Genomic DNA, 57671 nt, shown 5'->3' with positions numbered 1-57671 from the left:
GCATCCGACCAAATCAGCGAGGCCATCGCGGTCGAGCTGTTTCATAAAGCGGCGTTTCTGGCGGACCAGGGCCAATTCTATAGCAGTGAATCCAATCAGGAAGTTTTTCAGTTGGAACCGCTTCAGAAAAAAGTTACCATCACCGAGCGTCATCCTCTGGGTAGCATCAGCTTGGAAAATGTTGAAGCGAAAGTCAAGGCGATCAACCGGGAACTCACCGACATGGATGAGCGGCTGTCGGTGCGGACTATCTTGAGGTTGAGCGCCGAAGAATGGCGGATCGCCCGTTCCGACGGGACGGATGTTTCTTTTAATACCCCCCGGTCATTTCTGTACCATTCGATCACTGCCAAATCTGCGACGGATACCGCCACCGCCTATGCCAATCTTCCCGGGACCGATTTGGGTATCATCATCGAAGCGGAGAGCCTCGAACGGTTACGCTCCCGGGCGCACAAGGCAGCGCGTTTGGCTTTGGAGTTGCTGGGCGCCCCCAAATTGAAAAGCGGCAACTATAAGCTGGTCATCGATTATGCCTTGGCCAAAGGGTTGGCTCATGAAGCCTTTGGTCATGCGGCGGAGACCGACGCGCTCGAAAGTTCGATTCTGGGGGAGGACGGTCGGCTCAAAGTCGGCCTCAAGGTCGCGAATGAACATCTATCGATCATCGATGGGCCGATTGAAGGGGATTATGCGTATCAACCCGTCAGCGCCATGGGAATTGAGCGAAAAACCGTGAAAATTGTGGATCATGGAAAACTTAGCGCCGGATTATCCGATGTTTTTTCGGCCAGACGTGCGGGAGTGGCGCTTACCGGGGCGGAACGGGTCGAGAGCTTTTTCTCGTTGCCGATTGCGCGGATGACCAATATTCGGATCGAATATGAAAACGCGCTGCCGATGGCGGGAGATTTTGAAGCGATAACTCCGGCTGACTTGTACCATTTCCTGGTCCGGCATAAGTTGATCGAACCCCAGGAAAAGGTGCTTTATTTAACGGGCTTTCAAGGCGGACAAGTCAATCCGGCCTTTGGCGATTTTGTGTTTCATTGTTCGGGAATTTATGCCTTATCCGAAACTCCGGTCCTGTACAAACCGGCTATATTCAGTGGGAAAGTACTGTCTGTCCTGGATTCCGTCAGCGCCGCCATCGGGCCGTTGCAAATCGACGCCATGGGCACTTGCGGCAAGATGGGGCAAGGAGTCCCAAGTTGCGGAGGTTCCCATTATTTTCTCATGATTAACCAAAATCCAGAAATTATGATCGGAGGAGAATAATTTGATCTTGGCGGAGCAGCTTGCCGATATTTTGACCAGCTATCAGAAGAGAGATTCCGATTTGACGGAATGGCGGTTTGATCTCCACGACACTCGAGGTTTGGAGGTTGGTCTGAAAGACAACCGGATCGGAGGACCTTATTCAGCCCCTAGTTATAAGCGGAGTATTTCGGGGGAAATTTTTTTATATTGGAAAAACCAACGCTATAGTTCGGGCAAACTCGATTCTCAAGTGACGGAGAGTTTTGATGAGTATATGAACAATTGGAAGACCGCTGCCTATTCCGACCCCGAAGGTGTTTCTTTGTATACCCCGAAGGAAGTTCCTCAAGTCGATCTGGCGGACTCGGCGGTTGAACATATCGTGGACCGGGACAATTCGCAACCGTTTCGCCTCCTCGAAACCGGCCTGCGGAAATTAAGCGCTGCCGGGCTCCGCAAAATTAACGGGAAAGTCCGCTGTTTTCATAGTACTCGTGTAATGAAGAATTCTGCCGGTTTTTCATTGGAATATCGCCAAACCCCCGTGGAATTCTATTTCGAGGTGAACAATAGTTATGGCGAGTCTTTTCAGGAAAAGTTCTGGCCGGCGGAGGACAAGATTGAAGCAATAATTCAAAATACCGCCCGTATCGGCAAGCTGCTGGACAATACGGTTTCAACCAATTTTTCCGGGGAAATCCGCTTGTTGTTTCCGCCCGAAGTTTTTGAATCGTTTCTGAGCCAGTTTTTAATTTCGAATCTTTACGGGAGTCTGGTGGTGAACCGACAAAGCCGGTTTTCGCTTGATGATTTTAAAGAAAACCGAATGGTTTTACGGAATGACCTTTCGTTGGTGCTCGATACTCTCCAACCCTTACGGGCGTTTTCTTATTTGTGCACTTCCGAAGGGGTACCCGGGGGCCAGATCGAATTGATTGAACATGGGAGGCTTCGCACGCCGATTCTCGGTTTAAAATATGCTAAAAAAACGGGTTTCCCGCCAACCCCGGTCGTTGCCGGAGGCCGGGGCTTTTTCATCAAAACGGGCTTAGCAGTTCCAGAATGGGAACAGCTGATAAAAAATACTGAAAGAGGTCTCATTGTGTATTCCGTTTTGGGTATGCACACTCAAGATTCAAGCTCGGGCAGCTTTTCCTTGACCGCTGATCAATGCCTGCTGGTTGAGAACGGGGCCGTCCTTGGAAAGGTCAAGGCAGTCATCAATGGCGATTTTTTGAAATCGTTAGCGGCCGAGGACAGTTATTTCGGAAAAATCTCCGACGAGGACAATCCGGGGTATTCTTTTTTAGCTTCGGCAACCATTTGAGAAAAGACGTCAAGTTACCATTCGTCGGCAGGAGAGTAGGATTTATCGTCGAAATTTTTTGGGATGAATTATAGGAGGCCGGTTGGATGGAGTATGAGAATAAAAAAATAGCCGTTATCGGTTTGGGTGTCAGCAATACACCATTAATACGGTATTTAGTTAACGAAAAGGCCAATGTTTTCGTATTCGATAAAAAAGAAGCCGCGGGTTTAGAAAAGTATGTATCTCAATTAACCGGATTGAAGGTGAATTATTGTCTCGGCCCTGATTATTTAGAGCAATTACGGGATTTTGATATCATATTTGTAACTCCAGGAATGAAAAAAGACTTGCCGGAATTGTTACGCGCGAAAGCGGAAGGAGCCGTTTTCAGCAGTGAAATGGAGCTTTTTCTTCGTAAATGCCCAGGCAGGATCATCGGTATCACTGGAAGCAGCGGTAAAACTACGACAACCACATTAACCGGGCTCATGGTAAAGGCCGATTTTCCAAACACCTATATTGGTGGAAATATTGGCTGCTCATTATTGGATTTCTTACCTGAAATGACGACCGATTCCCGTGTTATTTTGGAATTAAGCAGTTTTCAACTTCAAGACTTGACTCAAAGTCCGGACTGTGCTCTTATTACCAACATTACTCCTAATCATCTGGATATGCATGCATCGATGGCTGAATACATAGGAGCCAAGGCTAACATTCTACGTTTTCAATCTCCCGATAGAATTGCGATTTTAAACTATGACAACGATATTACGAGAGAACTAGCTTCATCCGTAAAGGGAAGATTATTCTTTTTCAGCCGCAAGAAACTCCTGGATGAAGGGGCCTTTTTAAACGGTACAGAGTTAATAGTCCGCTTAAATGGTCAATCAGAGGTCATTGCCATACGGGATCAGCTCCGTTTACTTGGAGATCATAATATCGAGAATATTTTAGCAGCTGCTTTAATCAGCACTTTACAAGGGGTCTCCATTGAGACCATTGCTAAAGTCGCCCGTGAATTTAGCGGTGTGGAACATCGCCTGGAATTAGTGCGCGAACTAAATGGGGTAAAGTTTTACAACGATTCGATATCCACGACTCCCGACCGCGCTATTGCGGGTCTAAATGCAATGACCGCTCCTACGATTTTAATTGCCGGCGGCTATGATAAACATCTGCCGTTCGATCGTTTCGCCAAAGTGGTTGCGGAGCGTTGCAAACATTTGATTGTCTTAGGTGTCACTGCCTCGCAAATTAAGGAAGAAGTTCAAAAAATTGCACCGGATTTTCCAATTGAATCAGTCCATAGGCTGGAAGATGCAGTGGCGTTTGCATCAACGAGGGCTACTTCCGGCGACGTAGTGCTGTTGTCACCAGCTTGTGCCAGTTACGACATGTTCAATAATTATCAGGAGCGGGGCCGCCTTTTCAAAAAGCTCGTCAATGAGTTGGAAAAACACTGATTCGGTTATCCGTAATTCCTAAACTTGTTTTGATTTTTAAAAAACTATTGACTTCCTTTAGCGGCTCATATATCTTGAAATGTATATGCATATCAACTGCTGAAGACTGAATCTTAATTGCGGATACATAATCTAGAAAAGAGGAGTTCCCATGTGGGTGGTAGTTTATGTGGCCCCTAACCGCAGAGTTGCCAGCTATCTAAAAGAATTGCTAGAGGTCGAGGGAATTTTGGTAAAAATTAAAGAAGCAAATCTATTTTCAAAAGAGGAGAGAAATGTGGAGGTTATGGTCTCTGAAGTTGAAATTGAAGAAGCAACCGAGGTCATTAACAACGCATTGCAGCAAGCTTAATTGGCAGGATTTTCAGGATGAAGCGAGAATTTTTTATGATAGGATATATTTCTAAAAATTTATATTATTCTTTAACTGGACACTGACAAGGAGTGGACTGATTGTTAAAGGACTTATTCAAGACCAAGCCTAAATATATAACTGTCAAAACCGATCAATCGGATTTCACTCACAAAGTTGAGATTGAGAAAAAAGAGATTCCCGATGGTTTGTGGGTGAAGTGCAACCGTTGTGCGCAAATAACCTACCACAAGGATATCGAAAAAAACCTGAAAGTATGTCCCAAGTGCGGATTTCATTTTCGGATTGGCGCCAAAGAACGCTTAATGTTGTTGGCTGATGCCGATAGTTTTCATGAGGAGCATGAAAACCTTAAAACCGTCAATCCGTTGAATTTTCCTGACTATGAAAATAAGGTGAAGAAATCCCAGAAAACAACCGAATTAATTGAAGGCGCAATTGTTGGTAAGTCGCTAATCGGTGGAATTCCTGCCGTCTTAGCTGTGATTGATTTTGGATTTGTAGGCGGTTCTATGGGTTCGGTCGTCGGTGAAAAAATTACGCGGGCTATTGAATTGGCTGCTGCTGAAAAAATTCCGTTAATCGCGGTCTCCGCCGGAGGTGGCGGCGCTCGGATGCATGAAGGGATTCTATCTCTGATGCAAATGGCGAAGACGAGTCAAGCTTTGAATAAACTATCCGCTGCTGGATCACTTTATATTTCGGTTCTGACTGATCCGACTATGGGCGGGGTCTTTGCCAGCTTTGCTTCATTAGGGGATGTAATTATTGCCGAACCCGATGCTTTGATCGGTTTTGCCGGCCCGCGGGTTATCCAACAAACAATACATCAAACGTTGCCTGCTGGTTTCCAGACATCGGAGTTCCTGCTGGAGCACGGAATTATTGACATGATAGTAGCACGCAAAGATCTCAAAGCCACTCTCGTACAACTATTGAAGTTTCATGCGAAGGGTGGTGTAAATATTGGCGAGTAATACGGGGTTGGTTCTTGAATTTGAAAAGCCGGTTTTGGAATTAGAAAAACAGATAGAAGAACTGAAACAGTTTTCGCAGGAGAAGGGCATCGATATGACGGTTCAAATAGCCGTCCTTGAAGAAAAGGCCAATTCCTTGCGTTTAAGCATCTATAACAATCTTTCACCTTGGCAAAGAGTGCAAATCGCCCGGCATGCAAAAAGGCCTACTCTTCTTGATTATGTCGGACTTATCTTTACTGATTTCATAGAAATGCATGGAGATCGCTTGTTTCGGGATGACCCGGCAATGATCGGCGGTCTTGCATATTTGGATAGTATTCCAGTTACAGTTATCGGTCAACAAAAAGGCCGTGATACCAAAGAAAAAATTTATCGAAATTTTGGTCAACCGCATCCCGAAGGTTATCGGAAAGCGCTTCGTTTAATGCATCAAGCAGAAAAATTTCACCGTCCCATTATTTGTTTGGTAGATGTTGTTGGTGCCTATCCAGGCATCGAGGCGGAGGAACGGGGGCAGGGCGAAGCGATTGCAAGAAATATTCGAGAGATGGCGAACCTGACCGTACCGATTATTGTAGTCATCACCGGTGAAGGCGGAAGCGGAGGTGCACTTGCTGTAGGCGTTGGCAATCGGGTTTTAATGATGGAAAACGCTTATTACTCGGTTATCTCTCCCGAGGGTTGTGCTTCAATTTTATGGAAAGACGCATCGAAGGCATCGGATGCCGCAGATGCATTGAAGTTAAGTGCCAACGATCTTTTAAAATTTGGGATTATCGATGAGATTATTCCCGAGCCTTTAGGTGGTGCTCATAAGAACCCCAACGAGGCCGGGATGAATTTAAAGAAGGCAATAAATAGCCATTTAAAGCCATTACTGAACCTTTCATCTTCTGAATTATTGGATAATCGGTATAATCGTTTCCGTCACTATGGCGTTTATTTGGAAGATTAATATTCATCGCTGCTTATAGGGATGCCAACATGATTGGCCGGTATTTAGGAGGGATCCTCTTGAAAAAAACTAAAATCATTTGTACTTTGGGTCCAGCGAGCACCAATCCGGTTGTTCTGGAGAAATTGATCAAAGCCGGCATGAATATTGCCCGCTTAAATTTCTCCCATGGCTCTTATGATGAACATGCGGAACGAATTAAGCTGGTCCGAGAAATTGCAGCTAAATTAGGAACCCCGATCGGTATCTTAGCCGACATTCAGGGACCAAAGATCCGAACCGGAAAAATTAATCCTGGTCCGATTCAGCTCGTCGAAGGAACTCAAGTTCATTTGACCGTTGATCCCAAAAAAGACGGGAATCCCGAATACATTTATGTAGACTACCCAACCTTAATTAAGGATGTTAAGATTGGCGGCACCATCTTTTTAGCGGATGGAATGATACAACTTTCGGTTATTGGAGCTGAAGGACATGAACTGAAATGCGAAGTCTTGAATGGCGGTGAATTATCCTCAAAAAAGGGAGTAACCCTTCCCGGAGTATCCGTCAATCTCCCGGCTTTAATGGAAAAAGATCGTTCCGACATAGAATTCGTCATCCAGCAAAAAGTCGATTTTATTGCGGTGTCGTTTGCCCGAAAAGCGGAGCATCTGGCGGAAATCCGCGCACTCGTTAATGAACTTGGCGGAGATCAACTGATCATCGCTAAAATTGAAAATGAAGAAGGCTTCCGCAATAGTGAGGAGATTTTACAAGCATGTGATGGCATTATGGTGGCTCGGGGCGATTTAGGCACGGAAGTACCTCCCGAAGAGGTTCCGCTGATTCAAAAGTTTTTAATTGAAATTTGCAATGCAGCAGGGAAACCTGTGATTACTGCCACGGAGATGCTGGAGTCAATGATTCGAAACCCTCGGCCGACCCGGGCTGAAGTGACGGATATCGCCCACGCAATCCTGGATGGAACAGACGCAATTATGCTTTCCGCTGAAACTGCCGTAGGAAAATATCCGGTTACTGCGGTTGAGATCATGTCCCGAGTCGCTAAGAGTATTGAGAATTCTTTGAAATTTGAAGATATTCTCGCTAAAAAGAAGGTTAGTTCTTTTCCAACTGTCAGTGACGCCATAAGCCATGCGACCTGTCAAACCGCATTAGATCTAAAAGCAGCGGCAATCATTAGTTCAACTCAATCGGGGAGTACCGCCCGAACGGTTTCGAAATATCGTCCTCAGGCACCGATTGTGGCTGTTACGCCTTCGCTGCGAATAGCTCAACAACTAGCTTTATCTTGGGGCGTGTTCCCGGTAATTGTTCCCCCCGCCAATGATATTGACGAGATGCTTGATGTTAGCATTGAAGCAGCTAAAAAGACCGGATTCATTCGAAGTAAGGATTTGGTGGTCATTACCGCTGGAGTACGTACTGGAATTCCTGGTTCCACCAATTTATTACAAGTTCTATATGTCGAATAATTGGTTAAACTTTTAGTACGCCATAATGGCGCAGAGTCATTCTTGCACTCTTGAACATATTTGCACCTTCGTCATCTTTAGCGAGAGTTTGGTTTCTCGACGAGGGAACTTTAACAGAGGTGAACGTTATGATCACTATTGATCAGAATAATTTTCAAAATACTGTCATGGAATCCCAATTACCGGTACTCGTTGATTTTTGGGCACCTTGGTGTGGTCCCTGCCGCATGGTAGCGCCAATTGTTGAAGAGATTGCGGCAGAATTTGAGGGTAAAATTCAGGTCGGGAAAATCAATGTTGACGAAAATCAGGAGTTAGCAGGACAATTTGCTGTAATGAGTATCCCGACGCTTTGTCTGTTTGTTAAGGGTAATCCGGTGCTAAGATTAGTAGGATTCCGTCAAAAACGAGAACTTGTGGCAGAAATTACCAAGCATTTAGCCTGAAATTCAGATAAAGTTTGACAAGGTTTCTAGTTTTCGATATAATGCTTACGAGTTATTTCTATTAATTTTATACTCATCAAGAGAGGTGGAGGGATAGGGCCCGATGATACCCAGCAACCCGGGGTTATTCCGCAGGGTGCTAATTCCCCCCGGAGGAAGTTCTGGGAAGATGAGCCTGTCTTTCCCTTCCAAAGTGGAAGGGTTTATTTTTTAGTAAGGATAAAGGAGTTGCTGCCAATGACTAAAAAACATTTATTTACCTCTGAGTCGGTAACGGAGGGGCATCCGGATAAAATTTGTGATCAAATTTCCGATGCTGTATTAGACGCGATAATCAGCCAAGATCCGAATGCCAGAGTCGCTTGTGAAACTGCTGTAACTACTGGGTTAGTTTTGGTGATGGGGGAAATTACCACTAATTGTTATGTGGACATTCCCAAAATTGCGCGTCAAACTATCCGCGAAATCGGATACACCCGCGCTAAATTTGGTTTTGACAGTGAAACTTGTGCAGTCCTTACATCAATTGATGAACAGTCACCTGATATCGCTTTAGGTGTTGATAAAGCCTTGGAAGCGAAACAAGGTGAAATGAGCGAGCAAGAAATCGAGGCAACCGGAGCTGGCGATCAAGGAATGGTCTTCGGTTTCGCCTGTGACGAAACTCCTGAGTATATGCCCATGCCAATATCACTGGCGCATCAATTGACGCGCCGTTTAGCGGCAGTTCGTAAAGCAAATGAATTGGATTATTTACGTCCGGATGGAAAAAGTCAAGTTACTGTAGAGTACGAAAATAATATCCCGGTACGGGTAGATACGGTTATTATCTCAACACAACATGATCCAAGCATTATGCACGACCAGATTGAAAAAGAGATCATCGAAAAAGTAGTATTACCTGTAATCCCCGGTCATTTAATTGATGAACGTACTAAATATTATATTAACCCAACCGGTAGATTTGTCGTGGGAGGACCGCAAGGAGATTCAGGCTTAACTGGTCGCAAAATTATTGTAGATACTTACGGCGGGGCCGCTCGCCATGGCGGCGGAGCATTTTCCGGAAAAGATCCTACCAAAGTGGACCGGTCTGCTGCATATGCCGCGCGCTATGCCGCAAAGAATATTGTAGCCGCGGGGCTTGCCAAACGATGTGAGATTCAAGTTTCTTATGCCATCGGAGTTGCCAAACCGGTATCTATCATGGTGGATACGTTTGGCACCGGAGTTATTCCCGATATGGAGATCGTTGAATTAATAAAGAAATATATTGATCTACGCCCTGCGGCGATTATTCGTAATTTAGAATTGCGTAGACCGCTTTATCGGCAAGTGGCTGCTTATGGACACTTCGGTCGGAATGATTTGGATCTTCCTTGGGAAAAATTGGACAAAGTGGCATTTCTTAAATAAAACTTTTGACGTGTAGGATGGGTCAAAGGTGGCAATATAAGCGATAATAAATGCATGGATAGCCGGCAAGCCCGGCTTTTTTTATTCGGCTATTCGAGAAATATAGAATCTAAAGGTATAAAGTTATTTTTTAACAATGCCGAATGTTTTACTAATAGACCCTAAGGGGTGTTTGAATGCCGGAAATTATTGATTTCAGCATGGTTGACAAAATTATCAAAGAGACAGTCGCTGCCATAGAGGTAAGTAAAGCGAGTCTTTTCGACATTGCTGAAAGCGCGAAAAGTGTTCAAAAAAGAATGCAATCGGATTTTGAACAGGTATGCGAGGAAGTCGGACGTGTTATTGAAACAGTAGACCGGTTAGAAGCAAATTATAAAAAGGCCCGTATTCATTTAATGGATGTGAGCCGTGACTTTACCCACTATTCGGAAGAAGACATCAAAAAGGCGTATTTGCAAGCACAAGAATTTCAAATTAAAGTAGCTGTTGAGAAAGAAAAAGAAAAAGGTTTGCGGTTAAAACGTGACGAATTAGCCCGTTCAATTGCAAAAATTAGTGAAATGTCAGTTAAGGCAGAAGAGCTAGTTTCGAAGGTTGACATTGCATTGACTTTTTTAAGTGGTAATCTAGCCGAATTCAGTCAACAAATGGGCGGTTTGCAACAAAAGCAATTGATCGGTGGACGTATTATTTTAGCTCAAGAAGCGGAGCGTAAACGAGTTGCTAGAGAGATCCATGACGGACCGGCACAAGCAATGGCCAATGTGGTTTTACGAGCTGAGTTATGTGAGAAATTATTAAAATCTGATCGGGCGGCGATTCATGAAGAATTGCACCAACTTAAATTAATCGTCAGAGAAAGCCTTCAAGAAGTACGGCGAATCATATTTAATTTGCGTCCGATGACTTTAGATGATTTAGGTCTTGTACCGACTCTGCGACGTTTTCTTGAGGAGATCCAAGCAAGGGAAACTGAAACTACTGTCATTCATCTCGAAATTCATGGCGAGGAAAAACGTTTGCCGAATAGTTATGAAATTGCTTTATTTCGGTTGGTTCAAGAAGGAATTAATAATGCTCATAAACATTCTCATGCAACCCAAATTAAAACGATGATTGATTTTTTGCCCGAAGAAATCACCGTCAGGATTATTGATAATGGCGTGGGATTCGATTACCAGAAAATTCTGAATGAAGTTTCAGGCAAAGAGAGTTATGGACTGTTGAGCATGAAGGAACGCTTGGAATTGCTTAATGGTAAATTGCTCATTCAATCTGCGCCAAATCAAGGAACCACTATACTTGCCTCGGTTCCAATTGAATAGTGATTATGATAGAAAGGGCATAGATGCCAATGATAAAAGTAATGATTGTCGATGATCATTCGCTAGTTCGCCAGGGGTTATGCCAGTTAATCAGTTTAGAAAATGATCTCGTAGTGGCCGGCGAAGCTCAAAATGGAAATGACGTGCTTGATAAAGTGGCTGATTTGAAACCGGATGTTGTTCTAATGGATTTGAATCTACCCGGAAAGAACGGTATCGAATTAACTGGCGAACTAAAAATAAAATTTCCTGATATCCATGTTTTGGCATTGACAATCGATAACGACCAAAATCATGTTTCAAAGATAATTAAAGCTGGTGCCTTAGGCTACGTTCTTAAAGATATTGATCCCGATACATTATATGAAGCAATTCGAACCGTTGCTAAGGGAGATGCATTTATTCAGCCTTGCCTTTTAACTAAACTGTTGCATGAATTTCGGCAGCTTATGAATGAAGAGAAAACAAATACTCTACCCGAGGATTTTGGATTAACCCAACGAGAATTAGAAATTGTTTCATATATAGCGAGTGGAAATAGTAATAAAGACATCGCTGAGAAATTGTTTATTAGTGAAAAAACGGTTAAAAACCATGTGAGCAGTATTTTAAAAAAGATGGCCCTTGAGGATCGGACCCAAGTTGCGGTTTATGCATATCGGAAAGGGCTCATCAACGAGTAGGACTAAAGTCCTGACAAGACTTGAAAAAATAATTCGTTTGGCGGATATATGCTTTTATTGATCCATGATATAGTGTTTATGGAAGAGAACTTAAGTTACTATTACTATGCAATGATTAGGCAGTTCGGGAAATGTCTGATTTAAAAAGGAGTGAAATCCATGTTAAAACGACTTTTTAAAGAGGAATTAGGACAGGGAGTGGTTGAATACGGCTTAATCATCGCGTTAATCGTAATGGTAGTCATTGGCGCTTTTGTGGCTGTAAATGGTGGGTTAAATGGTATTTTCAACAATACTGGTAGCAATTTGAGTTCTCCAAGCTTTATTTTGAACGGTTAAACGTTATTTTTCCAAACTTCTTGAAAAAGACTTTACCCCAAGCAGGTAAAGTCTTTACTATTCTAAGCTGTTGATGTTGCAGAGGTTTTGGAAGTTTGGAAAGGCGAGAACAAGATAACCATCACAGTTTTGGCAGGTGAAGTGGTTGACCGCGAAAATTCGAATTATGGTTGTTGACGATACTTGGGAAACCTGTAATAATTTACAACGACTTCTGGAACTAGAGGAGGACATTCAGGTTGTCGGAACTGCCAGTAATGGAGAAGAAGCTCTCCGATTCGCTAAAGTACTGTTACCTGACATCGTTTTGATGGATATTAATATGCCGGTTATGAATGGAATTCAGACCACCGAACAGATGACTATTGAACTTCCGCAAACAGCAATTATTATGCTATCAGTTCAGGCTGAACAGGAATACATCCGTCAAGCGAAAGCCGCAGGCGCATCCGAGTATTTAATTAAACCTCCCAGTATTGAAGCCTTGACTCAGGCCGTCCGGCGAGTGTATCTTTCAAAGAAGTCGAGATAAAACTCATAATTTGCCCTCTGATTGAATTCGCTTCTATCCCTCCCAGGCAGATCAAAGGAACAATATTCCCGCATCAAGCGTTCATATATTATAACCTCAGTTCAAATTGGGAATCGTCTTATTCCAATTTTCAGCTGCATAAAGTAACTGTCAGAAGACAGTTTTGGAGGCATATTAATGAATGGACCGCGAATGAGTTTTATCTTGCCGGATGGAAGAAGCGTGAGCTATGAGAAAGGTACCTCCCTTCAGCAAATTTTTGCTGAGCTTCAGCTGGCTTATGGCTCTCCAATTGTTGCCGCTAAAATAAATAATGAGCTTCATGAATTAAACTACCGGCCCCAATGCGGCGGAAGGCTCATTCCGATTGATTTATCGGTTGAGGATGGCATACGTATTTATTCGCGTAGTTTATCTTTGGTGCTGGTGAAGGCAGCTTCAGAGCTTTTTCCCAATTGCAAAGTTCGTTTGGAACACTCGTTAAGTAAAGGAATTTACGGTGAACTTGATTTTGCCGATCATCATCCTTTCACCGAACATGATCGACTACGGATCGCCGAGCGCATGCAGGAAATCATTAAGGAAGATTTGCCGATCACTAAGGAGACAGTCCCATTACCCACTGCTGTAAAGTTGTTCAAAGCCAATGGACAATTGGATAAAGTGCGGTTGTTGCAATTTCGCGATAAATCGGATGTGAATTTATACCATTGCGGTGGCTATACGGATTATTTTTATGGCTATATGGTTCCATCTACCGGTTTCTTGAGAAAGTTTGAATTAAAATACTATCTTCCTGGTTTCATTTTGCTTTTTCCGGGTATGAGCTTTCCTTGGGAAGTTCCTGAATTTATCGAACAACGAAAACTGGCTCGTGTTTTTTACGAGTTCGAAAAATGGGGCCGAATTTTAGAAGTAAGTGATGTAGGTGAATTAAATCTCCAGATTGCCAATGGCAAAGGAGGAGAGTTGATTCGGATTGCCGAGGCCTTGCATGAGAAAAAAATTGCCCAGATCGCCGATATGATCACTGCGGACCGTGAAAGAATTCGTCTGATTTTGATAGCAGGCCCCTCTTCTTCCGGTAAAACTACTTTTGCGCAAAGACTCTCCGTGCAGCTTCGTGTCAACGGGCTTAAGCCCATTTCAATATCGATCGATGATTTCTTTGTTGAACGTCAACACACTCCAATAGGCCCCAATGGCTTACCGGATTATGAATCTTTGGCCGCAATCGATCTGAAACTGTTCAACGAGGTTCTTACTTCCTTGATTCACGGTTTTTCGGTCAACCTTCCGGTATACAATTTTCAAAGGGGAGTTCGAGAAGTTAGGCCGCAACCCGTTCAGATCGGCAAAGACCAGCCAATCATCATCGAAGGAATTCATGGCCTGAACGATAAACTGACTTGTGAAATTCCTAAAGACAATAAGTTTAAGATATATATCAGCGCACTGACGCAATTAAACATCGATGACCATAATCGGATCCCGACTACGGACAATCGGATAATCCGCCGGATCGTACGCGATCACCAATTTCGTGGTCATGATGCATTAACTACTATCGGATTGTGGCCCATGGTCCGGCGCGGCGAGGAACAATATATCTTTCCTTACCAGGAAGAAGCGGATATAATGTTTAATTCCGCGCTCATCTATGAGTTGGCTGTTCTAAAAAACTTTGCTACGCCGTTACTTGAAAAAATTGCGCCCGATGTACCCGAATATTCGGAAGCAAAGCGTTTACTAAAATTCTTGAGTTACTTTTTACCCTTGGAAGGCGGAGAGATACCACTTAACTCCCTGTTACGGGAGTTTATTGGAAACAGCTGCTTTGCGAAATAGTTGAGGCCTTGGAGTCACCTGCTTTTCTTGACTTCAATTGTGAATTAGTGTTAAAATGAAGCGAACTATAAGTACAGTTTGATGATCCGGTATTTCGGATCTTTATTTTTGACCTGTGATTTTTTAGGAACTAACGTTAGGAACAATCGTTAGTTTATGGTGGCATTGTAGTTATAGTTCCGAACGCATGTTTAATGGAAGAGGCGGCTTTGCCATGAAAGCGGTTAAAGCGGATTGAATGATGATAGTGAAACGGATTTTAAAGTCCTGGATCGGAACGTTCTCTCTCGACGATTATCAATTAATCGACGGTTATTTGAATGAAGCGGGTAAAACTCTCTTTTTTCAAATGGGAAAGATCGATCAGTTTCATTCCCTTGCTGTTGCTCAAACAATCATAGCCGACTCGAAAAGGGAAGCTCAACCGTCTTCTCACGTAATTCAAGCTGCATTATTGCATGATGTTGGGAAAATGGCGGATGATTTCAACTTACTCACCCGTATCCTGGTGGCTTTAATCCGACGGTTGGTACCGATTTATCGGGGCAAATTGGCGATGGCTCAGTTGGACCGGCGTTTCTGGGGGAGGGTGCGCTACGGATGTTATATCGACTTGATTCACCCGGTTCGGGGTGCGCACTTGACGCTCCGGGCCGGTTTCGATCCGGCAGTGGCTGAGTTGATTCGACGTCATCATGATCCGCCGAGGCTCAATCAAAATCCTGATTTGACAAAATTGCAAACCGCCGATGATCAAAATTAAGGAATGCCGATGGATTATCAAATTCAATTGGATATTTTTCAAGGGCCGCTCGATCTTTTATTGCATTTGATCGAGAAAGATGAGATCGATATTTATAACATTCCGATCGCTTTGATTACCGAAAAATATCTGGAATACCTCCAAACGATTCAGATGTTGAATTTGGAGACCGTAGGTGATTTTTTAGTCATGGCAGCGACCTTGATGCAGATCAAGGCCAAGCTTCTATTACCGCAGAGTCAGTCTGCCGCCACAACTGAAGCGGATGCCGCCGAAGAAGATCCGCGTTGGGAATTGGCTCAAAAATTAATCGAGTATAAAAAGATTAAGGAAGCCACTCGCAGCCTGATTACACTTGAAAGCGAACAATTGCAGATATATCCGCGCTCAGGAGGGGAATTTGCCGATCAAAAATTGGCTCCCGAGGCCGATCCCATCAAGAACCTTTCGATTTGGGACCTGATGGAAGCTTTTAAGGCAATTATCGAAAGTCAATTCACCAAGGATTTTGATACCATTCCTAAGCAGGAAGTTTCCGTTAAACAACGAATGAATGAAATATTGGCTCTCATTCAAAATGAAGGCCGGGTCTATTTTAAACAAGTATTTGCGGAGATTAGGAGTAAAATTGGCCTCATAACCTGCTTTTTGGCCGTCTTGGAGTTGATTCGTCTGAAGCAGATCGTGGTTTTTCAAGAGGCTCTTTTTAGCGACATTCGATTATCCCTTCCCGAGAAGGTGATGAATACGCAATGAATTTAACTATGGCGCGTGCTGTCATTGAAGCGTTGATTTTTGCTTCTTCAGAGCCCATTCAACTTAAAACAATCGCCGAGATTGTCGAGATCAACGAACATACTGTGAAACAATTGCTTGGGGACTTAATGGCTGATTATCAGCATGCCAAAAAAGGGATTCAGATCATTGAAGTCGCCAACGGTTATCAATTCTATACTCACCCGGAGTGTTCCCCCTATCTGGAAAAGTTGCAGAAAACCCCGCGCAATGTCGGGCTTTCACCCGCGGCCATTGAAACTTTGGCCATTGTTGCCTACAAGCAGCCAATTGCCAAAGCGGAGATCGAGGCATTGCGCGGAGTGAGCGTCGAAAGTTCCATCGCCACGTTGGTCGATAAAAATCTGATTGAAGAGGCCGGGCGGAAGGAAGCTCCGGGCCGGCCCATTTTATACCGAACGACCAAACAATTTTTAAGGTATTTTGGCCTCAACCATCTGGATGAGCTTCCGAAGATTCCGGATTGGGTCGGGGTGGGAACGGGCGAACTGGAATTCACCGTAAAAACGGAGGTAAATAAAAATGCGCGAATTTCTTAAGCGGTATTTTAAGATCGAATTAAGTCGGGATAATAATTATTACTTCGGTTTATCACTCTTGATCGTAGGGATCGTTTCGATTTTTTGGTATTTGAAGTTCGATCTGTTTGAACCATTGGCGTTTTTGGTCACGTTTCTCATTATCGGCTGGGGGTTTGTTTTACTGTGGAAAAGCGATGACGATTTACGTTTTGAGCAAGCCCAAGCAAAAATCGCTGCGTTGGAAACGGAGCTGGAAAGCTATCGCATGGCAAGCGCGAATACCCTTTCGCTTCCGAATGTCCAACCTTCGCAATATTTGAGAAAATACCGCAGCCATCGCCGGCATTGCTTCTGAGTTTTCATAGATGAATCGCATGTATCGGCAAAAGAGGAATGGGTATGTTTGAAACCGCAAAAGGCAGAGTTGTCGAAGTTCTGTTTCAAAGTCCCGATCTCCAGGAATTACTGGTGGAAATAGACGGCCAGCTTCAACGTGCTTATCATTACCCTTGTTTTCAGCGGAAACTCCAACCGGGCGAGGAAGTATTCCTTAACACCAGTGCGGTGAAGCTCGGTTTGGGGACGGGCGGTCGTCATTTCGTATTACCTGCCGGGGAGTCCGACGTTCCGGCCGAAGCGCCGGCGGGACATATCATGAAACTACGTTATACTCCGTGGCAGTTTCCGGTTTTGGCGGTAGAAGAGGAGGCTAGCCCTTTTCATGAGGCGCTGGAGAACGCTACTTCGTTGCGGGGCGTTCCGGTGGTCGCCGCTTCTCTCCATAGCATGCTTCCGGGGATCATCCTCGGTTTTCGCAGCTATTTTCCGAGAAAGCCTCGAATCGTTTACATCATGACCGACGGTGCCGCCCTTCCGGTTGCTTTGAGTCAATTGGTCCGGGAATTGAAGGCAAAAGAATTGCTTCAGGCTACCATAACTACCGGGCATGCCTTTGGGGGCGATCTCGAAGCGGTCAGTATTCCTTCCGCACTAGTCGCGGCCGTCGAGGTTCTCTCGGCCGATCTGGTCATTTGCGGATTGGGTCCGGGGATTGTCGGCACGGGTACGGCCTTGGGATTCAGCGGAATTGAGCAATCCTGGATCATCGACCTCACCAGCCGCCTGCAAGGCATCCCGATATTGGCTCCCCGGGTCAGCACGGCTGACCGCCGGGAGCGTCATCACGGATTGAGCCATCATTCCCTTACCGTCTTGGACCTGGCCAATCAGCCAGCTTTGGTGGGACTATCCAACCGGCTTCCCGCGGACTTGATTGAAGAGATTACCGCAGCAGTGATTTTAAAAAAACTGGAACAGCGTCACCGTTGGTACGCGCTGGACGATCCTCCGGCCGCCCAATTATTGGCCGAGCACCAGATTTATGTCAAAACCATGGGGCGGACGGCGAATGAAGATCCCTGGTTCTTTCAGACTTCAGTGACAGCCGGCATGTTGGCTGCCAGAGCCGCGCTGAACCAGTTAGATACCTTAGCCAAATTGGAGATGGAGAATCATGGCTGAAAATTTGAAGGAAACCACGGTTTCCAAGAATACGATTCACCATGGCAGCTTTCTCGATTTGCACCGTGACCAAGTGCGGCTGCCCAACGGCAAGATTGCCAATCGGGAATACCTGCTTCATCCCGGGGCGGCAGCTGTCGTCCCTCTGCTCGATGATGGCCGAATTGTTATGGTGAAACAATTCCGCTACCCCACCGGTCAAATCATTTTAGAGATTCCCGCCGGCAAACTCGATGCGGGGGAAGAACCGGAGACTTGCGCACGGCGCGAGCTTTCGGAAGAGATCGGTTACGAGCCGGGCGAATTGATTTATTTATCCTCCATTTGGACCACTCCTGGATTTACCAACGAGGTTATCCATTTGTTCCTGGCCAAACAATTGCGGCCCTTCCGGAGAGAGCCGGATCCAGACGAGTTTTTGGCGACCGTTACGATGACCAAGGAAGAAGTGTTGCAACATTTGGATACTGCGGCGATTGTCGACGCCAAAACAGTGGTTGCCCTGTCTTATGTCGAACGGCGCAACTTATGGTGATATTCATCGATACCCAGCATATATTGGACTGCTTTGAATATAGATTATCAGGCGTATTTAGCGGAAATATCCATTCGGAAGATAATCAATGACTCAATCCATGTCAAAAAGGTGATCAATTGCAGACCGTTCATTTGACGTTCAATGCCTCCGGAGCGGTGGAAGGTGCCCGGCGCGGCGACGCGGTAGTTATTGTGGATATTATTGATATGTCGACCAGCACGGAAGTGGCGCTGGAGAGTGGAGCCATTGCTGTTTTTGGCGCGGCTCCGACCGGATGCAAGGTTCCGTTGAATATCAATCCTGATCGGATCGGGTATTTGGCGGGGAAGACCGCTTTGAAATACAAAACGCAACTGATCGTGGTGGCCGAGCCGCGTTATGGCGAGGATAGCGAGCGGGCCAAACGGGCCGAAGCCGCTCTGGCTGGTGTGGCACGATCCGGCGCGGAAGTGGGCTCGATCATCCCCAATATCGGCACGGAGATCGGAAAATTTGCCGTTTTTACCGGTAAAGTCGTATTATTCATCTCGGACACCGGCGGAGTCGCTTTTGACGCGGCCTATAATAACGGAGCGCCGGCGGTCCTGACCGCGACAGTGGTCAGAACTCCACTCAAAAAAGGTTGCGAACCGGCCAAAGTCGGGATCGAGCGCGCCATCGAAACAGCGCGGAAATTGGATTGCGGCATTACAATCGTTGCTGCCAGCGCCAATTCGCTGGAGGATGTGCTGGCCGCGCAATATCTGACCCAGGCGGTGATACAGAGCGGCTTTTTAAATCCTGCTTGACTGAAGCGATGGTAGCGTAAAAGGCCGGTTTTTTTGCCGTTGGCCCAGTTGGGACAAGAACGATCCGCAGCCTGAATCTCGCAAAAGACAATCATATATTCTCCTACTTGACCATAAAATTTTAACAATGGACAAGGGGGGAAGATGATGCTTTTAACATTACGATTGCGCCAAATAATCCAAGATTATATCAGAGATCGCATCTTCTTGGTCGCGCTGGTTTTAATCCTGTTATCGATGGGGATAGCCTTTGGAGTGATAGCCGCAAGCGTATTGGAGAAGGATCAGCAACGTGAATTGGTCCGGTTTGTAAACCAGGGGCTGCATGGGGAGGACTTTTTACAGAGCAATATCTATGCCCGGCAAACGGTTGTCTCGAACCTGCAAACCGTTTTTTTTCTTTTTTTCATGGGAATCAGTGTGATCGGGGTGCCTTTGGCGTTGCTTTTGATTTTTGCCAGAGGTTTTATTCTCGGTTTCAGTACTGGTTTTTTATTTCAAACAATGGGATATAAAGGGATCTTGCTGACGCTCACCGGCATCTTACCCCATAATATCATCGTCTTACCGGCGTTACTGATTATGGTGGTGGCCATCATGGATTGCGCCGCGGCGCTGACCAAGATCCGCTTCACCAAAAAGCAGATCGCCATCGGCGAAGAGATGATCCGCTGCGCCGTTATTACGCTCATTGTAATCTTGTTGATGGTCCTGGGTGGCTTTGTCCAGGGCTATGTTACGCCTTTCATCACCACTTGGGTGGGCAGGATCATTTGATATGAAAACATGACGCCGGGTATCGGACCTGGGAGGGTGGCAAAACCGCCCTGACATAACTGGAAATTTTTCCTGTCGTTTAAAAAAAGGAGATGTCTCGGAATCTGTCGAAATCTAAAACATCTTGAAAGTTTACAAAAGGAGTTGACACTATTGCAAGACAGCCTCCAAGATTACCTCAACTATTTGTCTGTGGAACGCGGTTTAGCCAAGAACACCCTGGAATCTTACGGTCGGGATCTGCGGCAGTTTTTGAGTTATCTGAAAGAGAAGAAGAATCTCGATCTTCAAGCGACCACCCAGGCCACGGTCATCGGCTACTTATTACTGCTTCAAGCCCGTGGTAAGGCCACAGCGACTCTTTCCCGGAATCTGGCGGCGATTAAATCATATTATCATTTTTTGGCGCGTGAAGGGATGATTGAGCGCGATCCCACGATCAATTTGGATGCGCCCAAGCAGGAAAAACGCCTGCCGCGTGTGCTCTCGGTTCAAGACGTCGAACATTTGCTGGAACAGCCGGATCTGAAGAATCCGGTGGGCGTCCGGGACCGGGCGATGCTGGAAGTACTATATGCCACCGGATTGCGGGTTTCGGAACTGGTTTCGCTGAAAATCAACGATCTCAATCTGGAAATGAGTTATATTCGCTGCTTCGGCAAGGGTTCAAAGGAACGGATCGTTCCATTGGGCTCCGTCGCCACCAAATATGTGAAGATCTATCTGGAGCATGCCCGGAAGTTTTTGGCCTCCAGTCCCTATGAGGACACCCTGTTCCTGAATCATCACGGCAAAGGCCTAACCCGCCAGGGTTTCTGGAAAATCATCAAAAAATACGCCGAAAATTTGGATATCGCAATCGAGATTACTCCGCATACCTTGCGCCATTCTTTTGCCACGCACCTATTGGAAAACGGGGCCGATCTGCGTTCGGTCCAGGAGATGCTGGGCCATGCCGATATTTCCACCACTCAGGTCTACACCCATCTGACTAAAGACCGCATCAAGGAAGTCTACGAGAAGGCCCACCCGCGCGCTAAGTAATCGCTCTCTTTATAAATCAAAAAAGACCCGGGTTGCCCAATACTCCGGGTCTTTTTTATTGATTTGTCCGGCAAGGGCGATAACCAGGTCAGAGAATTTCAAATTACCATAACATTCCCTTCGCAATCAATATAGGGTCTCGGAAGGGGGCGAGCCCGTTTATCCACGGAAATAGATTACTCATCCACAAAAAGAGCTTGCTGAACGACTGAGCGAGCTCTCCCATTCACAAAACAAGCTTACTTACCCACAAAAAGAGCTTGCCGAGTCACTGAGCGAGCTCGCTTATTCACAAAACCAGCTTGCTGATTCACAAAACAAGCTCACTCATCCACAAAATGAGCTCGCTGAACGACTGAGCAAGCTCTCTTATCCACAAAACGAGCTTGCCCGACGACTGAATGAGCTCTTTCAGTCACCCAAAGCGATCTGTGATTCCCAAAACGTTCTCTTTCAACTCCTCAACCCAAGTCACGTATCAGCCAAACAACAAAGAATATGGAGGTTATCGATTGGTGATAAATAATTTGATCAATAGATCCGGATCAGTGCGAAACAAATTAATAAAACTCCGGGTAAAATGGATAACATTTTTTCATTAATCTTAAGCTGAGATACAAAACGTTCACCAATATACGCCCCGACATACAAAAGGAGTAATTGCGTCAGTCCCACGCACAACGGTATTCCAAGGGAGTGGAAACCCACTAAAGCGCTTCCGATTCCGACTCCGATCGCATCGACCGAGAGCGCCAATCCCAGCAGTAATGACTCGGAGGCGTCGATCGAACCGGAACGGTCGAAATCGAATTCCACTGGATTCCGGACGACCTGAATCGTGATTCCCAGCGATTTGATGACAATGGTCAAGAGTGTCGGGTCGAGCCCGGCTTCGTCGTTTTTTACCGTCTCGCTTGAGTTTTTGATCAAAGCCTGGAGGATGATCCAAATGCCCATCAAAATTAAGATGGATAGGCCAATCAGTTTTGCGGCGAAGGGTGATAAAAAATTTGCCAGCGTGCGGCCGAGTAAAATCGAACCCCCGGAGTAAAGAATGGAGAAAAAGCAGATGACGAGTTTCGAATAGAAAGGAATCTTGATTCTACGCATCCCGTAAACTAAGCCGACGCCCAGGGCGTCCAAACTCAACGAGATGGCCAGCAAGCTAATGGTAAAAATCATGTCTATCTCCCGCTAGTTTTTAGCACTGCCAGAAGTAGTATATGATTCCGGAGGCGGTTTGGTCAGTCCATTGTCCCGTTTGAGAGGGCAATAGAAAAACTTAGGTAGGATTTACCATCCTGATGGCGAATATTTCTTTGCATGTAGGGCAATCCACTTCGTCTGGAGCCCGGGTCGGTATTGGCCCGATGTTTGGGAACGGTGTTAAACGAGCTGAAAGCTATTCCAATCTGATAAGGAGGTATAATCCGATGGTGCGATTCGGTTTTTTGTTCAGTGAGGTGTTTTGGGGCGTTTTCTTGATTTTTATTGGCATCGCGCTGGTGCTGAAGGTCTTGTTCAATTTCAATATCCCGATATTCCGGTTGGCGGTGGCCTTTTGCCTGATTTATGCCGGTATCAGCATGTTGGTCGGAGGCTTTGGCGTGACCCGTTCATCACAAAACGACATCATTTTCGATGATTCTGAGCTCAAGGTGACCGAACCGAAAGAGAATTACAACGTGATCTTCGCTAAGGGAACCATCGATCTGTCCCAAGTCACAGCGGTGGACTCGAAAATCGAGATCAACACGATTTTTGGCGCTGGAACCATTCGCATCAATCCTGCCTTGCCGGTAAAAGTGACCGTCAATTCGGCATTCGCTGGCGCTAGAATGCCCGATGGCAACACCATCTCGTTCGGAAACTCCACTTATTATTCTCCGAACTACAAAGAAGGGGAGAAATTTCTGGCTATCGACACCAATGTCGTCTTCGGCAGTCTGGAGTTTATAACCGATTAACGGACGGTTCAAAATGACCCGCTTTCAATCCGGACCATAATCCCTATCGCGGGGGAGGAGAGCGACTCTGGCTATCCAATGGTTAATCTTTGATGCGATGGGAGTCGTTTTTCTGGACGGGGACGACACCAATGAACTCTTGGTGCCGTATGTCCGGGGCTTGAATCCCACGCTCGATCCGGAGCAAATTCGGCAAGTGTATTTGCAAGCCAGCCTGGGGGAGATATCCGCCCGCCGGTTCTGGCAGGAGGTCGGGTTTCCCGTTTCCGAAGCCCATCCGGACTTGGAAAAGAACTATCTTGACAACCATTTGCGATTGGATCCGGAATTCCCGGAGATCGCCGCTCGGCTCGCCGGCGCTTATCGGCTGGCGTTGCTCTCGAACGATGTGGCGGAATGGTCCGATTATCTATGCCGCAAACACCGGCTGAATGGGTTTTTCGGAGCCAAAATCATCAGCGGCGTCGTGGGAATCCGCAAACCGGAGCCGAGGATCTATAAAAAACTCTTGGCAACCATCCGTGCCACCCCGGGTGACTGTGTTTTCATCGATGATCGTCTGCCCAACCTGCGAAGCGCCGCTCATTTGGGCATGAAAACCATTCATTTCAGGCGGGGTCCGTTCGACTGCTACGGGGAGTTTTACCCCGATGCCAGCATTACCCGCTTCCCCGAATTGCCGCCGGTGATAGAGGTCCTCTCCGGAGCAAACGAATAAACTTGCGGTTGGGGCTTGAAAATCATTCCGGGATAGCTTATATTGGAATGAAAATATGTTGATCCGCCCCGCGCAACTGGGAAGCAAAGAGGAAAATATGACAGCTTATCAGGAAGTTTTTTTCGATCTCGACGGCACTTTGACCGATCCGGCCGAAGGAATCGTCAATTCAATCTGTTATGCCCTGTCGAAACTGGGAATTATCGCGAACGACCGGGAACGGTTGCTCCGTTTCATCGGTCCGCCACTCCAGGAGTCCTTTGAAAAGTATTACGGATTGGATGCTCAAACCGCCTGGCAGGCGGTGCAGTTTTACCGCGAGTATTTCGGAGTGTCCGGCCTGTTTGAAAACACCGTGTACCCAGGAATCCTCGAATTGCTGGCTGACTTACAACGCCAGAACCTCCGGTTAAGCGTGGCTACTTCCAAACCGACCGTCTATAGCGAACGGATTCTATCCCATTTCGGCCTGGCCCATTTCTTCGAGCACATCATCGGCAGCAACCTGGATGGAACCCGGTCGACCAAAACGGAGGTCATTGCGGAGCTCCTGAAATCATTGGAAAGCCCGGACCGTTCCAAGGTCGTCATGGTGGGTGACCGGGAACATGACATAATCGGAGCCAGGAATCACGGTATTGCTTCGATAGCGGTGGCATACGGTTATGGGACCATGGAAGAATTGACAGCCGCGCATCCGACGGGGATAGCGGGTTCTGTTTCGGAACTGGGGGCTCTCCTGAGCGGGCGCATTTGATTCCTTTCGCCGGAAACGGAGATCGGCTTAAAAAGGCCTTCAAACACAACATTCTGATAAGGAGACCAAAGATGGACTACAAAAAGGAATTTATCGAATTTATGATCCGCTCCAATGTTTTAACCTTCGGCGATTTTGTGACCAAAAGCGGACGCCGCACCCCTTATTTTGTGAATACCGGCAATTATAAAACCGGCGCCCAGATCGCGAAGTTGGGCCGGTTTTATGCGGAGTGCATCATGCATCAGGCGGGACGGAATTTTGACGTGCTTTACGGCCCCGCTTATAAAGGGATTCCGTTGGCGGTCACCACCGCTGTTTCCTTATACCATCAATATCAGTGGGACGTACCGTATTGTTTTAATCGAAAAGAACAAAAAGATCATGGGGAAGGTGGGGGAATCGTCGGCTGGCAGCCGAATAACGGGGATCGGGTCTTAATCATCGAGGATGTCATCACAGCGGGTACTTCCGTCCGGGAAAGCTGGCAGCTTTTACATTCGGTGGCCGCCGTCAATATCACTTCACTGGTGGTCTCCGTGGACCGCCGGGAACGCGGAACCGGACACCAGACCGCGCTGCAAGAGTTGGAAGAGGCGTTCGGAATCAAAACGCACGCGATTGTAACCATCGATGAAATTATCGGTTACCTGCACAACCGGGAGGTCGATGGCAAGGTGATCATTGATGATGCCATGAAATTGCGGATCGAGGAATACCTGCGGGAATATGGGGTTTAAGGCCCAAATGGCAAAAGACTGTCAGCCGTAGGCCGACAGTCTTTTGTTTGCGTGCATTCTGATTGGTTCAGGGATCGGTAAAGACAGTCACTTTGAGTGTCGCCAATTGCAACAATCCCAGGATGGTATTCAGTTCCTGGATTGTAATGGCGAGAGCGCCACTGACAATGGTTTCGGCTTGATTAAGAACTTGCAAGATTTCCTGTTGCCTGAAAAATCGTACTGGAAGCTCACGAACAGCGCCTTTAATCAATTCAAAAGTTGTAATCAGCGTGGTTCGGAATGCGGGAAAAGCCGCAGTATTTCCTAATAAAGCCGCTATGGATTGGGAAAGCCTTTCAATACTGCTGATTACTGATAGTGCAGTACTCATGGAATCACCCCCGATATTATTGTATGAAGGAACAATGAACAAATAGCGTCACGTGCATGGCAAAATGATTTAATACTATAAAGATCTGTTGAAATACCATAATCGAAAATCATTACAACTTTGGACCAAGAAATTATGGATATTGTCGCAATTACCATAATCCTGCTCAAAGAATTGAGATTTATTCCATTACAATTAATATTTATGAAATACCTTGATATTTGCATTGATTGAATAATTCTTTTACATTGTGGAATATCAGGGCTTTAAAGAAAGTTTCGAATCTATCCCAAGCGACTCAAAATTACAGTTTTATAAAAATCGACTCGATCAAACTGTCCAATCAAGAGGGTTTTTTTAAAGCTTGTAGAATCTCCACAAAATATCGTTTGTTTCCTATATTAAAATAATCATGAGGGGGCTGAACATTGATGAACTTGAGAAAAAGCGGGGTCTTTCTTCTCGTCGCGGTACTTATCTTTTTAATGGTTGCCGGGATCGGCCAAACCAAAGAAAGCGTCGTCAAAATCGGCTTTTTGGGCGCTCTCACTGGAGATGTGGCCATGTACGGACAGCCGACTCTGTTGGGCATGAAAATGGCCGCTGAAAAGATCAACAAATCAGGCGGGGTTAATCAGGCGAAGATCGTTATCGTCGAAGCGGATAATCGTGGCGATAAGCAAGAGGCCGCTTCCATCGTGCAAAAATTCATCAGCCGCGATAAAGTGGCGGCTATTGTCGGCGACCCGACGACCGGCATTACCAAAGTGGCCGCACCGATCTGTGAGCGCAATCGGGTAGTGTTGCTTTCCGCCGGAGCCACCGGCACCGGTGTAGTGGAACTTGGTAAATACATCTTCCGGGATACCCTGCTTGATACCGTGGCTGTCCCGGCGTTGGTTGATTACTTCACCAAAAACCTCGGCTACAAAAAAGTGGCGGTGATTACATCCGACAACAATGATTACAGCGTAGGCTTGACGCAAGTCTTCAAGAATGCCGTCAAAGGGAAGAGTCTCGAAATCATTACCGAAGAGAAGGTAAAAGACGGCGATAAGGATTTTAGCGCCCAAATCACCAATATCAAAGCGAAGAATCCGGACATCATCTTCTTTTCCGGCTATTATACCGAAGGCGCGCTCATCATGAAGGAAGCCCGTAAACAGGGGCTGAAAATCTGCTTGTTCGGTGGCGACGGCCTTTATTCGCCGACCTTAATCAGTCTGGGCGGTGCCGCCATTGAAGGCAGCATGGTTTACGTAGGCTTCTCTCCCGAGCAGCCCACCCCGGAGACTGCCAAATTCATTCAGGAATTTAAAGCCCAAAACAAAGGGCAAGTTCCTGGCCTGTTCGAGACCCAGGGTTACGATGCGGTCATGATTCTTGCCGAAGCCATGAAGCGCGCGAAGAGCAATGTTCCCACCAAGTTCCGGAACGAGGTCGCCAGGACCAAGAACTTTAAGGGGGTTTCCGGAACCATCACCTTCCAGGCTAACCAAGAGCCGGTCAAGAGCCCGGTATATCTTTTAGAAGTCAAAAATGGTCAGTACGCCTTAAAGGCCAAAGTCCCGGTAAGCATAAAATAAACAAGGGTGAAGCAAGACCACCGACCCCGCGAGTGGTGGTCGGTGGTTTTGTCAGCGTGTAAGGAGGAGCTTTATGTTCTGGCAGCAGTTAATCAATGGCCTTACCCTTGGTTTTACCTATGCTTTGATCGCCTTGGGTTATACCATGGTCTACGGCATCATCCAGCTAATCAATTTTGCGCACGGCGAGATCTTTATGATGGGGGCATTTTTCGCACTGCTCCTGGTTACGGTATTCCAGCTTAATATCTTCGTGGCGATGATTCTGGCCATGGCCTTTTGTATGCTTCTAGGAGTCATCATCGAGTTCGTCGCTTACCGGCCGCTGCGCAAGTCCGGCCGGCTGTCGGCGCTGATCTCGGCGATCGGCGTGTCGATCTTTTTGTCCACGTTGGCCCTGTTGCTGTTTGGGGCAGACGCCAAAGGTTTCCCCGATAACAGCTTCCCCGTCACTCAGTTCAAAATCGGTTCGGCCACGGTTTCTTCTTTGCAGTTATTAATCTTCGGAGTCTCTTCCTTCCTCATGTTGGCGCTGGAGTTTATCGTCCACAAGACCAAACTCGGCAAAGCAATGCGCGCCACCTCGCAGGATTATAACACTGCGGCTTTGATGGGCATCAATGTGAATTGGATCATCTCGTTCACCTTTGCGTTAGGGTCTTCGCTGGCGGCAGCCGGCGGAGTCCTGGTCGGCTTGTATTTTAACGCGGTGAACTGGAATATGGGTTTAATGGCCGGTTTAAAAGCCTTCGCAGCGGCCGTGCTGGGCGGGATCGGCTCCATTCCCGGCGCGATGCTCGGCGGAGTATTTCTGGGAGTCGCCGAAGTCTTTGGCGTAGCGGCCGGTTTTTCTTCGTTCCGGGATGCGATTGCTTTCGCCATATTGGTTTTGGTGCTTTTTATCAAACCGACTGGATTCTTCGGGCTCAAGATACAAAAGAAAGTGTAGGTAGTCGGTGTGGGAGAACTACTACAGGCTTCATTGAATTGGATCGATCCGTATATCTTGCAGATCCTGGTCAACATCGGAATCGCGATCATTCTGGCGCTCGGGTTGAACCTGATTACCGGCCTTACCGGACAATTGTCCCTGGGGCATGCGGCGTTTTTGAGCATCGGCGCTTTCAGCAGTGCAATTTTGACTATTAAGTTGGGGATTCCTTTTAGCCTCAACATTGTCGCCTCCGGTCTCATCGCCGCTTGTTTCGGCGTCCTCATCGGATTTCCGACCCTGCGGCTCTCCGGGGATTATCTGGCCATCGCCACGCTGGGTTTCGCCGAAATCATCAAAGTGGTCTTCTTAAATTTGGACATTACCAACCGGGCGCTCGGCCTATCCGTACCTCTGCCGAACACGCCGATCCCGTTGCCGATATACGTATGGGCGATCGCCATTCTGACCATCGCCGCCATGTGCTTTATTCAAAATTCCCGCTTTGGCCGCGCTTTGCAAGCCATTCGCGAGGATGAGATCGCCGCCGAGGCGATGGGGATCAATGCCACCCGTTACAAGATTCAAGCCTTTGCCATCGGTGCTTTCTTCGCCGGAGTCGGCGGAGCATTTTACGCACACTTCATCGCCTATATCAATCCATCGGATTTTGCCTTTTTGAAATCGGTGGATATTTTAAACATGGTCGTTCTCGGCGGGTTGGGGAGCATTCCCGGGACCGTTCTGGGCGCGTCCGTTTTGACGGTCGCACCGGAGTTCCTGCGGTTTATGCAGCAATACCGGATGCTGGTCTACGGGGCTTTGTTGGTTTTCATGATGATTTTCCGGCCCAACGGTCTATTGGGCGGAGTGAGTTTCCGGCGTTTGGTCTGGAAAGCAATGGGCAAACTTCCGGCCGGGGGGAGATAAGCGACAATGGTACTCAAATTGGAAGATATTTCGATTCATTTCGGCGGCTTGATTGCGGTGAATCATTTCAGCATGGAGATTCAGAAGGCGGAGATTCTTTCGCTGATCGGGCCGAACGGAGCGGGGAAGTCGACCATTTTCAACCTCATCTCCGGCATTTATAACCCGACTCGCGGCAAGATCATTTTTGACGGCCGGGAGATTACCAATCTGAAACCCTACGCTGTGGCGGCGCGGGGGATCGGCCGCACCTTTCAGACCATTCATCTCTTTAATGAACTCACCGTTTTTGAAAACGTGCTGATTGGCGCCCATACTTGCGGCAAAGTCAATTTCCTCGGAGCCATGTTCAAATTCTTGCCCGGGATTCAAAAGGAAGAACGGGAATTAGCCGAGTGGGCGGTCCAATGCTTGAATCAAGTGGGTTTACTGGAGAAACAAACCGAGTTGGCCAAGAATCTTTCTTATGGCGAGCAACGCCGTTTGGAGATCGCCCGGGCGCTGGCCTTAAAACCGCGGCTGCTCTTATTGGATGAGCCGGCCGCCGGAATGAACCCCCAGGAAAAGAAGGAACTGATGGAGCTGGTGCAGTCGATTCGCCAGTCGGGGATCACCATTTTTCTGGTGGAACACGACATGAAATTTGTGATGAACATTTCCGACCGGGTGGTGGTGTTGGACTACGGGGCTAAGATCGCGGAGGGAACTCCCGAAACGGTACGGAAAGACCGCAAAGTCATCGAAGCGTATCTTGGAAAAGGGGTCAACTAAAGGATGCTGGAAATCACCAATCTTTCCGTAAACTACGGCGCCATTCGCGCCTTGACCAATATCTCGCTGGATGTCAAAACCGGTGAAATTGTGGCCCTTATCGGCTCCAACGGCGCCGGTAAAACCACGACCTTGAATACGATCTCGGGAATCGTGCCCGTTGCCGAAGGCAGCATTAGTTTCAAGGGCCGCAATATCACCAAGACTCCGCCCCATCAGATCGCGGCCCTGGGGATCGCCCACGTGCCGGAGGGGCGGCGGGTCTTTCCGCGGATGAGCGTGATGGAGAACCTGGAGATGGGGGCCTTCACCCGGAATGATCGCGAAGGAGTCAGAGCAAGTTTCGAAGAGGTATTCCAACGCTTTCCCCGCCTGGAGGAGCGCAAAAACCAACTGGCGGCCACACTGAGCGGGGGCGAACAGCAGATGCTGGCGATGGGCCGGGCTCTGATGGCCAAACCGACGCTGATGCTGATGGATGAACCGTCGATGGGGTTGGCGCCGATGCTGGTGGAGGAGATCTTCAATATTATCCGGGCGATTAATCAGTCCGGAACTACCATCTTGCTGGTCGAGCAGAACGCGCACATGGCACTGTCCATCGCCAGCCGGGCTTTTGTCCTGGAGACCGGCAATATCGTTTTAGCAGGGGCCGCTTCCGAGTTGGCGGCCAATCCCGAGGTGCGCCGCGCTTATCTTGGAGAGTAACGAAGCGGTTTCTTGAAGGGTATTCTTTTTTATGTGGGTCAAAAAGGAATGGATTTGCCAGAAGACAAACTGCAATGGGATCATCCAAATGCTATTTGCGAGAATGAAAATTGTAATTCCGATCAGGCAAATTGAATTTGCATGCCCACAATTCAATTCATCCAAAATCAATTTGTCAGCACGAAAATTCAAAAGAATCAATGAAAAATAGTTTTTTTCAAAAAATGTAGAAAATAGAAAAAAGTTCAAAGTTGAAACCGGAGTGTAGTGAAACGAAAAAAATAAAACCCCTCGCGAAAAGGGGTTTTTTATTGGATAATCAATTGTTGTCGCGATGGCTACGGCAGTATGGAAGAGGCTTGATAAATATTAACCGAATGATCAATCGAGATATTTTGGTCGTATGAGACCGGGCTTACCAGACTGGAAGAATGACGGCGCTGGGCAATACGAGCGGAGTTAGGTTCTGACGGAAATAGAGCTGCAGTAGAAAGAAAAAAGAGTAGCAAACCGGCGGCCACCAAGCCGAGCCGTCCCCACCACAGCAGATGAAGGGAAGTGGGGATGAACTCGTTGGCCTCGCTGACCAGCCGAGAACGCAGCGCGATCATTGGATCAAAATCGTAACTTTCGGGAATCAGATTTTCCAAACAAGTTTTTATTTTTTGAATATCCTGGTATTCGACGTTGCATTCGGAACAGGATATGAGATGTCTGCGCAACTCCCGTTTTTCATCCGCATCCAGTTCGCGATCGATGAAAGCGGAAATTAGGCTCTGAACGTAATGGCAGTTCATCAATGTTCAACCTCCATCCCTCGCAGATAGGGAAGCAAGATACGGCGGAGTATCTTCCGGCCGCGATGAATCCGCGAACGGACCGTCCCAATCGAAATCCCTAAGATTTGCGCGATTTCTTCATAGGATAAACCTTGAATATCACAGAGAATGACCGCGGAACGGTATTCCGACGGCAATTCATTCAGACCGCGTTGAATCTGCCGTCCCAATTCGCCCCGCATCGCTTCTTCCTCGGGATTGGCCGTCCAATCGGGAATCTCAATCGTTTTTTCATTCTCCAGATGCGGCAATGGCTCATCAATGGAGGCGACGACCGGACGATTCTTCTTTTTCCGGTAATGGTCGATATAAAGGTTGTGAATGATCTGGTACAACCACCGGTCAAAAGCAGTTCCTTCTTCAAATTTCGCAAATGATTTATAAGCGCGGTACAAACTTTCTTGCAACAGATCCTGAGCCTCATGGTGATTGCCGGAAAGTCTGAAGGCGAATTGAAACAAAGGCTTCTCATAGGTTCGGACCAAGTCTTCAAAGACCGCCATCCGATCGGCGGTTTGGTGAGTCGTGGCAATTCGTTGGATTGTCGTCGTATTCACCTAGGTCACCTTCTTTTTCAGAATCATTCTTGGTTGATTCTATTGTAACAAAAATTTGGTCATCTGTAATTGGTAATTGTTTACGTTTACCGCTGGAAGGGAATGACTCGATTGCGATTGTTGGCCTCATCCAGATTCTGCGGCCGGGCTTCCAGGGTTACTTTGAAGACCAGCAGTTTTCCTTCGCGGAAAACGAGCAGATCGAGCACCTTGCCGACTTTGGAATCTTTGACGATCTTGACCACATCGTCGGGGGTCTTGATCTTCTGGCGGTTGATCTCTCTGATAATATCGCCGTTTTGAAGCTTGGCTTTCTCGGCGGGACTGCCCGAATAAACCTGAATGATGGCGCCGTCGCGGCTGGGAAGTCCGTAATATTCGGCGATTTGGTCATTGATTTCGGTGAGGGCTACACCCAACCAAGGAGTGGCCGGTCGTTGCACTTTACCTTTTTCGATCAGCTCCTGAGAAATCTTTTTGGCCAAATCGATGGGGATGGCAAAGCCCAAGCCTTGCGCATTGGCGATGATGGCTTCGTTAATCCCGATCACCTTGCCCGAAAGGTCGACCAAGGGGCCGCCGCTATTCCCGGGGTTGATGGCCGCGTCGGTCTGAATCAGGTTGCCGTTCTGGTCCGGATCCTCCAGTGACCGGCCCACTGCGCTGATGATTCCGGCGGTAACCGTATCGTGCAGCCCATAGGGATTGCCGATGGCCATGACCCACTCGCCCGGCATCAGATCCGCCGAACTACCCATCTCGACCGTGGGAAGATTCTTTGCATCCACTTTGACGACTGCCAAATCCGTGGTGGGATCGGTTCCGATCACCCGGCCGTCGAATTTTTTGCCGCCAAATAGCGTTACTTTTAATTGTTGAGCGCCACGTACCACATGCTCATTAGTGAGAATATAACCGTCTTCACGAATGATAAATCCGGAACCGGTTCCCCGTTGCTCCTGCTTTTGCTGGTCGAAGAAACCGGGCGGGAAAAACTCCTTGGGCAGACCGAAAGGTGTCGCGGGGCTGGTGGATACCACCGAGACCGTATCAATATAAACGACTGCCGGCGCCACCTTTTGGCGGGCCGCCACAAACGAGTTGCTGGCCAGATTGGCGGACATGTCATATTTCGCGGGGAGGACATTCAAGGGCTGATTTTGATTCTTGGCAAGCCATCCGGGGGCAACCCCGATAATGATACCGGCCGTAATCAAGGATGAGAGTAAAGCAATGACCAAATAACCGCCAAATTTTTGAATCCGACTCATAATTGATTACCTCCAATCACGGTTCGTTAAAATTCCATGGAATCATCTAAATTAATTTATGGAAACAGCCGAAATATAACTTGAAAGCAGTTGGCTGTCTCGCTTACTTATAGACTAAATAACGGCTACGCCGCTAAAAAAGTTCCATGTTATAGAGGAAAATTCGCGAAGAAAAAGAGGAATTCGTCAGAAAAGGTTGAATATAATTAATATTTCCAACAATACCCTAAATTGGACAATAATATTTTTGTAGAAAGGTAAAAAATTCTTTGGCGCTCAGTATGACTGGTTATGGTCGTGGCACCTCCGCGACTTCAAATTATACCATAACGATGGACATCAAATCCATCAATCACCGGTATTTAGAAATTTATTTCAAGTTGCCGAAACCCTACGCGTTTTTGGAAGACCGCTTGCGTCGCGAGATCAGCAATCAAATATCCCGCGGAAAAATAGAAGTCATCGTCACCATCGACAAATTGGCCACGGAAGAGAATCTGGTTACCGTCAACCCATCGTTGCTTGCTTCGTATTTGAAGGCGGTTCAAGAATTGAAAGAACATTTCGGCATCGAAGGGAACCTGGATGTCCAAACCGTCGTCAATTTACCGGAACTGTTCAAGGTAACCCAGCCGGAGTTGGACCAAGACATTCTCGCCCAAACTGCCGGACAGGCTTTAGGAATGGCCTTGGAATCGCTGATTGAATCCAGAAAGATCGAAGGAGAGCGTTTGAACGGCGATTTGCTGGAAAAGATCGGATTCCTGCATTCGCTGCGGCAACAATTGCTCGAACTGTCGCCGCAGGTTGTGATCGGTTATCAAGAACGGTTGAGCAAGCGCATCACCGAGCTGACGGGCGGAATTGAAGTCGATCCTTCCCGGTTGGCAATGGAAGTAGCGCTCTTTGCCGATAAGTCGGATATCAATGAAGAATTGGTGCGCATTGAAAGCCATTTAGGCCAGTTTGCCGCAGCCCTCAAGATTCAGGAACCAATTGGCAGACGTTTGGATTTTTTAATCCAAGAATTGAACCGGGAGATCAATACGGTCGGTTCAAAGGCAAACGATCTGAAAATCGCTCAATTGGTCATTGAGTTTAAATCCCAGTTGGAAAAGATCAGGGAACAAATTCAAAATATTGAATAGGAGGTGAAGCAGAGTGGCATTACCGAAACTTTCGCTTGACGAAAAGAAGAAAGCACTGAAGAAAGCCCAGGAAGTACGGAGCAAACGGGCTAAAATCCGCCAAAACCTGAAAGCAGGTAAGACTACGATTCGTGAAGTATTGGATAACATCAACGATGATGTTATCGCCAAAATGAGAGTGGTGTACTTACTCGAATCATTGCCGCGGATTGGAAAAGTAAAGACCAAAAAGATCATGACTGACATCGGCATTGATGAGACTCGTCGCATCCAAGGCCTCGGAAACCGACAGAAACAAGCCTTAATCGAACGTCTCGGCAGCAATTAGAAGAAGGAGGCCTTTGTTTCGAAATATGGATATCAAACTTATCAACATTGGATTTGGAAACATAGTGTCCGCCAATCGGATCGTGGCCATCGTCAGTCCCGAGTCTTCGCCGATCAAACGAATTATCCAAGAAAGTCGCGATAAGGGCATGTTGATCGATGCGACCTATGGAAGACGGACACGGGCAGTGATCATCACCGACAGCGATCATGTGATTCTTTCCGCAGTCCAACCTGAGACTGTTGCCCATCGTCTGAATTCCAAGGATGCATCGGTCGATCCCGAAGATTAGATTGATTGGATTCGTAAATAGCTGTTGATTGTTGATTTTAATGTATCAAGCAAAGATCAATGATCAGCACTATTTTTTTTGGACCGATTGAACCGCGCTGCTCTTGGAGGAGCCCTCGACATCCACGCCTGGGTTATCCGGAAAAGTAAATTTGACTTGACAGTCCAATGGTTTGAATGTATTATACTTTTGAATCATCCAACGTCGAGTTAACTCCCGACGCTGTCGTTGAATAAGCCGATTTTCCAAATATATGTAGCCGAGTATCGGATTTCCGGATAAAAACCATTGAAAAACATATTCTATGATCGTGAAAAGGGGGCATTAATTTTGATTTATCCTTCTTTGGATGAATTACTTAAAAAAGTGGACAGTCGGTATACTTTAGTAACTGCCGCTGCGAAAAGGGCTCGAAAGATTCTGGAAGAGGAGCAGCTGAACGAAGAAAAATCCATCAAAGCAGTGACGATTGCTTTAGAAGAGATTGGTGCCGGAAAAATAAAAGTGGAAAGGACCAAAACCGGTATTAAATAAATGGCGGTTCGTGTCGGTTGTTTTAAAGAAGAATCCCATTCGGTTTCGGTAACGAATCTCAGAGCCTTGTGACTCTGAGTTTTTTGTTCTATAATGAAGTGAACTGCAAGCATTGTTTGCCGCGCTTGGTAAGACGCCGGTGACTGGGTGAATCATTCTACGGTGGTGGGGTCAATGGATCAAAAAACTTTAGTTTTGGGCGTTTCGGGAGGAATTGCAGTCTATAAGGTTCCCGAACTCATTAGTCGTCTTCGTAAAAAAGGGATTGCGGTCGAGGTTATTCTGACGAAGTCCGCAGCGGAGTTTGTGACTCCGTTAACATTTCGGGAGGTATCGTTAAACCCCGTTCACTTGGATATGTTTCACGATTCATTCCAATGGAACGTTGAACATATCGCATTGGCCAAAAAGGCCGATCTGATGGCGGTCATTCCCGCGACTGCCAATATCATCGGGAAAATCGCCAATGGTATCGCCGACGATCTGCTGACCACCTCAATCATGGCGACCCGCGCACCAAAACTGATCGCTCCCGCCATGAATACCGGCATGTATGAGAACCCCGCTTTGCAGAAAAATCTAGCCACTTTGCGGGAGTACGGCTTTACCATCGTTGGCCCCGAAGCCGGCCAGTTGCTCTGCGGAGATACCGGGAGTGGCCGGATGTCTTCTTTGGAGGAGTTGGAGATCCAAATATTGCGGCTTTTATCCCGGCATGATCTTGAAGGAGAGTTGGTCCTGGTCACCGCCGGTGGCACTCGTGAGCCGCTCGATCCGGTACGCTACATCGGAAACCGTTCTTCAGGGAAAATGGGTCACGCATTGGCAGAGGCTGCTTTTAAACGCGGTGCAAAAGTGTTTTTGATATCCACCTCCGAAGCGGCGCCGCACTATCAAGGAATGGAAACTTATTGCGTCGATACTGCGGAACAAATGTATGAGAAGGCGTTGGAATTGGCGCCGCGTTCATCCATTGTCATCAAAGCGGCGGCCCCGGCCGATTATCGCCCGCAAACCAGTTTTGAGCAGAAGATAAAGAAAAGTTCCGATGGACTCTCCGTTCAATTGGTGTTGAACCCGGATATCCTTGCCGAGTTGGGCAAAAGAAAATTCCCCGGTCAAATTTTGTTGGGCTTTGCTGCTGAAACTCAAAATCTCCGCGAAAACGCCTTAACAAAATTGACCCGGAAAAACCTGGACATCATTGTCGGCAATCTGGTGAACATTCCGGGCCTGGGCATGGGAGCCGTCAATAACCGGATCACTATCTATACCAAGCATGAAACGGTTGAGCTGCCGGAGCAGCCCAAGACGGTATTGGCAGACCAGATCCTGGATTATCTCGTCTCCTATCGTTCAAAAGCCGGCTCGCATCCAAGCCCATGATCGCAAAAATTTTGATCGCGACTCAAGCCCAGCAACTGGACCGTTTGTTCGATTATGAGGTCCCCGAAAGCATGGCTCCGATTGTGAAAGTTGGGGCTCGGGTTTTGGTTCCCTTTCAAAACCGTTTAAATATGGGTTACGTCTGGCAGTTGGTTGAAGAGCCGGAATGCGCTCACGTCAAAACAATCCATGAACTGCTCGATAAAACGCCATTGATAAACGCAGTCCAATATCGCTTAATCAATCAATTGGCGGAGTATTACTTCTGTAGCCGGGTCGATGTGATCAAATGCTGCCTGCCGCCGGGGATTAACTTTCGCAAAAAACGCTATTACCGGGTTCAACCGGAGCTTCTTCCTCGCTTGGAGCAACAATTGGCGACGCTTTTCCCGGTTCCGGCGGTCACAGAAACGCTACAATTATTGGCGGCCGGCGCCAAAGCGAATTGGACCGCTGAGGGTTGGCAGAAAAAACTCAGTCACTTGCCGAAAGTCTGGGATTACTTGCTGGCGCAGCATATTCTGTTGCCAACCAGTGAGCTTACGGAGCCCAAAGTCGCTCCCAAAAAAATCCGACTGCTGCAACTGGCTCCTGGGGCTTGTTTCGAAGGGGAAAGTGCTCCCGCTAAGCGGATTCAAACTAGTCTTACATTGCATCCCCCGGGCCTGACCCGTAGCCAGCTTTGCGCTGCGGCCGAAGTCAGTTCTTCCGTGCTGGACCGGCTTTGCCGGGAAGCAAAATTAACCGCTTGCGAAACCACTCAGGAGCGGATTCCGGTGGGATTGACGGAAACCGCCGCTGCCCGGCAGATTACTCTGACCGAGCAGCAACAGCGAGCGCTGGAAGTAATTCTTGATCCCGGTTCCCAACGGTGTCTCTTATTACATGGCATTACCGGCAGTGGCAAAACCGAAGTGTATTTCGAGGCGGCCCTGGACCGGATCCGTGAAGGGTTTCAGGTCTTGTATCTGGTGCCGGAGATATCCTTGACGCCACAGACTCTGGAACGGGCCAAACGTTGCTTTGGTAAAGAAGTCGCTTTACTCCACAGCAATATGTCCGACGGCGAACGCTACGATCAATGGTTCAAGATTCGGAATGGAACGGCCCGTTTCGTACTGGGCGCTAGATCCGCGGTTTTTGCTCCTTTTACCAACTTGGGCTTGATTATTGTGGATGAGGAACATGAGTCCTCCTATAAGCAGGAAGACACTCCGCGCTATCATACTCGCTGGGTGGTTGAGAAATTGGCGGAAATGACCGGCGCGAAAGCCGTTTTTGGAAGCGCGACTCCGGCGGTGGAAGCTTTTTATCTGGCCCAGACTGGACGGTATGGCTACCTCCATTTGGAACAGCGCTACAACCAGCGGCATTTGCCCGAAGTCACCATGGTTGATATGCGGGAGGAACTTCGCTCCGGCAATAAAAATATTCTGAGCCGGCTTTTACGGGAGTCGATTCAAAAAACGCTTGACCGTAAAGAACAAGTCATTTTATTATTGAACCGTCGTGGGTATGCTACTTTTGTATTGTGCCGGGATTGCGGCCAGGCGCTGCGTTGCCCGTCCTGCGACGTTTCTTTGACCTACCATCAGAACGAACGGTTTCTCCGTTGCCATTACTGTGATTACCGGATGGCGATTCCCGAAACCTGTCCCCATTGTCAAAGCAGCCGCATCCGTTATTTCGGAAACGGCACGCAAAAGTTAGAGGAAGAACTGGGCCTTTGTTTTCCGGAGGCAGGCATTATCCGAATGGATGTGGATTCAACATCCCGGAAAGGGGCTCACTATGAAATCTATCACAAGCTGACGGATGGCTCGGTCGATATTTTGCTGGGCACTCAGATGATCGCCAAAGGTTTCGACCTGCCCCGGGTGACGCTGGTGGGTGTCATTTCCGCCGATTCGACGTTGAATATTCCGGATTTTCGAGCGGCGGAGCGTACTTTTCAATTATTGACCCAAGTAGCGGGAAGGGCGGGCCGGGGAAGCCAGCCCGGCCACGTTATTTTTCAATCTTATAATCAGGAACATTATTCGTTGCAGAATGCCCGCAGTCATAATTATCTTGGATTTTATGAACGCGAGATTGCCTGCCGCCAGGAATTGCGCTTTCCACCCTTTGCGGAGTTAGTCAAAATCGGGTTTACGGGGCTCCGTTCCGAGACTGTCAGTGCCGCCGCGGCTGAGTTTTACCGCTTGCTCCAGGGACAGCTGCAACAGCGAGTGCCGGAGGCGGCCGCTTTGAATGCAGTTGAACTGCTGGGACCGGCGCCGGCGCTGATACCCAAAATTCAAGACAACTATCGCTGGCAGATTTTGGTGAAGAGCGCTGAACCGTCGCTGCTGGAGCGGATTGTCAAAAAAGCCTGGGATGATTTTGCGGGCCGGAAATCTCCGGAGGTACGGATTTATCGCGACCGGAATCCTTATTCCATCATATAATAGAGACTGAGGTGTTAATATTTGGCCATTTTAAAGATTTTAACCGAGGGCGATCCCATTCTGCGGCAAAAAGCCAAACCGGTGCAGAAAATCACCAAAAAGCTTCGGGAACTCGTCAAAGACATGCTGGAGACGATGCACCATGCCAACGGGGTAGGATTGGCTGCGCCGCAAGTGGGCGTCTCCGAACGGATTGTCGTGATTGACGTGGGCGAAGGTTCGATTGTGCTCATTAATCCGGAGATCACCCATACGGAAGGCGAAATCAAAGATGTCGAGGGCTGCCTTTCCATTCCCGGCCGGAATGAATATATTACCCGCGCCGCCAAGGCGACGGTGTCCGCCATCAACCTGGACGGAAAGCCGATTCAACTGGAAGGAAGCGAACTATTGGCCCGGGCTTTTCAACATGAGATTGATCACCTGGACGGGATCCTGTTCATTGATTACCTTCAAGAGGAGAAAAAATAAGTGATGCGCGTTTTATTCATGGGAACTCCGGCCTTCGCCGCCGCCAGTCTCGAAGCGCTACTCCACTCCGGCTCTTTTGACATTGCCGGAGTGGTAACCCAACCCGATCGACCGAAGGGTAGAGGGATGACTTTACAACCGTCGGAAGTGAAGCTGGTCTCGATTCAAGCCGGTTTGCCGCTTTGGCAGCCTTCGCGAGTGGCGGATGCCGAGTTTATGGAGACTTTTGAGCAAATAAACCCCGATGTAGTGGTAGTCGTGGCTTTCGGCCAAAAAATACCGGACGCCATTTTGTTTGGACCGAGATTTGGCTGCATTAATGTACATGGTTCATTGTTGCCGAAATACCGTGGAGCCGCTCCGATTCAATGGAGCATTCTCAACGGCGATGCCAGTACCGGCATTACTACGATGTATATGGATCAGGGTTGGGATACGGGGGACATTATCTATCAAGAAACGTTAGCAATCGCTCCCGACGAAAATTTCACCAGCCTCTATCAAAGAATGGCAAGATTAGGCGGAGAGCTGTTGGTGAAGACCTTGCAGGATGTCTCGGCCGGCATTGCGCCCCGCATTCCTCAAGACAGTACTTTGGCCACTTTAGCGCCGAAAATAAAATCCGATTTGGAAAAGATCGATTGGACATGCCCGGGCAAATCCATCTATAATGGAATCCGGGTATTCGCACCGTCTCCCGGAGCGGAAACCTTTTTGAATCAGGAACGTTTAAAAATTATAGCGGCGGTTCCTCAAGAGTTTCATGCGGCGAGTGAACCAGTGAAACCTGGGGAAATTCTGCAGATCTCGAAGGAAGGAATTGTGGTTGCCACAGGCGATACAACCTCATTGTGTCTAACCAAGGTCCAACCGCTCGGGAAGAAAGTAATGTCTGCCAACGATTTCGCCAACGGCCGACGGCTAAAACCAGGAATGATTTTTGGGAAAAAAGATTACATTATAGCTTAGGAGGGAAGGGAAATGCCGTTTTTTTACGATCCGACTTTTCTTTTGTTAATCCCCGCTGTCATTTTTACATTCTATGCCCAATTTAAGGTGCAATCCACCTTCAACAAATATCTTGATGTGCCGGCGGCTTCGGGGATGACCGGCGCTCAAGTGGCCCGGGAGTTGTTAAATAACAATAATTTGGCGGATATTCCGGTGGAATTGACTCCCGGAACTTTATCCGATCATTATGATCCGCGTTCTAGGGTGCTGCGGCTTTCTCCCGAAGTTTATCACGGGCGTTCATTGGCTTCGCTCGGTGTGGCCGCTCATGAAACCGGCCATGCCTTGCAGCACGCCCGCGCTTATGCGCCCCTCGCCTTGCGGAATAGCATTTTTCCCATTGCCAATTTTGGTTCCAATCTGGGATACATCCTGTTCTTTCTCGGGTTCTTATTCGGAGGGAACACGTTCTTAATCGATTTGGGCATTATCCTGTTTAGTTTCTTTGTATTCTTTACCCTGGTGACTTTGCCGGTGGAGTTCAACGCCAGTAACCGCGGCCTGGCGATGCTGGCGGACGGAGGCTTTTTGATGCGCGGCGACGAGGTGGGCGGCGCCAAAAAAGTACTCAGTGCCGCGGCCATGACGTATCTCGCGGCAGCTTCCATGGCGGTTTTACAACTTTTACGAATGCTTTTCCTTAGAGGCCGGCGTGATGATTAGTTCCGGACGCCTTTTGGCGCGGATGGTTTTGGACCGGGTAGAACAGAATGAATCCTACGTTAATTTGGCGCTGCATGATATTTTAGCCAGCAATCCCCAGGTCGAACAGAGAGAGCGGGCTTTCTGCACCGAACTGGTATACGGTACCTTGCGCAATCTGCTTCAGATTGATTTCATCCTCGGACGGCTTTTAAGCCGTCCTTTACAATCGTTGAAAGTTCCCGTCAAGGATACGCTTCGTCTGGCCCTCTACCAACTGCTATTTCTTCCGGAAATACCGGAAAGAGCGGTTTGCCACGCCGCTGTGGACCAAATCAAGAATTCCCGCTATTCCGGTTTGGCGGGACTGGTCAACGCGGTTCTCCGTAATTTTCTGAGAAACCGCAAGCAGATCCCTTTCCCCGATCGCGATTCCCAACCGGTGGAGTTTCTGTCCGTTACCTATTCCCACCCGGCATGGCTGGCGGAACGTTGGCTGAAGCGCTACGGATTTGAATTAGCCGAGCGGCTGATGGCCATCGATAATGAGAAACCGCCGTTAACGGTCCGGATCAATCGCCTATGTACGTCGCTCGCCGCTATCCGGCATGAATTGGCCGAAGCAGGAGTGATGTTCACCCAAGGTAACCTATTAGACGAAGCGTTAATCCTCCAATCCCTGCCCATGCCATTGGAAGAACTTCCCGCCTTTCGAAACGGCAAACTCTTTGTGCAGGATGAGAGTTCCATGTTGGTGGCCCATTTGTTGCAGCCGGCGCCCGGCGCGACGGTCGTTGACCTGTGTGCGGCACCCGGGGGGAAAAGTACTCATTTAGCCGAATTGATGAATAATTGCGGCACGATTTACAGTATTGACGACCATCCTCATAAAGTCGGCCTGATTGCCGAAAACGCCGCCCGGTTAGGATTGAAGATTATCGAGCCGCGCTTGGCCGATGCCCGCAGTTTTCAACCGCCCTCTGATGTGCCCGTCGACGCGATTCTGGTCGATGCTCCCTGTTCCGGAACGGGTGTATTGCGGCGCAGGGTGGACGCGCGTTACCGCCGGCAAGCGGAAGATAGCGCCGAATTGGTCCGGATTCAACGGGAAATTCTAGACCATGCGGCGCAATTGTTGAAGTCCGGCGGCCGGATCGTTTATAGCACCTGCACCTTGGAACCGGAGGAAAACCAAGAGCAGATTCGCTGGTTCTGCCAGGCGCATCCGGAATTCCGGCCCGTTCCGTGGCGGGAGTATCTGCCCGCTCAATTGGGGGATCACCTCGAAGACTCCTCGACTCCCTGGGCAAATGTCCTGCCTGCGTCGGGTGGGGGAGACGGTTTCTTTCTCTGCCGCTTACACAAGAGCTAGACCTTCTTTTGGAAATACTTGCAGACTCTTGGAAATGAATTGACAAACAATTCATCCTCCAAGGTCGATCTTGAGCTATCAAAGATGGAACTTGAGTGACTCAAGAATGATCTTGAGTTATCCAAGATCGTTGTTGAGCAACCAAAGATCGTTCTTGGGTCATCCAAGAACGATTGGGGATCACTAAAGATCGATCTGGAGTGACTGAAGAACGATCTTGAGCTATCCAAGATCGTTCTTGAACAATAAAAGATCGTTCTTGAACAATAAAAGATCGATCTTGAGGAGTCAAGATCGATCTTGAACGACAGGAGAGTCGTTTCTTTGATGCATTACCCCAAAATAAAGCGATCCATCAGTCGGAAACCTTCTTCAATGAACAGTCCGGTGACGGCAGCCGATTTTTCCGTAAAGCAAGCCGTTGAATGACCCGGACTCGTTTGGGTGGACTGATAAATGACAAAGGGGACCGGATCGGCGACATGGGTCTTTAAACTGAGCGGCGTGGGATGATCGGGTAACAGCATAATCTTATAATCCGGGGTCAACTCCGGCAGCCGTTCCAAAATCGGACCGAGAATCTCGCCGTCGATTTTTTCAATGGCTTTTACTTTATTTTCGACTTCACCACGGTGCCCGGCCTCATCCGGCGCTTCAACATGAAGATAGACAAAATCCTGTCCTGCGGCAAAAGCGGCCAGCGCCGCCTCGGCTTTGCCTTTATAGTTGGTGTGGACATTCCCGGTGGCTCCGGGTACTTCAATCACGTTTAATCCGGCGCAAATACCCAAGCCCTTCGCCAGATCCACCGCCGAAATTACCGAACCATGCAGCTGATACTTTTCATGAAAACTGGAAATATTCGGTTTGGTGCCTTGGCCCCAGAGCCAAATGGAGGTTGCCGGCCGCAATCCGCGCTGGATTCTCCGGAGATTGACGGGATGGTTTTTGAGGATGTCGGCGCTTTGTACCATGAATTCCAATAATTGCGCGGCGCCGTCGCCTTTCGGCAAGTGGTCATGAATCGGGCGGTCCGAAATGTCATGGGGCGGGGTCAAGCGGGAAGCGGTGGGGCCCCCGTGCCACACCATCAAATGACGGTAGCTGATTCCGGGATAAAAGTGGATCTGATCGTTGCCAAGCTGGGCTCCGATATCCTGAATTAATACAGCGGCCTCCTCAGTGGAAATCTCATCGGAACTGTAGTCAACCATTGTTTTGGCGGAATAATCGGCATCCTCCGACAAGGTCACGAGATTACAGCGGAAGGCCACGTCGGACGGGCTGAGATCGACTCCGATGCTGACCGCCTCCAACGGAGAACGTCCGGTATAATAAATTTGGGGATTATAACCCATTACCGCCAAATTGGCCACATCGCTTCCGGGGGGCATCCCCGTTGGGACGGTCCTCGCCAAACCGACTGTGCCGTGCTTTGCCAAAAAATCCATCTGGGGTTTATGACTAACTTCCAAAGGCGTCTGACCGTTTAATTCGGGAACCGGATAGTCCGCCATGCCATCGCCCAGGATTACTAAATACTTCATGAAATCACCGTCCCGGTATGATAAAATATGAAACTGTAAAAATTATAACATTTCATTAAACCCCGCTCAATAAAGTTATGATTTCATTTTTAATTTTGAAGCGCCAACTTTCAAGAAGTTTCGGAGCGAACCGGTTGAAATGATAATCGCGGTAGAGAGAAGGGTAATCAAATGAAAAGCCAACCCGCATCTTTTTATTTCATGATTTGCCTCATTTGTCTCATTGCCTCCGGAATTTTATTTTTAACTCGATTTCGGGCTCAGGTACCCGTCCGGATTGATTTTGACAAACAGTTTCAGGAGTACCGGTTATCAAAGTAAGCCCGCGAATGCCATAGGGAACATTTTCGGCAAAAAAGTCAAAATAAATAATTTTATTTAAATCCTTGACGATTCTTGATCAAAATAATATACTATTAAATTAGATTCATTCATATCCTCATCAAGAGAGGTGGAGGGACTGGCCCGATGAGACCTCGGCAACCTTCGTGTGAGAGCGAACTGGTGCCAAATCCAGCAGGGAATCCTGGCAGATGAGAGGTTATTCGCTTTTATGCCTCTTTATTGAGGCTTTTTTATTTTATGCAACTTGGAGGTGTCGCCGTGTGAAAAGTTATGCGGAGATTAATGAAAAGATTAAGCAGGGAAAGGCCGTAGTCGTTACGGCTGAAGAGATCATCGATCTGGTTCAGGAGAAGGGTTATCAGAAGGCCGCAGCGGAAATCGATGTTGTGACAACAGCCACATTTGGCCCGATGTGTTCTTCCGGGGCTTTTTTAAATTTTGGCCATTCGGATCCGCCCATTCGCATGAGCAAGGTATCGCTCAATAATGTACCGGCTTATGCGGGAGTCGCCGCGGTCGATGCCTATATCGGCGCCACCGAACTATCGGAGACTCAAGGCTTTCAATATGGCGGTGCTCATGTCATTGAAGACTTAATCAGCGGGAAACAGGTGGAGTTAAAAGCGTTATCCTACGGGACGGACTGCTATCCGCGCAAAGAGATTCATACCTATATTACCTTGCAAGACCTGAATCAAGCTTATTTATTTAATCCGCGGAATGTCTATCAAAACTATGCGGCGGCAGTGAATTCGTCTTCTAAGACCATCTATACCTACATGGGAACTTTGCTGCCGAATTTCGGCAATGTTACTTATTCTACATCCGGCGAACTCAGCCCATTACTAAATGATCCGTACTATCGAACGATTGGAATCGGCACCCGCATCTTTTTAGGCGGAACGGTTGGGTACGTAGCATGGGAAGGAACGCAACACAATCCGCTGCAAAAAAGGGCCGAAAACGGCGTGCCGCTTTCTAGCGCCGGGACATTGGCGTTGATCGGGAACCTGAAAGAGATGAAACGCGATTTTTTACGGGCTGCTCTATTTGATCGTTACGGAGTCACGATGTACGTCGGCGTGGGGATTCCCATACCGATTTTGGATGAGGAAATGTTGCGTTTTACCGCCATTTCCAACCGGGAGATTCAGACGACGATTGTCGACTATAGTGTCCCGGAACGCAGTAAACCCAACTATGGCCTGGTAAGTTATGAACAGTTGCGCTCCGGAAGAGTCACCGTTCAGGGAAAATCAGTGCCTACTGCGCCTTTGTCATCACTTTATCAAGCTCGTCGGATCGCCGCTATCCTGAAAGAGTGGATTACCCTTGGTCAGTTTACATTGACGGAACCCGTTCAAGCTTTGCCGTTAGAAAACAAACTGAATTCATTGGAGATCCACGCCAAGGAGGCTTCCCAACATGCCTAAAACGAGAATCGTTCTTTCATTCCCGCCCAGTTTGACAGAGGTGCCGTTAACCTACCATTTGGTCAAGGAGTTTGATCTGGCAATCAATATCCTAAAAGCGAAGATCACGCCCGGAGAAGAAGGGAAACTGGTCATCGAGCTTTCCAACGGTTCCGAAGCCAATATCCAAGCGGGCATCCAGTATATTATTTCTCAAGGAGTTCACGTCGAGCCGATAGGGAAGGAAATCGTGTGGAATGAAGCCGAGTGTATTCACTGCGGGGCCTGCACGGCAGTGTGCCGTTCCAAGGCGCTCACTATCGCCGCTCCGGACTGGCAGTTATCTTTTGACAAGGAACAGTGCATTGTTTGTGAATCATGCGTAAAGGCTTGCCCCATGCAGATTATTCAGGCGACTTTTTAAGTTTTTAAGATAGTGCCAGTGTTACGGCATTTTCACGTTAAGGAATACTTATAATGGATAAAGATCCGGAGTACTTAAAAAAGACGGACGTTGAAAGGGATTATCGGGCTTACCACGCCGGCGACTTAATTCGTTCCAGAGTGGTTATTGGTGAAAGCGATTTATGGATTTTGAGCGATCAGGCCGTGGAGGAGCGGGTAAAAAAATTACTGTTGGAGTTGCGGCGTCATTTAAAAGAATATATCTATCACCATCCGCTTTTTGCGAAAACGCTCGTTCCCTATCCGCCGGATTCGACAGCCTATCCCATCGTCCAATGGATGATCGATGTCTCGAGCCGGGTTCAGGTGGGTCCCATGGCGGCGGTGGCCGGCGCCGTTGCGGGGATGATCGCCCAAGACCTTCCCGACATATCCGAATTCATTATCGAGAATGGCGGCGATATTTTCCTGCGTTCGTCCAAAGAACGGATGATTGCCGTCTATGCCGGAAATTCCCCGTTTTCCCGGAGAGTGGGTTTGAAAATCGCCCCCTGTCCAAAGGGGTTGGGGGTCTGTACTTCCGCCGGTACAGTGGGGCCGTCTTTGAGTTTAGGAGAAGCCGATGCCGCAGTCATTATTGCGGAGGATGTGGCGTTGGCCGATGCTGCCGCTACAGCAACGGCTAACCAAATCCATCGAACCACCGATCTTTCCCGGGTGATTGCTTCCGTTCAGCAAATCCCCGGATTACAAGGCGCTTTACTCATTAAAGATGATCGAATGGCGGCTTGGGGAGAGATAAACCTGGTTGCCATATAAATTTGGGGAGGTTTTTTGATGCCGCAATCGTTTCTCGACCTCAACCGGAATCTATTGTTTTTTGATGGAGCCATGGGGACCATGCTGCAAAAGCAGCAAGTCTTGCAGCCTGGTGAAGCCCCCGAAATTTTGAATCTGACCCATCCGGATATCGTGGCCGAGGTTCATCGCCAATATCTTGCCGCCGGCGCCCAATGTATCGAGACCAACACGTTCGGGGCCAGCAGGATCAAGCTGAGTGCCGAGGGCTTGGAGAGTAAAGCCGCGGAGTTGAATACTGCGGCGGTAAAAATTGCGAAGAGTGTGGTCCAAGAGAACCAATTGGTTGCCGCTTCGATTGGACCTACCGGCCGGATGATCGAACCCTTGGGTGATTTGACCTTTGAAGACGCTTATATTGCGTTTCTCGAGCAAGTCCAGCTTTGTGCGGCAGCGGGCGCCGATCTGATCAGCATTGAAACCATGAGCGATATCCAGGAGGCGAAAGCGGCGGTTCAAGCTTCTCTCACGGTCGGTCTCCCAGTCATCGCTTCCGTGAGTTTTATGGAGAATGGCCGGTTACTGACGGGTTTTACCCCGGAAATGGTTGCCGCCACTCTGTCGGGTTATCCCTTGTTAGCACTTGGCACCAATTGCGGTTTGCCCGCCGTTTCGCTGCAACCGATCATTCAAAAAATGGCCGCCTATACCAAAATACCGCTGATTGTTCAACCCAACGCCGGCAAACCTTTCGTGGAAAACGGTACGACCGTTTATCAAGAAAGCGCGGCTGAATTCGGCGCCGCCTGCATGGAACTGATTCGGTCCGGTGCCCGTGTTATCGGCGGTTGCTGCGGCACTTCTCCCGAACATATCCGTGAATTGCGTCAACGAAGCGCAGCCCTTCTATATCAGGTCTCATCGAATCAGAGCCAGGATTACCTCGTCTCCAAAAGCATGCTCATTCCGGCGCAATTGGAACATCAGCCATCCGAGGTTTATCTGTTAGAGCTTGACGCTTATTCCGAATTATGGAATCAGTTTATAAGCGGTTCCGAAGATTCCCTTATTGACCTGATTTTCGAGATAGATTCCCAATCCGTTCAAGTGATCCGTATTCAGGCGAATGAGCTTGATGCCCAATACCGTGAATCGTTCCGCAGCTTGGTTCAAGTGCTGGCTACGTATTGGCCCAATTTGGTTAAAGCGGAACTAACGGATCCCGATTTGATTCAAATCTTTTTATCGCACATCCCCGGACGGGCGATGGTTTGCGGAGAATCGGATCCCCGACTGATCGCTCGGACAGAAAGATATGGCGGAGTGTATCAAGTCATTCGATAATATTTATTGGCATAAATATCTTCCTTCTGGAACAAAATATGATAGGAACTGGTTGAAGGGCGAGGAGGGAAGATGGATGCCAAAAAATGCTTTGGCAATAGCGAGTGTCCCTAACCAATCATTACAAAAATCCAAACCCCGATATACGGATGCTGAAAACGAAATGCTTTTTGAATCTTGGTGGAACCCCCAAAAGAGGCGAGAGCTGGTCAATCGGTTAGGGCGAAAAATGAGCGCGTTGCGCAGCCAATTTTGTCGGCTGCTGAAGGAGAAGGGATTAACCAATCAAGAATATTATAATTTGATGCAAGCCAAATATACGCAAGAGACGGGTGTCGCCCCACGCAGGCGCAGCCGGGAAATTAAAGAGATCGACCGTTTTATTATTGACACGTTTTGTAAACACCAAGCGCTTGGTAATTCAAGAGCCGAAGCCTGTGAGGAGTTACAGCAAAAACTCGGTAATTCCTTCACTCCTGCGGCGCTGAAATTGCGATTTTATCGTTTGGTCAAACGTTTCCAGTATACTGACGAAGACTTGCTCAATATCGGCGAACAACTGATTCGTGAACCTCCTAAAGTCGAGATACCCTCAATAACAAAGCCCATTATCATTTCGCAGGCAACCAGCAGCGAGGCGAAGCTTGAACCAGCGGTTCCCAAAATTGCTGTCGCCGAACCCCAGGATTCCTCCAATTCTTTTTTATACCAACTATCGTCATTACCAGCAGCTATTTCAAAATTGGAAGAAAGACTTCAAAAAGTCGAAGCCAATCAACGCCACCAGCTGGATTTACGAGGGTTTATCGAGCATTTGCTGGCTGTGGAACGGGACTTGAAAAAAGAAGATAAAATAATGGAAGAATTGCAACATTCTTTGGACGAAAACGAGTGTTTGCGGGAAAGCATGGAAAAAGATCGGCTACGCCTTAAAAAACGGGAGGAAGAGTTAGCTGCGGTTTATAAAATGCTCAATTCGATGTTAAATGATTTCATGCGTCTGGAAAGCGTTTCAAAACTGGCTTCATTAGGCGATTTTATGCACCGGCTTGAAATTACGGTTGATCAATTCGGAAGTGTTTTAAAGAGTAAAAAGGTTTCGTATGGCGACTAAGATTAAACAGTTCATGTTGCTTGAAACTCCAGGTTTAAGTATTCGGATAGTATCCGGTTGCCGTGATTGTATGCATCGCCGCGACCAAACTTGTCAAAAATGGGCCTTTCCCGAAGTAAAATGGCGCAATGGTCAGACTTGCCCCGATTTTCAGTCGGAAGAGAACCGGTAACCATTGATCTAAACTAATCAATGATTGGTAGCGTAAAGATATTGACTATCTGCAGTATTAGTGGTAAAATAACTTTTGTCATTCGGGCAGTAGCGCAGCTTGGTAGCGCACCACCTTGGGGTGGTGGGGGCCGTGGGTTCAAATCCCGCCTGCCCGACCAGAATATTTTTCAGGGTTTGTGTTGGAGCACAAACTTTTTTTATTTTTATGGAGCTATTTTTCCAATCTCATATCACACTACTTCACTATTTCATAAAAATCCTGTAACGAAAAAATCGTTTTGGATAAAAAGGAAAATCTGTTGTAAACTTGAAGTATATATATATATATCAATCCTAAGGGAGTATAGCGATGAAATCTGGCATCCTCCGTCATCGGTTTCGTCAATTGCTTTTTTGTTTCTTACTCGTCGGAATGGTTTTATTTGGAGGATTCACGGCTATTTTTGCTCAAGAGCCTTCTTCATTATGGATTCATTCTACGGTTGCCGAACCGGTTGGGTTGAGCATGGGAACGACGCGCTGGCAGACTATTCAAGGCAATCTTTATGCATTTACCGTTGTTGACGGAAAAATCAAAGTTTTTACTATGCAGGACCAAACCTTAAAAGAAGCTGGCTTGCTCCAATCTCAAGATATGGAAATCACCGCTTACCAATTAGAAGATGTGGATGGAGACCGCATTCCCGAAGTGTTGGCCGGAACAGCCGATCCCGGCATGCTTTATTTATATAAGTACCAAAACGGGCGTTGGGAAAGTTTGGACTATGGTAAGTATGTTTGGTCTTCGATCACCAAAATCATTGCCGGCAATTTCAGCGGCTTAACCGGGATGGATATATTAGTCCAGAATAAAGAGGGGTTTTTATTTTTATTCCATAAATCGGATCAAGCACTGGATCTCATTTGGAAAAGCCCGAATCCGTTTCGTCCGTTCGAAAACGCTTTAGCCTATGATCTGGATAATGATACAAAGGATGAAATTGTCGTCACTTATCAAAAAAGCGGCATCGCAGTCTTGAAATTAATAAATCAATCCATTGTCACAGTTTGGGAAAACTATCCCTGGGGTAAAATACTGGCCTTATCCGCCGGGGATTGGGATGACGATGGCCGGCAGGAGATCCTGTTCAGCACTTCCCAGAAGTTGGTTTATTTACTGAGTGCATCTTCGAAAGGTTATTTTTTCAAGGCGCAATTGGCAAATTATAATTACATTATCGAACAGTCTGCGCTTTTGAAGATCGCTAACCAAAAATACTGGGTCGCCACAGATACCGCTGGAAAACTTCATGCCATTAAGTTAGCCAAAACGATTAAACAGTGGCAGGAGGTCGCTTGCTTTACGGCTGGAAGAGCCAATCAGCTCGTTAATATCGATTCGGAAGAATTATTTTTATGGACAGTAACCCAACAAGCCCTTTTTTATCATTTTTATGACCTGACAAGCTTCAAATTGGAATTTAACGGTCAGCTTTACGATGTAAAACCGGGGATTATTTGCTTGGGTAACCAAATCTACCTTTCCCCCCGGTCGTTGGCAATCCCCGGTGGAGGGCTAGAGATCGCCGAACAAAAAAACAACATCCGGTTCACTCATGCGTTGAACACCTTGGAGATCAATAAACTCAATCCTTCGACAGCCTTGCTAAACGGCGAAAGGATTGATCACAATACAGCCAATAATATTTTGAGCCGAAACGGAGAAATTTATATTCCGTTGCAAAATTATCAAAATATTTTTGATATGCCAGTTTCTATCGACTTTACGAGCAAGACGATAACATTACCTTAATGCCCTAATATTCTGTCATAATTTTACTTTACTCCCCATAAGTTTTACTACTAAAGGAGGGGTAGGGTGATGGCCGATCAAGAAAAATCTTCATTCCCATTCAGACCGATTTTACGAGGTACTCTCGTTTTCTTTGCCGTGGTCGTCATACTGACAGTTTTGCTTTCGATACTGACGGAGCTGGGATGGACGATTACCGCTTTTATGCCGAATGATTATTATTTGTTCATCATTTACATCGGTATCATTAGTGGTGCGGTATATGCCGGAAAAAACGCCCGGGAGGACGGCTGGCTGATCGGAATCAGCGTTGGTGCACTCAGCTCTCTTTTGTTGTTCCTAATGGTTATTTTTATCTTGAGAGAACGTTTTCAAATCGGCGTTTTCGTTGTAAAATCATTGATTAACGCCTTTATCGGAGCATTTGGCGGCATTATCGGAGTTAATTTGGCGGGAAAAGCATAAGAAAAAATATAGGGATAAAGATGTTTTGGTTTGTGAGTGTTCCGGCTTTTAAACATGCCTTTGAGGTTCCTCACAAGGCAAATCGTATCGGGAGTCCGTTGCGCCTGCCAAAATTTATTCTTGCCGAAATCCTAATATTAAATTGACAAACGCGTTTATTTTAGTTATAATTTAATCCGAACAGGGGAGTAGCTCAATTGGTAGAGCGTCGGTCTCCAAAACCGGTGGCTGCGGGTTCAAGTCCTGTCTCCCCTGCCAGACTTTTGTATCGGTGAAAAGCCGTTTTTTTTATGTCTAAAATTCTTGGCAATGTTTAGAAGTGGAGGCGGATTATTCAAATGGCGAATGACAAAGTTCCAGTCGGAATTTCAAATCGACATGTGCATGTTACACAAGCCGACTTGGAAACATTATTTGGAAAAGGGTATGAATTAAAGCCCCTAAAACCTTTATCACAACCGGGACAATTTGCGGCCGAAGAGGTTGTTAATATCATTGGCCCTAAAAAATCCATTGACAAAGTGAGAATTTTGGGTCCGGTTCGTTCCGCTACCCAGGTAGAAATCTCCCGAACCGACAGCTTTACATTGGGAGTTAACGCACCGGTTCGTGATTCGGGTTCGGTTTCCGGATCGGCCGGCGTGATTCTCGAAGGACCGCAAGGACGAGTAGAACTCAAGGAAGGCGTCATCATCGCCCAACGCCACTTGCATCTCCACACGGATGAAGCCGCGGAACTCGGTTTGAAGGATAAAGAGTGGATCTCCGTCCAGTTTGACGGAGAACGCAGCATTACATTCAATAAAGTTTTAGTAAGAGTGCACCCCAATTTCGCGAAGGACCTTCATTTGGATACGGATGAAGCGAATGCCGCCGGTTTAAACAATGGAGATCTGGGAACAATCATTAAGTAGATAATCAATCAATTATTTTATTTCAATCGATAAGTGGTGATGGAAGTGCCAATTTATGAATTCCGCTGTAGCGATTGTCAACGTGATTTTGAAGAGCTGTGCCGTCTTGACCAGCCGGTAAAAGTCTGTCCGTTCTGCGGTTCCCGGCAGATTCGGAAAAAAATGTCTGCTTTTGCCGGTGCCAATCACGGGACTTCCGGTGGCTCTAGCTCCTCTCATTCCTGTGGTAGTTGCCATGGCGGACACTGTGGTTCTTGTCACTAAACTGTCACAAAACTTAAGGCTTCCGAATGTCTTGTCTTTATGAATTTTTATAATCTATAATCTATAAAATAAAAAGTAATAGATAAAGATAAACCGGATTTATGAATTGATTTTCCCATCCAATTGATTTTTTGTGATGGGAAACTTTATATATAGGTTAAATTAAAATCGAGAGGTTAAGATAAAGTTTGTCTTATTGTATGATAAATCATCCTGTGATATGATAATTATTATAGCATAGTATTGGAAAGGGGATTTATCCATGACCAAAATGTACTACGATCAAGATGCAAATCTTAATCTTTTAAAAGGCAAGAAAATCGCAATTATCGGTTATGGCAGCCAAGGCCATGCCCATGCTCAAAACTTGCGTGACAGCGGCTTAGAGGTTATTGTCGGGCAACGTCCGGGCAGTGCCAATTACGAAGCGGCGTTGGCTGACGGTTTTCAACCGGTCTCGGTTGCCGAGGCGGCGCAGCAAGCCAATCTTATTCAAATTCTCGTACCCGACCAAACCCAGGCTTCGCTCTATAAGACTGATATTGAACCCTACTTAAATGAAACAAAAACCCTGGTTTTTGCGCATGGATTTAATATTCACTTTTATCAGATTATCCCACCGAAAAATGTCGATGTTATCATGATTGCACCAAAAGGACCGGGTCACTTAGTTCGTCGTGTCTATGCCGAAGGCGGCGGAGTTCCGGCTCTCATCGCGGTTCATCAAGATGCGACCGGGAAAGCAAAGAATTTGGCGTTGGCCTACGCAAAAGGCATTGGCGCCACTCGCGCCGGTGTTTTGGAAACCACCTTCAAGGAAGAAACCGAGACAGACCTTTTTGGCGAGCAAGCCGTGCTTTGCGGAGGGTGCGCCGAATTGGTCAAGGCTGGCTTCGATACCTTGGTTGAAGCCGGATATCAACCTGAAATCGCTTATTTCGAATGTCTGCACGAACTCAAACTGATCGTGGATCTTATGCATGAAGGCGGCATTGCCCGGATGCGTTATTCGATCAGTGATACTGCCGAATATGGCGATTTCATGGTCGGAAAACGGATTATTAATGAGGAAACCCGGAGAGAAATGAAAAAAGTGCTTAGTGAGATTCAGAGTGGCCGTTTTGCACGGGAATGGATATTGGAAAACCAAGCCGGACGGCCGGTATTTAATGCATTGCGCCGGACTGAAGCGAATCATTTGATTGAGACGGTCGGTAAAAAACTCCGCGACATGATGCCTTGGATTAAGAAAAAATAAATAAGGTTGCGATTTAAAAGCTACAATTTAAAAGCTACAATAGCTATAATAAAAAATAAGAAAGTCAGGCTTCGTAATCGGACCTGACTTTTTTATTTTGATCTCTTTAATTTACATAAGGTGTATTATACGACTCTATAATTCTTTCAGTCAAAAGAATATTTCTTTTAAATAAATATATTTGGCGGTTGACCCGGCCATTCCTTTAAATGGCATTTGGTGGCTTTATAAGTGAGTTTAAATCCTTGCAAATTTGAAAATCAAATTACATCAGGCAAGTTGTATTACATTGTCCTTGTCCTTTCTAATATTGCGACTGCTCTAGGCTGCTAAATACAAGTTCTCTTGTTTCGATCCTCTTGAAGCAATTCTTGGTATAAATATTCATCCGGCTTTGCTTTTTTATTGTGACCACGAAATCGTTATGGTTCAAAATGGAGGTTGGATTTCTTTTGTATTACAGTATCGGGTCTTCCAGAATAAAAACAAAAATCTTTACCGTATACGGCCAGAGCCTTAGCGGTTTCCTGGTGGATCAGATCACATAGCCGCACTCTACTCTCTAGCTAAATCATCAAAGGGTTCCGAAATGACGATCTTGTTCTTCTGATCCGGAAATAGCGCATCAATCTCTTCCTTCGGACCAGATTCCCAATAATTTGCGGAGTTCACCCGGATAGCCACCCAGGATTACTAGATCGTTCTCATTCACGATCCCGCTGAAAAAAATAGTGACGAAGATCCCACTTCGCGCGACAAGTCATAGAATATTTTGGCTATTCCATATTTATTTTAACATATACAACCTACTCAAGATATTTCAAATACTGACTGGGCCGCTGGAGAATTCCGCCACCCACCAATTTATCCCAATATCCATTATCCTAATCGAATACTATTGCTACCTTGGATTGTAGTTTGGAATCCAAACAATTTGTCCCCCGGTTGTGCCAGTTCCGCGCCAGCAGGATTATATTTCAAGATTAATCCCGGAACCCCTGTCTTTTTCCGGATTTTTATTAACCGCTCACAAAGCAAAAAGAATTCCGGAAAAAAGATCCGAAATGCTAATGCTTTGGAATGCAGAAATAGTTCTATGGTAATTTATTTGGCTACGCTAATCCTTAATCGTTGACCGGCGGTTAGATTCGCCGTCCGTAAATCATTTTGAGCCTTGAGCTCTTGAATGACTATGCGGGGATCGCGATCCGGTTCAATTCTTTCGGCGATAGACCATAATGAATCGCCTTGATGAACCATAATTGATAAAGTAGAACGAGTAGCGTCCGCCTTCACCGAATTGGTGATAAAAAAGATCAGTCCCGTAATAAAGCAGATGAAAATAATCATATTGAAGGTAAATCGTTTGGGTGACCAATAAAAAATTCGTCCTTTGTAATTCATTCTCCACCGCATGCTGTTCACCTCATCAACCAAACAAATGTTCTGTGTTTGTTATAAGATTAACACGAACACACGTTCTTTGTCAAGTAAAAAACGAACAAATGTTTGCCAATTCAAGGACCGTATGGTATAATGGAAACCAGTAAAACAAAAAAGCAATGGGTGATCAAGTCATGGAAGATTTATCGGAAAGACAAAAACTTATATTGGATTATATTTTGAGCGAACTTCAAAAGAAGGGTTATCCTCCTTCGGTTCGGGAGATTGGGGAAGCTGTCGGTCTCAGTTCAAGTTCTTCAGTTCATGCCCATTTGGCGAAATTGGAGGAAATGGGTTATTTACGTAGAGATCCGACTAAACCTCGGGCGATCGAAGTATTGGTCGGAAATAGTTCACCGGACACTTTTAACTTCGGCAGTGTAAAATACGTTCCGATCGTTGGTCAAGTTACCGCGGGTCAACCTATATTGGCCGAGCAGAATATTCAGGATTACTTCCCGCTTCCCGCCGATTTTTCCGTAGCCGCCGAAGTTTTCATGCTGAAGGTTAAAGGCGACAGCATGATTAATGCCGGGATTTATGACGGAGATTTCGTGATTGTTAACCGCAATCCGGCCGCCCAAAACGGTGAGATTGTTGTTGCCATGCTCGAGGATGAAGCAACTGTAAAAAGGTTTTACAAAGAATCGGATTGTATCCGTTTACAGCCTGAAAATGAGAAATATGAACCGATTCTCGCGCCAGATATCCGCGTCGTCGGAAAAGTGATTGGACTTTTTCGAAAGATGAACTGAGAGGAACTGAGAGGAACTCTTGAAAAAACCAAAGGGGTTATTCAATTCAAGGTCTCCCATTGAATTGAATAACCCCTTTATTATACAAATTTCTTAATTATATGAGTAACCGTCAAACCGCCGCTCACCTTGAAAGGGGATGTTTGGGAAGGTACAATTTACTCCAAGAAGGTTCAAAATGTTCAATGGAGCGTTTTGAAGCAAGTTGGAGTGATTAGAGTGATTAGAACGGAGACCCAAAAAATCGTAACACAGATGCGGCTGTCGGGCTGGAGCGAAGCGGTTAAGGAACGGCTGGCCAGCGGACAGACTGTAACGGAATTTTGCGAAGCAAAAGGGATCAGCCAAACAACCTATTACTACCGGCAGAAAAAAGTGCGGGAAGCGGCCTGCGCCGAGCTTATGAGGGTACAAAACCATGAGGGTAAGATCGTGCCGAACGGTTGGGTGCGGCTTGCGGATTCCGAACCCGAGACCGTCGCCGCAAGCGCCCTGACCATAGAAGTCAGAGGGTTTCACCTCGCTGTAAATCGCGAAACAGACATGGAGCTACTGGCGAAGGTCTGCCGGATGATGAAATCGCTGTGATGCGGTTCGCCGGAAAACCCGTGTACCTGTGCTGCGGGCATACAGACATGAGAAAATCGATCAACGGGCTGATGACACTGGTGCAGCAAGGCTTTTCCCTTGATCCGTTCGCCG

62 protein-coding genes, 2 tRNA genes, 1 pseudogene and 2 riboswitches (1 of these 67 running past the window's edge) are annotated in these 57671 nt (G+C 47.1%); of the genes and pseudogenes, 57 read left to right on the top strand and 8 right to left on the bottom strand.

Features of this window, described 5'->3' with window-relative positions; all coding sequences use genetic code 11:
- The 23 genes from EDC14_RS16865 to xerD all read left to right on the top strand — a co-directional run.
- A protein-coding gene (locus tag EDC14_RS16865) for a TldD/PmbA family protein (RefSeq protein WP_132015477.1) crosses the window boundary here: on the top strand, positions 1-1278 show its 3' portion. It extends 204 nt beyond the left edge of the window; the window shows 1278 of its 1482 coding nt (coding positions 205-1482); its start codon lies beyond the left edge, outside the window; it ends in the stop codon at positions 1276-1278.
- Between the two features lie 7 nt (positions 1279-1285).
- Positions 1286-2587 (top strand): metallopeptidase TldD-related protein, encoded by a 1302-nt coding sequence (locus EDC14_RS16860; protein ID WP_132015476.1) that lies wholly within the window; start codon positions 1286-1288, stop codon positions 2585-2587.
- A gap of 86 nt (positions 2588-2673) precedes the next feature.
- A complete protein-coding gene (murD, locus tag EDC14_RS16855) occupies positions 2674-4035 on the top strand; it encodes a UDP-N-acetylmuramoyl-L-alanine--D-glutamate ligase (protein WP_132015475.1) in 1362 nt (453 codons plus the stop codon).
- Positions 4036-4186: 151 nt separating this feature from the next.
- A complete protein-coding gene (locus EDC14_RS16850; protein WP_132015474.1) occupies positions 4187-4387 on the top strand; it encodes a putative signal transducing protein in 201 nt (66 codons plus the stop codon).
- Positions 4388-4488: 101 nt separating this feature from the next.
- Positions 4489-5385 carry an acetyl-CoA carboxylase, carboxyltransferase subunit beta gene (gene accD / locus EDC14_RS16845; protein WP_132015473.1) on the top strand — a complete coding sequence of 299 codons (897 nt, stop codon included), beginning with the start codon at positions 4489-4491 and terminating at the stop codon, positions 5383-5385.
- Positions 5375-6343: an acetyl-CoA carboxylase carboxyltransferase subunit alpha gene (locus EDC14_RS16840; RefSeq protein WP_243662975.1), complete on the top strand. Its 969-nt coding sequence runs from the start codon at positions 5375-5377 to the stop codon at positions 6341-6343. Before accD ends, EDC14_RS16840 begins: the two co-directional genes overlap by 11 nt.
- Before the next feature lie 59 nt (positions 6344-6402).
- A complete protein-coding gene (gene pyk / locus EDC14_RS16835) occupies positions 6403-7821 on the top strand; it encodes a pyruvate kinase (protein WP_132015472.1) in 1419 nt (472 codons plus the stop codon).
- 128 nt (positions 7822-7949) lie between these two features.
- Positions 7950-8267, top strand: coding sequence for a thioredoxin (trxA, locus tag EDC14_RS16830; RefSeq protein ID WP_132015471.1), 318 nt, complete (start codon positions 7950-7952; stop codon positions 8265-8267).
- A 70-nt stretch (positions 8268-8337) separates the two neighbouring features.
- Positions 8338-8443: riboswitch (SAM riboswitch) on the top strand.
- A gap of 61 nt (positions 8444-8504) precedes the next feature.
- The gene (gene metK, locus EDC14_RS16825; RefSeq protein ID WP_132015470.1) at positions 8505-9683 is read left to right on the top strand and encodes a methionine adenosyltransferase; all 1179 of its coding nucleotides are present in this window, start codon (positions 8505-8507) and stop codon (positions 9681-9683) included.
- A gap of 176 nt (positions 9684-9859) precedes the next feature.
- On the top strand, positions 9860-11011 hold the full coding sequence (locus EDC14_RS16820) for a sensor histidine kinase (RefSeq protein ID WP_132015469.1): 1152 nt from the start codon (positions 9860-9862) through the stop codon (positions 11009-11011).
- A 23-nt stretch (positions 11012-11034) separates the two neighbouring features.
- Positions 11035-11694, top strand: coding sequence for a response regulator (locus EDC14_RS16815; RefSeq protein ID WP_243662974.1), 660 nt, complete (start codon positions 11035-11037; stop codon positions 11692-11694).
- Positions 11695-11853: 159 nt separating this feature from the next.
- Positions 11854-12033: a Flp family type IVb pilin gene (locus tag EDC14_RS16810; RefSeq protein ID WP_132015468.1), complete on the top strand. Its 180-nt coding sequence runs from the start codon at positions 11854-11856 to the stop codon at positions 12031-12033.
- Positions 12034-12178: 145 nt separating this feature from the next.
- Complete coding sequence (locus tag EDC14_RS16805) at positions 12179-12565, top strand: response regulator (RefSeq protein WP_132015467.1); 387 nt, start codon at positions 12179-12181, stop codon at positions 12563-12565.
- A gap of 177 nt (positions 12566-12742) precedes the next feature.
- Positions 12743-14413 (top strand): nucleoside kinase, encoded by a 1671-nt coding sequence (locus EDC14_RS16800; RefSeq protein ID WP_132015466.1) that lies wholly within the window; start codon positions 12743-12745, stop codon positions 14411-14413.
- A gap of 238 nt (positions 14414-14651) precedes the next feature.
- Positions 14652-15176: an HDIG domain-containing metalloprotein gene (locus tag EDC14_RS16795; RefSeq protein ID WP_132015465.1), complete on the top strand. Its 525-nt coding sequence runs from the start codon at positions 14652-14654 to the stop codon at positions 15174-15176.
- Between the two features lie 9 nt (positions 15177-15185).
- Complete coding sequence (locus tag EDC14_RS16790; RefSeq protein ID WP_165908082.1) at positions 15186-15932, top strand: segregation and condensation protein A; 747 nt, start codon at positions 15186-15188, stop codon at positions 15930-15932.
- Positions 15929-16510 carry an SMC-Scp complex subunit ScpB gene (scpB, locus tag EDC14_RS16785; protein WP_132015463.1) on the top strand — a complete coding sequence of 194 codons (582 nt, stop codon included), beginning with the start codon at positions 15929-15931 and terminating at the stop codon, positions 16508-16510. The genes EDC14_RS16790 and scpB overlap by 4 nt, the downstream gene beginning before the upstream one ends.
- Positions 16494-16847 carry a hypothetical protein gene (locus tag EDC14_RS16780; protein ID WP_132015462.1) on the top strand — a complete coding sequence of 118 codons (354 nt, stop codon included), beginning with the start codon at positions 16494-16496 and terminating at the stop codon, positions 16845-16847. Before scpB ends, EDC14_RS16780 begins: the two co-directional genes overlap by 17 nt.
- 44 nt (positions 16848-16891) lie before the next feature.
- Entirely contained in the window at positions 16892-18013 is a 1122-nt protein-coding gene (locus EDC14_RS16775; RefSeq protein ID WP_132015461.1) for a DUF3866 family protein, read from the top strand.
- Positions 18006-18548, top strand: coding sequence for an NUDIX domain-containing protein (locus EDC14_RS16770; RefSeq protein ID WP_132015460.1), 543 nt, complete (start codon positions 18006-18008; stop codon positions 18546-18548). Before EDC14_RS16775 ends, EDC14_RS16770 begins: the two co-directional genes overlap by 8 nt.
- A gap of 119 nt (positions 18549-18667) precedes the next feature.
- Positions 18668-19339, top strand: a complete 672-nt coding sequence (locus tag EDC14_RS16765; RefSeq protein WP_132015459.1) for a hypothetical protein — start codon at positions 18668-18670, stop codon at positions 19337-19339.
- Between the two features lie 147 nt (positions 19340-19486).
- Positions 19487-20116 carry a stage II sporulation protein M gene (spoIIM, locus tag EDC14_RS16760; protein WP_207930755.1) on the top strand — a complete coding sequence of 210 codons (630 nt, stop codon included), beginning with the start codon at positions 19487-19489 and terminating at the stop codon, positions 20114-20116.
- A 153-nt stretch (positions 20117-20269) separates the two neighbouring features.
- Entirely contained in the window at positions 20270-21160 is an 891-nt protein-coding gene (xerD, locus tag EDC14_RS16755) for a site-specific tyrosine recombinase XerD (RefSeq protein WP_132015457.1), read from the top strand.
- A gap of 531 nt (positions 21161-21691) precedes the next feature.
- Here xerD and ytaF read toward each other — a convergent pair.
- On the bottom strand, positions 21692-22342 hold the full coding sequence (gene ytaF / locus EDC14_RS16750; RefSeq protein WP_132015456.1) for a sporulation membrane protein YtaF: 651 nt from the start codon (positions 22340-22342) through the stop codon (positions 21692-21694).
- A 122-nt stretch (positions 22343-22464) separates the two neighbouring features.
- Between ytaF and EDC14_RS16745 the strand changes: the two genes are divergently transcribed.
- The 4 genes from EDC14_RS16745 (at position 22465) to pyrE (ending at position 25342) form a co-directional block, all read left to right on the top strand.
- Complete coding sequence (locus tag EDC14_RS16745) at positions 22465-23127, top strand: LiaF domain-containing protein (protein ID WP_132015455.1); 663 nt, start codon at positions 22465-22467, stop codon at positions 23125-23127.
- A gap of 97 nt (positions 23128-23224) precedes the next feature.
- On the top strand, positions 23225-23845 hold the full coding sequence (locus tag EDC14_RS16740) for an HAD family hydrolase (RefSeq protein WP_132015454.1): 621 nt from the start codon (positions 23225-23227) through the stop codon (positions 23843-23845).
- A gap of 97 nt (positions 23846-23942) precedes the next feature.
- Positions 23943-24602 (top strand): HAD family hydrolase, encoded by a 660-nt coding sequence (locus EDC14_RS16735; RefSeq protein ID WP_132015453.1) that lies wholly within the window; start codon positions 23943-23945, stop codon positions 24600-24602.
- 71 nt (positions 24603-24673) lie between these two features.
- Positions 24674-25342, top strand: a complete 669-nt coding sequence (gene pyrE, locus EDC14_RS16730) for an orotate phosphoribosyltransferase (protein WP_132015452.1) — start codon at positions 24674-24676, stop codon at positions 25340-25342.
- A gap of 67 nt (positions 25343-25409) precedes the next feature.
- On the opposite strand, the gene EDC14_RS16725 is transcribed toward pyrE, so the two are convergent.
- Complete coding sequence (locus EDC14_RS16725) at positions 25410-25715, bottom strand: hypothetical protein (RefSeq protein WP_132015451.1); 306 nt, start codon at positions 25713-25715, stop codon at positions 25410-25412.
- Between the two features lie 431 nt (positions 25716-26146).
- Here EDC14_RS16725 and EDC14_RS16720 point away from each other — a divergent pair, with 431 nt between their 5' ends.
- From EDC14_RS16720 to EDC14_RS16700, 5 genes are all read left to right on the top strand, one after another.
- Positions 26147-27301, top strand: coding sequence for an ABC transporter substrate-binding protein (locus EDC14_RS16720; RefSeq protein ID WP_132015450.1), 1155 nt, complete (start codon positions 26147-26149; stop codon positions 27299-27301).
- A gap of 73 nt (positions 27302-27374) precedes the next feature.
- The gene (locus tag EDC14_RS16715) at positions 27375-28250 is read left to right on the top strand and encodes a branched-chain amino acid ABC transporter permease (RefSeq protein ID WP_132015449.1); all 876 of its coding nucleotides are present in this window, start codon (positions 27375-27377) and stop codon (positions 28248-28250) included.
- Positions 28251-28259: 9 nt separating this feature from the next.
- Positions 28260-29162, top strand: coding sequence for a branched-chain amino acid ABC transporter permease (locus EDC14_RS16710; protein WP_132015448.1), 903 nt, complete (start codon positions 28260-28262; stop codon positions 29160-29162).
- A 6-nt stretch (positions 29163-29168) separates the two neighbouring features.
- On the top strand, positions 29169-29933 hold the full coding sequence (locus EDC14_RS16705) for an ABC transporter ATP-binding protein (protein ID WP_132015447.1): 765 nt from the start codon (positions 29169-29171) through the stop codon (positions 29931-29933).
- 3 nt (positions 29934-29936) lie between these two features.
- On the top strand, positions 29937-30641 hold the full coding sequence (locus tag EDC14_RS16700; RefSeq protein WP_132015446.1) for an ABC transporter ATP-binding protein: 705 nt from the start codon (positions 29937-29939) through the stop codon (positions 30639-30641).
- A 338-nt stretch (positions 30642-30979) separates the two neighbouring features.
- Here the strand turns inward: EDC14_RS16700 and EDC14_RS16695 are convergent, their stop codons facing one another.
- The 3 genes from EDC14_RS16695 to EDC14_RS16685 all read right to left on the bottom strand — a co-directional run bounded on the left by EDC14_RS16695 (position 30980) and on the right by EDC14_RS16685 (position 33308).
- Positions 30980-31438, bottom strand: coding sequence for an anti-sigma factor family protein (locus tag EDC14_RS16695; protein ID WP_132015445.1), 459 nt, complete (start codon positions 31436-31438; stop codon positions 30980-30982).
- Entirely contained in the window at positions 31438-32037 is a 600-nt protein-coding gene (locus tag EDC14_RS16690; protein WP_132015444.1) for a sigma-70 family RNA polymerase sigma factor, read from the bottom strand. Before EDC14_RS16690 ends, EDC14_RS16695 begins: the two co-directional genes overlap by 1 nt.
- Before the next feature lie 86 nt (positions 32038-32123).
- Positions 32124-33308: a S1C family serine protease gene (locus EDC14_RS16685; protein WP_132015443.1), complete on the bottom strand. Its 1185-nt coding sequence runs from the start codon at positions 33306-33308 to the stop codon at positions 32124-32126.
- Between the two features lie 281 nt (positions 33309-33589).
- Here EDC14_RS16685 and EDC14_RS16680 point away from each other — a divergent pair, with 281 nt between their 5' ends.
- The 10 genes from EDC14_RS16680 to rsmB all read left to right on the top strand — a co-directional run bounded on the left by EDC14_RS16680 (position 33590) and on the right by rsmB (position 42939).
- On the top strand, positions 33590-34456 hold the full coding sequence (locus EDC14_RS16680) for a YicC/YloC family endoribonuclease (RefSeq protein WP_132015442.1): 867 nt from the start codon (positions 33590-33592) through the stop codon (positions 34454-34456).
- Positions 34457-34469: 13 nt separating this feature from the next.
- Positions 34470-34784 (top strand): integration host factor, actinobacterial type, encoded by a 315-nt coding sequence (mihF, locus tag EDC14_RS16675; protein WP_132015441.1) that lies wholly within the window; start codon positions 34470-34472, stop codon positions 34782-34784.
- A 25-nt stretch (positions 34785-34809) separates the two neighbouring features.
- Positions 34810-35076 carry an extracellular matrix/biofilm regulator RemA gene (gene remA, locus EDC14_RS16670; protein ID WP_132015515.1) on the top strand — a complete coding sequence of 89 codons (267 nt, stop codon included), beginning with the start codon at positions 34810-34812 and terminating at the stop codon, positions 35074-35076.
- 330 nt (positions 35077-35406) lie between these two features.
- The gene (gene rpoZ / locus EDC14_RS16665) at positions 35407-35610 is read left to right on the top strand and encodes a DNA-directed RNA polymerase subunit omega (RefSeq protein ID WP_132015514.1); all 204 of its coding nucleotides are present in this window, start codon (positions 35407-35409) and stop codon (positions 35608-35610) included.
- Between the two features lie 174 nt (positions 35611-35784).
- On the top strand, positions 35785-36996 hold the full coding sequence (gene coaBC, locus EDC14_RS16660) for a bifunctional phosphopantothenoylcysteine decarboxylase/phosphopantothenate--cysteine ligase CoaBC (RefSeq protein WP_132015440.1): 1212 nt from the start codon (positions 35785-35787) through the stop codon (positions 36994-36996).
- Entirely contained in the window at positions 36993-39443 is a 2451-nt protein-coding gene (priA, locus tag EDC14_RS16655; protein ID WP_132015439.1) for a primosomal protein N', read from the top strand. Before coaBC ends, priA begins: the two co-directional genes overlap by 4 nt.
- Before the next feature lie 21 nt (positions 39444-39464).
- Positions 39465-39914: a peptide deformylase gene (gene def / locus EDC14_RS16650; protein ID WP_132015438.1), complete on the top strand. Its 450-nt coding sequence runs from the start codon at positions 39465-39467 to the stop codon at positions 39912-39914.
- 3 nt (positions 39915-39917) lie between these two features.
- On the top strand, positions 39918-40883 hold the full coding sequence (fmt, locus tag EDC14_RS16645) for a methionyl-tRNA formyltransferase (RefSeq protein WP_279388777.1): 966 nt from the start codon (positions 39918-39920) through the stop codon (positions 40881-40883).
- A gap of 12 nt (positions 40884-40895) precedes the next feature.
- The gene (locus tag EDC14_RS16640; protein WP_132015436.1) at positions 40896-41588 is read left to right on the top strand and encodes a zinc metallopeptidase; all 693 of its coding nucleotides are present in this window, start codon (positions 40896-40898) and stop codon (positions 41586-41588) included.
- A complete protein-coding gene (gene rsmB / locus EDC14_RS16635; protein WP_132015435.1) occupies positions 41581-42939 on the top strand; it encodes a 16S rRNA (cytosine(967)-C(5))-methyltransferase RsmB in 1359 nt (452 codons plus the stop codon). The genes EDC14_RS16640 and rsmB overlap by 8 nt, the downstream gene beginning before the upstream one ends.
- 332 nt (positions 42940-43271) lie before the next feature.
- On the opposite strand, the gene EDC14_RS16630 is transcribed toward rsmB, so the two are convergent.
- Complete coding sequence (locus EDC14_RS16630) at positions 43272-44486, bottom strand: cofactor-independent phosphoglycerate mutase (protein WP_132015434.1); 1215 nt, start codon at positions 44484-44486, stop codon at positions 43272-43274.
- A gap of 436 nt (positions 44487-44922) precedes the next feature.
- Positions 44923-45026, top strand: a riboswitch (SAM riboswitch).
- A 65-nt stretch (positions 45027-45091) separates the two neighbouring features.
- On the opposite strand from EDC14_RS16630, the gene EDC14_RS16625 reads away from it, so the two are divergent.
- The 12 genes from EDC14_RS16625 to ilvC all read left to right on the top strand — a co-directional run bounded on the left by EDC14_RS16625 (position 45092) and on the right by ilvC (position 54771).
- The gene (locus tag EDC14_RS16625; RefSeq protein WP_243662973.1) at positions 45092-46264 is read left to right on the top strand and encodes a homocysteine biosynthesis protein; all 1173 of its coding nucleotides are present in this window, start codon (positions 45092-45094) and stop codon (positions 46262-46264) included.
- Positions 46257-46667: an NIL domain-containing protein gene (locus EDC14_RS16620; protein WP_132015432.1), complete on the top strand. Its 411-nt coding sequence runs from the start codon at positions 46257-46259 to the stop codon at positions 46665-46667. The genes EDC14_RS16625 and EDC14_RS16620 overlap by 8 nt, the downstream gene beginning before the upstream one ends.
- Positions 46668-46720: 53 nt before the next feature.
- Positions 46721-47467 carry a UPF0280 family protein gene (locus EDC14_RS16615; protein ID WP_132015431.1) on the top strand — a complete coding sequence of 249 codons (747 nt, stop codon included), beginning with the start codon at positions 46721-46723 and terminating at the stop codon, positions 47465-47467.
- An 18-nt stretch (positions 47468-47485) separates the two neighbouring features.
- Positions 47486-48790, top strand: coding sequence for a homocysteine S-methyltransferase family protein (locus EDC14_RS16610; protein WP_132015430.1), 1305 nt, complete (start codon positions 47486-47488; stop codon positions 48788-48790).
- A 76-nt stretch (positions 48791-48866) separates the two neighbouring features.
- On the top strand, positions 48867-49904 hold the full coding sequence (locus tag EDC14_RS16605; protein WP_132015429.1) for a hypothetical protein: 1038 nt from the start codon (positions 48867-48869) through the stop codon (positions 49902-49904).
- 255 nt (positions 49905-50159) lie between these two features.
- Positions 50160-50236 (top strand) — tRNA-Pro (locus tag EDC14_RS16600).
- 191 nt (positions 50237-50427) lie between these two features.
- Positions 50428-51870, top strand: a complete 1443-nt coding sequence (locus EDC14_RS16595) for an FG-GAP repeat domain-containing protein (protein ID WP_132015428.1) — start codon at positions 50428-50430, stop codon at positions 51868-51870.
- A 69-nt stretch (positions 51871-51939) separates the two neighbouring features.
- A complete protein-coding gene (locus EDC14_RS16590) occupies positions 51940-52335 on the top strand; it encodes a TIGR04086 family membrane protein (RefSeq protein ID WP_132015427.1) in 396 nt (131 codons plus the stop codon).
- Positions 52336-52517: 182 nt separating this feature from the next.
- A tRNA-Trp gene (locus EDC14_RS16585) sits at positions 52518-52593 on the top strand.
- An 80-nt stretch (positions 52594-52673) separates the two neighbouring features.
- The gene (gene pduL, locus EDC14_RS16580) at positions 52674-53249 is read left to right on the top strand and encodes a phosphate propanoyltransferase (protein WP_132015426.1); all 576 of its coding nucleotides are present in this window, start codon (positions 52674-52676) and stop codon (positions 53247-53249) included.
- A 39-nt stretch (positions 53250-53288) separates the two neighbouring features.
- Positions 53289-53513: an FmdB family zinc ribbon protein gene (locus EDC14_RS16575; protein WP_243662972.1), complete on the top strand. Its 225-nt coding sequence runs from the start codon at positions 53289-53291 to the stop codon at positions 53511-53513.
- Between the two features lie 262 nt (positions 53514-53775).
- Positions 53776-54771: a ketol-acid reductoisomerase gene (gene ilvC / locus EDC14_RS16570; protein ID WP_132015425.1), complete on the top strand. Its 996-nt coding sequence runs from the start codon at positions 53776-53778 to the stop codon at positions 54769-54771.
- Positions 54772-55238: 467 nt separating this feature from the next.
- Here ilvC and EDC14_RS27820 read toward each other — a convergent pair.
- Together EDC14_RS27820 and EDC14_RS16560 are read right to left on the bottom strand one after the other, a co-directional pair.
- Positions 55239-55528: pseudogene (locus EDC14_RS27820) on the bottom strand (beta-galactosidase trimerization domain-containing protein); the annotation flags it as partial.
- 347 nt (positions 55529-55875) lie between these two features.
- On the bottom strand, positions 55876-56175 hold the full coding sequence (locus tag EDC14_RS16560; protein WP_165908080.1) for a LysM peptidoglycan-binding domain-containing protein: 300 nt from the start codon (positions 56173-56175) through the stop codon (positions 55876-55878).
- A gap of 173 nt (positions 56176-56348) precedes the next feature.
- On the opposite strand from EDC14_RS16560, the gene lexA reads away from it, so the two are divergent.
- From lexA to tnpB, 3 genes are all read left to right on the top strand, one after another.
- Positions 56349-56969, top strand: a complete 621-nt coding sequence (gene lexA, locus EDC14_RS16555; protein WP_132015423.1) for a transcriptional repressor LexA — start codon at positions 56349-56351, stop codon at positions 56967-56969.
- Between the two features lie 219 nt (positions 56970-57188).
- Entirely contained in the window at positions 57189-57557 is a 369-nt protein-coding gene (gene tnpA, locus EDC14_RS16550; RefSeq protein ID WP_243662970.1) for an IS66 family insertion sequence element accessory protein TnpA, read from the top strand.
- Positions 57557-57671 (top strand): IS66 family insertion sequence element accessory protein TnpB (gene tnpB / locus EDC14_RS27590; RefSeq protein WP_165908079.1); only part of this gene is annotated, 115 nt, incomplete at its 3' end. The genes tnpA and tnpB, both read left to right, overlap by 1 nt.

Origin of the sequence: Hydrogenispora ethanolica (assembly GCF_004340685.1) — a bacterium.
GTDB lineage: Bacteria > Bacillota > UBA4882 > UBA8346 > UBA8346 > Hydrogenispora > Hydrogenispora ethanolica.
This window is presented reverse-complemented; position numbering and strand designations above follow the sequence as displayed.

Excerpts from the sequence above, each read along its gene's own strand:
- murD (WP_132015475.1), top strand. The coding sequence starts at position 2,674 with ATGGAGTATGAGAATAAAAAAATAGCCGTTATCGGTTTGGGTGTCAGC.
- EDC14_RS16850 (WP_132015474.1), top strand. The coding sequence starts at position 4,187 with ATGTGGGTGGTAGTTTATGTGGCCCCTAACCGCAGAGTTGCCAGCTAT.
- trxA (WP_132015471.1), top strand. The coding sequence starts at position 7,950 with ATGATCACTATTGATCAGAATAATTTTCAAAATACTGTCATGGAATCC.
- metK (WP_132015470.1), top strand. The coding sequence starts at position 8,505 with ATGACTAAAAAACATTTATTTACCTCTGAGTCGGTAACGGAGGGGCAT.
- EDC14_RS16820 (WP_132015469.1), top strand. The coding sequence starts at position 9,860 with ATGCCGGAAATTATTGATTTCAGCATGGTTGACAAAATTATCAAAGAG.
- EDC14_RS16815 (WP_243662974.1), top strand. The coding sequence starts at position 11,035 with ATGCCAATGATAAAAGTAATGATTGTCGATGATCATTCGCTAGTTCGC.
- EDC14_RS16810 (WP_132015468.1), top strand. The coding sequence starts at position 11,854 with ATGTTAAAACGACTTTTTAAAGAGGAATTAGGACAGGGAGTGGTTGAA.
- EDC14_RS16800 (WP_132015466.1), top strand. The coding sequence starts at position 12,743 with ATGAATGGACCGCGAATGAGTTTTATCTTGCCGGATGGAAGAAGCGTG.
- EDC14_RS16795 (WP_132015465.1), top strand. The coding sequence starts at position 14,652 with ATGATGATAGTGAAACGGATTTTAAAGTCCTGGATCGGAACGTTCTCT.
- EDC14_RS16790 (WP_165908082.1), top strand. The coding sequence starts at position 15,186 with ATGGATTATCAAATTCAATTGGATATTTTTCAAGGGCCGCTCGATCTT.
- scpB (WP_132015463.1), top strand. The coding sequence starts at position 15,929 with ATGAATTTAACTATGGCGCGTGCTGTCATTGAAGCGTTGATTTTTGCT.
- EDC14_RS16780 (WP_132015462.1), top strand. The coding sequence starts at position 16,494 with ATGCGCGAATTTCTTAAGCGGTATTTTAAGATCGAATTAAGTCGGGAT.
- EDC14_RS16775 (WP_132015461.1), top strand. The coding sequence starts at position 16,892 with ATGTTTGAAACCGCAAAAGGCAGAGTTGTCGAAGTTCTGTTTCAAAGT.
- EDC14_RS16770 (WP_132015460.1), top strand. The coding sequence starts at position 18,006 with ATGGCTGAAAATTTGAAGGAAACCACGGTTTCCAAGAATACGATTCAC.
- spoIIM (WP_207930755.1), top strand. The coding sequence starts at position 19,487 with ATGCTTTTAACATTACGATTGCGCCAAATAATCCAAGATTATATCAGA.
- ytaF (WP_132015456.1), bottom strand. The coding sequence starts at position 22,342 with ATGATTTTTACCATTAGCTTGCTGGCCATCTCGTTGAGTTTGGACGCC.
- EDC14_RS16745 (WP_132015455.1), top strand. The coding sequence starts at position 22,465 with ATGGCGAATATTTCTTTGCATGTAGGGCAATCCACTTCGTCTGGAGCC.
- EDC14_RS16740 (WP_132015454.1), top strand. The coding sequence starts at position 23,225 with ATGGGAGTCGTTTTTCTGGACGGGGACGACACCAATGAACTCTTGGTG.
- EDC14_RS16735 (WP_132015453.1), top strand. The coding sequence starts at position 23,943 with ATGACAGCTTATCAGGAAGTTTTTTTCGATCTCGACGGCACTTTGACC.
- pyrE (WP_132015452.1), top strand. The coding sequence starts at position 24,674 with ATGGACTACAAAAAGGAATTTATCGAATTTATGATCCGCTCCAATGTT.
- EDC14_RS16725 (WP_132015451.1), bottom strand. The coding sequence starts at position 25,715 with ATGAGTACTGCACTATCAGTAATCAGCAGTATTGAAAGGCTTTCCCAA.
- EDC14_RS16720 (WP_132015450.1), top strand. The coding sequence starts at position 26,147 with ATGAACTTGAGAAAAAGCGGGGTCTTTCTTCTCGTCGCGGTACTTATC.
- EDC14_RS16715 (WP_132015449.1), top strand. The coding sequence starts at position 27,375 with ATGTTCTGGCAGCAGTTAATCAATGGCCTTACCCTTGGTTTTACCTAT.
- EDC14_RS16705 (WP_132015447.1), top strand. The coding sequence starts at position 29,169 with ATGGTACTCAAATTGGAAGATATTTCGATTCATTTCGGCGGCTTGATT.
- EDC14_RS16700 (WP_132015446.1), top strand. The coding sequence starts at position 29,937 with ATGCTGGAAATCACCAATCTTTCCGTAAACTACGGCGCCATTCGCGCC.
- EDC14_RS16695 (WP_132015445.1), bottom strand. The coding sequence starts at position 31,438 with ATGAACTGCCATTACGTTCAGAGCCTAATTTCCGCTTTCATCGATCGC.
- EDC14_RS16685 (WP_132015443.1), bottom strand. The coding sequence starts at position 33,308 with ATGAGTCGGATTCAAAAATTTGGCGGTTATTTGGTCATTGCTTTACTC.
- EDC14_RS16680 (WP_132015442.1), top strand. The coding sequence starts at position 33,590 with ATGACTGGTTATGGTCGTGGCACCTCCGCGACTTCAAATTATACCATA.
- remA (WP_132015515.1), top strand. The coding sequence starts at position 34,810 with ATGGATATCAAACTTATCAACATTGGATTTGGAAACATAGTGTCCGCC.
- coaBC (WP_132015440.1), top strand. The coding sequence starts at position 35,785 with ATGGATCAAAAAACTTTAGTTTTGGGCGTTTCGGGAGGAATTGCAGTC.
- priA (WP_132015439.1), top strand. The coding sequence starts at position 36,993 with ATGATCGCAAAAATTTTGATCGCGACTCAAGCCCAGCAACTGGACCGT.
- fmt (WP_279388777.1), top strand. The coding sequence starts at position 39,918 with ATGCGCGTTTTATTCATGGGAACTCCGGCCTTCGCCGCCGCCAGTCTC.
- EDC14_RS16640 (WP_132015436.1), top strand. The coding sequence starts at position 40,896 with ATGCCGTTTTTTTACGATCCGACTTTTCTTTTGTTAATCCCCGCTGTC.
- rsmB (WP_132015435.1), top strand. The coding sequence starts at position 41,581 with ATGATTAGTTCCGGACGCCTTTTGGCGCGGATGGTTTTGGACCGGGTA.
- EDC14_RS16630 (WP_132015434.1), bottom strand. The coding sequence starts at position 44,486 with ATGAAGTATTTAGTAATCCTGGGCGATGGCATGGCGGACTATCCGGTT.
- EDC14_RS16620 (WP_132015432.1), top strand. The coding sequence starts at position 46,257 with ATGCCTAAAACGAGAATCGTTCTTTCATTCCCGCCCAGTTTGACAGAG.
- EDC14_RS16615 (WP_132015431.1), top strand. The coding sequence starts at position 46,721 with ATGGATAAAGATCCGGAGTACTTAAAAAAGACGGACGTTGAAAGGGAT.
- EDC14_RS16610 (WP_132015430.1), top strand. The coding sequence starts at position 47,486 with ATGCCGCAATCGTTTCTCGACCTCAACCGGAATCTATTGTTTTTTGAT.
- EDC14_RS16605 (WP_132015429.1), top strand. The coding sequence starts at position 48,867 with ATGCCAAAAAATGCTTTGGCAATAGCGAGTGTCCCTAACCAATCATTA.
- EDC14_RS16595 (WP_132015428.1), top strand. The coding sequence starts at position 50,428 with ATGAAATCTGGCATCCTCCGTCATCGGTTTCGTCAATTGCTTTTTTGT.
- EDC14_RS16590 (WP_132015427.1), top strand. The coding sequence starts at position 51,940 with ATGGCCGATCAAGAAAAATCTTCATTCCCATTCAGACCGATTTTACGA.
- pduL (WP_132015426.1), top strand. The coding sequence starts at position 52,674 with ATGGCGAATGACAAAGTTCCAGTCGGAATTTCAAATCGACATGTGCAT.
- EDC14_RS16575 (WP_243662972.1), top strand. The coding sequence starts at position 53,289 with ATGGAAGTGCCAATTTATGAATTCCGCTGTAGCGATTGTCAACGTGAT.
- ilvC (WP_132015425.1), top strand. The coding sequence starts at position 53,776 with ATGACCAAAATGTACTACGATCAAGATGCAAATCTTAATCTTTTAAAA.
- EDC14_RS16560 (WP_165908080.1), bottom strand. The coding sequence starts at position 56,175 with ATGAATTACAAAGGACGAATTTTTTATTGGTCACCCAAACGATTTACC.
- lexA (WP_132015423.1), top strand. The coding sequence starts at position 56,349 with ATGGAAGATTTATCGGAAAGACAAAAACTTATATTGGATTATATTTTG.